This is a genomic window from Shewanella sp. 30m-14, assembly GCF_052977125.1.
The window spans coordinates 1-48,448 of sequence record NZ_JBRILW010000033.1; the positions used below are offsets into that span (position 1 = coordinate 1).

35 protein-coding genes are annotated in these 48,448 nt (G+C 44.1%); 17 read left to right on the forward strand and 18 right to left on the reverse strand.

Going from position 1 to position 48,448, the window contains the following annotated elements; genetic code table 11:
- Positions 1–129 precede the first annotated feature (129 nt).
- Entirely contained in the window at positions 130–1,041 is a 912-nt protein-coding gene (locus tag ACVBIU_RS18485) for a LysR family transcriptional regulator (RefSeq protein WP_447160886.1), read from the reverse strand.
- Between the two features lie 121 nt (positions 1,042–1,162).
- Here ACVBIU_RS18485 and ACVBIU_RS18490 point away from each other — a divergent pair, with 121 nt between their 5' ends.
- On the forward strand, positions 1,163–5,716 hold the full coding sequence (locus tag ACVBIU_RS18490; protein ID WP_447164506.1) for an ATP-binding protein: 4,554 nt from the start codon (positions 1,163–1,165) through the stop codon (positions 5,714–5,716).
- A 203-nt stretch (positions 5,717–5,919) separates the two neighbouring features.
- Here ACVBIU_RS18490 and ACVBIU_RS18495 read toward each other — a convergent pair whose 3' ends face one another.
- The 4 genes from ACVBIU_RS18495 to glf form a co-directional block, all read right to left on the reverse strand.
- Complete coding sequence (locus ACVBIU_RS18495; RefSeq protein WP_447164507.1) at positions 5,920–7,164, reverse strand: cation:proton antiporter; 1,245 nt, start codon at positions 7,162–7,164, stop codon at positions 5,920–5,922.
- A 192-nt stretch (positions 7,165–7,356) separates the two neighbouring features.
- On the reverse strand, positions 7,357–9,987 hold the full coding sequence (locus ACVBIU_RS18500) for a cation-translocating P-type ATPase (protein ID WP_447160889.1): 2,631 nt from the start codon (positions 9,985–9,987) through the stop codon (positions 7,357–7,359).
- Between the two features lie 124 nt (positions 9,988–10,111).
- The gene (locus ACVBIU_RS18505) at positions 10,112–10,927 is read right to left on the reverse strand and encodes a hypothetical protein (RefSeq protein WP_447164508.1); all 816 of its coding nucleotides are present in this window, start codon (positions 10,925–10,927) and stop codon (positions 10,112–10,114) included.
- A 23-nt stretch (positions 10,928–10,950) separates the two neighbouring features.
- Positions 10,951–12,093, reverse strand: a complete 1,143-nt coding sequence (gene glf, locus ACVBIU_RS18510; RefSeq protein ID WP_447164509.1) for a UDP-galactopyranose mutase — start codon at positions 12,091–12,093, stop codon at positions 10,951–10,953.
- Between the two features lie 264 nt (positions 12,094–12,357).
- Here glf and ACVBIU_RS18515 point away from each other — a divergent pair, with 264 nt between their 5' ends.
- Entirely contained in the window at positions 12,358–13,281 is a 924-nt protein-coding gene (locus tag ACVBIU_RS18515; RefSeq protein ID WP_447164523.1) for a diguanylate cyclase domain-containing protein, read from the forward strand.
- A 2-nt stretch (positions 13,282–13,283) separates the two neighbouring features.
- On the opposite strand, the gene ACVBIU_RS18520 is transcribed toward ACVBIU_RS18515, so the two are convergent.
- Entirely contained in the window at positions 13,284–14,195 is a 912-nt protein-coding gene (locus ACVBIU_RS18520; protein ID WP_447160892.1) for a LysR family transcriptional regulator, read from the reverse strand.
- A 116-nt stretch (positions 14,196–14,311) separates the two neighbouring features.
- Here ACVBIU_RS18520 and ACVBIU_RS18525 point away from each other — a divergent pair, with 116 nt between their 5' ends.
- Positions 14,312–14,452: a hypothetical protein gene (locus ACVBIU_RS18525; RefSeq protein ID WP_447160893.1), complete on the forward strand. Its 141-nt coding sequence runs from the start codon at positions 14,312–14,314 to the stop codon at positions 14,450–14,452.
- A 31-nt stretch (positions 14,453–14,483) separates the two neighbouring features.
- Here the strand turns inward: ACVBIU_RS18525 and ACVBIU_RS18530 are convergent, their stop codons facing one another.
- On the reverse strand, positions 14,484–14,699 hold the full coding sequence (locus ACVBIU_RS18530) for a TIGR02450 family Trp-rich protein (RefSeq protein WP_447164524.1): 216 nt from the start codon (positions 14,697–14,699) through the stop codon (positions 14,484–14,486).
- Between the two features lie 610 nt (positions 14,700–15,309).
- Between ACVBIU_RS18530 and ACVBIU_RS18535 the strand changes: the two genes are divergently transcribed.
- From ACVBIU_RS18535 to ACVBIU_RS18560, 6 genes are all read left to right on the forward strand, one after another.
- Complete coding sequence (locus tag ACVBIU_RS18535; protein ID WP_447164510.1) at positions 15,310–15,972, forward strand: SPOR domain-containing protein; 663 nt, start codon at positions 15,310–15,312, stop codon at positions 15,970–15,972.
- 196 nt (positions 15,973–16,168) lie between these two features.
- On the forward strand, positions 16,169–16,807 hold the full coding sequence (locus tag ACVBIU_RS18540; protein ID WP_447164511.1) for a hypothetical protein: 639 nt from the start codon (positions 16,169–16,171) through the stop codon (positions 16,805–16,807).
- A gap of 59 nt (positions 16,808–16,866) precedes the next feature.
- Positions 16,867–17,316: a DUF4402 domain-containing protein gene (locus tag ACVBIU_RS18545; RefSeq protein ID WP_439267859.1), complete on the forward strand. Its 450-nt coding sequence runs from the start codon at positions 16,867–16,869 to the stop codon at positions 17,314–17,316.
- A 96-nt stretch (positions 17,317–17,412) separates the two neighbouring features.
- A complete protein-coding gene (locus ACVBIU_RS18550) occupies positions 17,413–18,252 on the forward strand; it encodes a fimbrial biogenesis chaperone (RefSeq protein ID WP_447164512.1) in 840 nt (279 codons plus the stop codon).
- A 66-nt stretch (positions 18,253–18,318) separates the two neighbouring features.
- Positions 18,319–21,450: an SPOR domain-containing protein gene (locus ACVBIU_RS18555; RefSeq protein WP_447164513.1), complete on the forward strand. Its 3,132-nt coding sequence runs from the start codon at positions 18,319–18,321 to the stop codon at positions 21,448–21,450.
- A 64-nt stretch (positions 21,451–21,514) separates the two neighbouring features.
- Complete coding sequence (locus tag ACVBIU_RS18560) at positions 21,515–22,378, forward strand: SPOR domain-containing protein (RefSeq protein ID WP_447164514.1); 864 nt, start codon at positions 21,515–21,517, stop codon at positions 22,376–22,378.
- A 90-nt stretch (positions 22,379–22,468) separates the two neighbouring features.
- Here the strand turns inward: ACVBIU_RS18560 and ACVBIU_RS18565 are convergent, their stop codons facing one another.
- Entirely contained in the window at positions 22,469–22,729 is a 261-nt protein-coding gene (locus ACVBIU_RS18565) for a DUF5062 family protein (RefSeq protein WP_447164515.1), read from the reverse strand.
- 230 nt (positions 22,730–22,959) lie between these two features.
- Here ACVBIU_RS18565 and ACVBIU_RS18570 point away from each other — a divergent pair, with 230 nt between their 5' ends.
- Positions 22,960–23,838: a universal stress protein gene (locus ACVBIU_RS18570; protein ID WP_447160896.1), complete on the forward strand. Its 879-nt coding sequence runs from the start codon at positions 22,960–22,962 to the stop codon at positions 23,836–23,838.
- Positions 23,839–23,923: 85 nt separating this feature from the next.
- Here ACVBIU_RS18570 and ACVBIU_RS18575 read toward each other — a convergent pair whose 3' ends face one another.
- The 8 genes from ACVBIU_RS18575 to ACVBIU_RS18610 all read right to left on the reverse strand — a co-directional run bounded on the left by ACVBIU_RS18575 (position 23,924) and on the right by ACVBIU_RS18610 (position 33,468).
- Positions 23,924–24,349, reverse strand: a complete 426-nt coding sequence (locus tag ACVBIU_RS18575) for a nitrate reductase cytochrome c-type subunit (RefSeq protein WP_447160897.1) — start codon at positions 24,347–24,349, stop codon at positions 23,924–23,926.
- A complete protein-coding gene (gene napH, locus ACVBIU_RS18580) occupies positions 24,346–25,254 on the reverse strand; it encodes a quinol dehydrogenase ferredoxin subunit NapH (RefSeq protein ID WP_447160898.1) in 909 nt (302 codons plus the stop codon). The genes ACVBIU_RS18575 and napH overlap by 4 nt, the downstream gene beginning before the upstream one ends.
- On the reverse strand, positions 25,251–25,985 hold the full coding sequence (napG, locus tag ACVBIU_RS18585) for a ferredoxin-type protein NapG (protein ID WP_447164516.1): 735 nt from the start codon (positions 25,983–25,985) through the stop codon (positions 25,251–25,253). The genes napH and napG overlap by 4 nt, the downstream gene beginning before the upstream one ends.
- A 57-nt stretch (positions 25,986–26,042) precedes the next feature.
- Positions 26,043–28,526 carry a nitrate reductase catalytic subunit NapA gene (napA, locus tag ACVBIU_RS18590; protein ID WP_447160900.1) on the reverse strand — a complete coding sequence of 828 codons (2,484 nt, stop codon included), beginning with the start codon at positions 28,524–28,526 and terminating at the stop codon, positions 26,043–26,045.
- Positions 28,516–28,791, reverse strand: a complete 276-nt coding sequence (locus tag ACVBIU_RS18595) for a chaperone NapD (protein WP_447160901.1) — start codon at positions 28,789–28,791, stop codon at positions 28,516–28,518. Before ACVBIU_RS18595 ends, napA begins: the two co-directional genes overlap by 11 nt.
- A 351-nt stretch (positions 28,792–29,142) precedes the next feature.
- The gene (locus ACVBIU_RS18600; protein ID WP_447160902.1) at positions 29,143–30,249 is read right to left on the reverse strand and encodes a lipocalin-like domain-containing protein; all 1,107 of its coding nucleotides are present in this window, start codon (positions 30,247–30,249) and stop codon (positions 29,143–29,145) included.
- A complete protein-coding gene (locus tag ACVBIU_RS18605) occupies positions 30,246–32,807 on the reverse strand; it encodes an FtsX-like permease family protein (RefSeq protein WP_447164517.1) in 2,562 nt (853 codons plus the stop codon). The genes ACVBIU_RS18600 and ACVBIU_RS18605 overlap by 4 nt, the downstream gene beginning before the upstream one ends.
- The gene (locus tag ACVBIU_RS18610) at positions 32,800–33,468 is read right to left on the reverse strand and encodes an ABC transporter ATP-binding protein (RefSeq protein ID WP_447164518.1); all 669 of its coding nucleotides are present in this window, start codon (positions 33,466–33,468) and stop codon (positions 32,800–32,802) included. The genes ACVBIU_RS18605 and ACVBIU_RS18610 overlap by 8 nt, the downstream gene beginning before the upstream one ends.
- A gap of 455 nt (positions 33,469–33,923) precedes the next feature.
- Here ACVBIU_RS18610 and ACVBIU_RS18615 point away from each other — a divergent pair, with 455 nt between their 5' ends.
- Both ACVBIU_RS18615 and ACVBIU_RS18620 read left to right on the forward strand, forming a co-directional pair.
- Complete coding sequence (locus ACVBIU_RS18615; RefSeq protein ID WP_447164519.1) at positions 33,924–39,218, forward strand: PAS domain S-box protein; 5,295 nt, start codon at positions 33,924–33,926, stop codon at positions 39,216–39,218.
- A 192-nt stretch (positions 39,219–39,410) separates the two neighbouring features.
- Complete coding sequence (locus tag ACVBIU_RS18620) at positions 39,411–40,430, forward strand: HD domain-containing phosphohydrolase (RefSeq protein WP_447164520.1); 1,020 nt, start codon at positions 39,411–39,413, stop codon at positions 40,428–40,430.
- Positions 40,431–40,554: 124 nt separating this feature from the next.
- On the opposite strand, the gene ygfZ is transcribed toward ACVBIU_RS18620, so the two are convergent.
- Both ygfZ and serA read right to left on the reverse strand, forming a co-directional pair.
- Complete coding sequence (ygfZ, locus tag ACVBIU_RS18625; RefSeq protein ID WP_447164521.1) at positions 40,555–41,526, reverse strand: tRNA-modifying protein YgfZ; 972 nt, start codon at positions 41,524–41,526, stop codon at positions 40,555–40,557.
- A gap of 212 nt (positions 41,527–41,738) precedes the next feature.
- Complete coding sequence (gene serA, locus ACVBIU_RS18630) at positions 41,739–42,968, reverse strand: phosphoglycerate dehydrogenase (protein WP_447160908.1); 1,230 nt, start codon at positions 42,966–42,968, stop codon at positions 41,739–41,741.
- 256 nt (positions 42,969–43,224) lie between these two features.
- Between serA and ACVBIU_RS18635 the strand changes: the two genes are divergently transcribed.
- From ACVBIU_RS18635 to ACVBIU_RS18655, 5 genes are all read left to right on the forward strand, one after another.
- A complete protein-coding gene (locus ACVBIU_RS18635; protein ID WP_447160909.1) occupies positions 43,225–43,830 on the forward strand; it encodes a DUF2238 domain-containing protein in 606 nt (201 codons plus the stop codon).
- A gap of 263 nt (positions 43,831–44,093) precedes the next feature.
- Complete coding sequence (locus ACVBIU_RS18640; RefSeq protein ID WP_447160910.1) at positions 44,094–44,765, forward strand: response regulator transcription factor; 672 nt, start codon at positions 44,094–44,096, stop codon at positions 44,763–44,765.
- 684 nt (positions 44,766–45,449) lie between these two features.
- Positions 45,450–46,676, forward strand: coding sequence for a NupC/NupG family nucleoside CNT transporter (locus ACVBIU_RS18645; protein ID WP_447160911.1), 1,227 nt, complete (start codon positions 45,450–45,452; stop codon positions 46,674–46,676).
- Between the two features lie 94 nt (positions 46,677–46,770).
- Positions 46,771–47,484, forward strand: a complete 714-nt coding sequence (gene deoD / locus ACVBIU_RS18650) for a purine-nucleoside phosphorylase (RefSeq protein WP_447164525.1) — start codon at positions 46,771–46,773, stop codon at positions 47,482–47,484.
- Between the two features lie 371 nt (positions 47,485–47,855).
- On the forward strand, positions 47,856–48,293 hold the full coding sequence (locus ACVBIU_RS18655; RefSeq protein WP_447164522.1) for a PaaI family thioesterase: 438 nt from the start codon (positions 47,856–47,858) through the stop codon (positions 48,291–48,293).
- The last annotated feature ends 155 nt before the right edge of the window (positions 48,294–48,448 follow it).

A 48,448-nucleotide genomic window follows, 5' to 3' on the forward strand; every position in this document is an offset into this window, starting at 1 on the left:
AGTGGCCCATTGTCGCTAGCTCAATTACATCATCATAGATTGTAGTGATTCTTGGCTAGTAAAGCGCTTATGTTATATAAAGAGGTCTAAAAATACACTGATGTTAGTGGCCCATTGTCGCTAGCTCAATTACATCATCATAGATTGTAGTGACTCTTGGCTAGTAAAGCGCTTATGGAAGAAGTCTAAAAACACACTGATGTTAGTGGCCAGCTGACGCCTGCTCGAATACACACCGTATACTTTAAAGGCCTCCATTGGCCATTCTTGTAATAAGGGGACTAAAGAGCCACTTGCGAGTTCGTTCTTACACACTGAGTTTGACAGCATGGCAATGCCAAAGTCGTCCATAGCGAGTTGCTTGACCATCACCGCGCTGTTAACGCGCACTTTTCGCTGAAAGTTAACCATGGTTTTTCTGGTGCCTTTACCCAGCGGCCAGATAGGGGCAGAGCGTGAGGTCCCTAATAAAATACCACTATGTTCAGCCAAATCTTGTGGTGTTGCTGGCGTGCCATGAATTTTTAAGTAACTAGGGCTTGCGACCAAGATAGGTTGGCGCTCAAATAACAGTCTTGCGACTAAATCAGATGACTGTAATGGGCCATATTTGATGGCGATATCGTAACCTTCTCCTACGAGTCCAATATCACTATCGGTAAATTGCACGTCGAGCTCAACATTGGGGTATAGACGTAGAAAGCCACTGCATAATGTGGCAATTAACTCTTGGCTAAAAGAGACGGGAATAGCAATACGCAATAAGCCAGAAACGTCGTTATGGGTATTTTCTACTGTGGCTTTGGCAGCCTCTATTTCATCGCTTATACTGGAGCAATGCTGAAAAAACAGCGCACCGACCTGAGTCAGGCTTAAATTACGGGTATCTCGTTGTAAAAGTCGCACGCCAAGCTGCTCTTCTAGTTGAGCAACTTTACGACTAATGGTTGATTTTGGCATGCCTATTTCACGGGCAGCTTGAGAGAAACCTTTGGCTCTAACTACCGCTGCAAAGAGCATCATACCGTTTAAATCAGGCATGTTATCTCCACTGTCTCAAATATGGAACAAAGCGTCTAGTGCAGTTTAATAGCAATTGACGGGATAACAAAGTTATATTTACGGGCTAAAAATTTCAGAGGCTAAAGCAGAGGATCTTTCGATGACCAGCAAAAATCAGCCCGCTAACATGACTCAAGTGCAAACTGCCGACCCGCTTTTTCTAAAAGCAGAGCAGTTAGCAAAAGACTTTTCACTGTTTCCTGAGCACAGTAAGCAAACGCTTTCAGAGGAGATTAAAGGTCTTTTAGACGATGACGCGATTCAAGCTAATCTTAAAGACTTGGCTCAGTTAGACGTTGATGGTTATGTCACTAAGGTGATTCAACCAACTCAAGATAAAAATCGCCCGGGTGCTAAACGCATCATTGCGGATCTTAAAGGTAAGCTCATTACCGAAACCCATATCGGCCCTTTTTATAGTGCAGAGATTGAACTGAATTTTGGATCTCGTACTCGCCGTATCGGTTTTGTCGCGCAAGAACGCACAACCGCAAACGGAGCATGGATGCCTGAGCATCATATTGCTTGCTGTAAAGCGATTCGCCACTTTGCTGAGCTGTCTATGCCGATTGTTTACCTTATCGACACGCCTGGTGCCGATGCAGGTGAAATAGCTAACAGCCAGAACCAAGCACACTCTATTTCTAAAGCGATTGCCGAGAGCGCGAACGTTGACGTACCTACTGTGGGTATAGTTATCGGTGCGGGTTACTCTGGTGGCGCGATTCCACTTGCCGCTGCAAACATCTTGTTATCGCTACGTGATGGTATTTTTAACACCATCCAGCCACAAGGTTTGCAAAGCATTGCCCGTAAATACAACTTGTCTTGGCAGGAATGTGCTAAGTCAGTTGGTGTATCGCCTGAAGAGCTTTATACCTCTGGTTGTATCGATGGCATTATCGATTTCTCGCCATCAGACCGAGATGAGCGTCAGCACAATTTACGCCGTGCAATTATTAGCAGTATCGAAGCGGTAGAAAAAGCAGCGGTTAACTTTGTGCGTGAGTCAGAAGATCTGCGTGAGCATTATGACCGCAGTTTAGCGCGTTTCCTAAGCCCGTCTAAGAATCTTGAAGCGTTAGAGCTCAATGCTGAGCTTGCGGTAGCTAACAACCCAACAATGCACTTGAACCTGTTTGGTAGTACATACCGTTACTTGCGTTATCTAACGCTGCGTAGCCGTATCCATTCTATCTCGCAAGAGCAGTACGGTCGGCTATCTAAGGTCAGCGTGCCTGAAGGTGATTTGTTAGCGCGTATTCAGCAAGAGCAAGACCGTGTATTCCAGTCTTGGTTATCAAGCCCTGATAAACTGGTTTATGACGAAGAGCTGAACAAGCTATGGGGTAACTTCATCGCTAAGCGTGATGATGTGTCTACCGAGCGTAATATGCTAACGCGTTTGATTTTGGGTGAGCCAAAAGAGAACTATAAGAAAGCCCGTAAGGCGCTTATCTTTAACATCAGCTGGTCGCTATACCACCGCTGGAAAGGCAACGCAGAGAACAACTTCAAAGGGCTGATTAATTATCTTGAGACGCTTCCATCTGAAGTGACGCAAGCCGATTGGCCTGAACTGAACAAGCTAACCGTGTTAGATGTGATTGTTCATGATGAGCTGCGTGAAGACTTTATTTGGCAATGTCATAACATTTTAGTGTTTGATGCGCTTTACGACAACGTTGTGGGTAATCTTGCGTCTATCGCAAAAGAAGCCATGATGTCTAAGAGTTTGTCACGTAACTCGGTTGATAACTTGCTGCATGACTCTATTGACCGTGCACTATCGACGCAAAACGTTGCTAACGATAAGAACAAGTTCTACAAGTGGCTGAAGTACTTTATGTCACAGTCAAACCGCGCAGAACTACTGACTCGTACTGAGCAGTGGAAGAGTGTTGGTTTCCCACAACTGAACGACAGTCTATTTGTTATTCTGACTTACTTTTTCGAGCGTTTACTGCCTGAGTATTTTGACAGCGAAGAAGAAAGCGGTGAATACACTGGCGCAATTAACCCTGTTCGTATCGGTCGTCGTAAAGACTTCTGGAACCGTTTGACTATGGGTTATCAAGATTTGTTAATCCAGAAAGTACTTCGCGACGAAAAACGCGCAGGAAAAATGGGTTGGGAATCAATTGTCGCTAAGTTTTTCTCTGAGTTTGAAGAGATTAACGGCGATAAGATTTCAGCTAACTTGCTTAACTTCCCCGGTTTCCGTCTTTCAATCGAAGATGCATTAGACAAGGGCATTCGCCCATGTGGTTTAATCACAGGTCTTGCTGATTTTGATCATAACGGTCAGCCAATGCGCGTGGGTGTTGCAGTATCAAATACGGCGTTCCAGGCGGGTGCATTCGATATGGCGGCAGCTGAGAAGTTCAGCGCGTTATTGATTGAGTGTGCTAAGCGCAGACTACCGGTTATCTGTTTCATCAGCTCAGGTGGTATGCAGACTAAAGAAGGTGCAGCCGCGCTTTTCTCTATGGCAGTGGTGAACGATCGTATTACTCGCTTTATTCGTGATAACGAATTGCCAGTATTGATGTTTGGTTATGGTGATTGTACCGGTGGTGCACAGGCAAGTTTTGTGACACATCCACTGGTACAAACTTATTACCTGTCTGGCACTAACATGCCGTTTGCGGGCCAAATGGTTGTTCCAGCTTACTTACCGTCTACGTCCACGCTGTCTAACTACTTGTCTAAAGTACCTGGCGCGATGGATGCATTGGTGACGAACCCATTTAGTGACACGATTGACGAACAATTACAAAGCATCGATCCGTTAATGCCTAAGCCGACGGCTAAGATTATTGATGTGATTGGTAGTGCAGTATCGACGTTGGTTCCTGAAAGACTGATTGCTGAAGAAGTGATTGTTCAGGATGATCCGCGTCAACTAATGAAGCCGATTGACAAGGTATTGGTTCATGCTCGTGGTTGTACTGCGGTTAAGCTTATCCGCAAGGCTCATGACAATAATATCAATGTGGTATTGGTCGCATCAGATCCTGATATGACGTCAGTTCCAGCTGATATGCTAAAAGGCAACGACAAGTTAGTTTGTATTGGTGGTAACACTTCTGATGAGAGTTACCTAAACGCGTATTCTGTACTTAAAGTGGCTGAATACGAAAATGTGGATGCATTGCACCCAGGTATTGGTTTCTTGTCTGAAAGCCCGCAATTTGCTGCACTTTGTGTCAACAACGGTATTAATTTCGTTGGTCCAAGCGTGCATAGCATGACGACTATGGGTAACAAGTCGAACGCGATTAAGACATCACAAGCGCAAAACGTGCCTGTTGTACCGGGTAGTCACGGTATTTTGACTAACGCAGAGCAAGCGGTAAACGTTGCTAGCGAAATCGGTTACCCAGTACTGCTTAAGGCGGTACAAGGTGGTGGCGGTAAAGGTATTCAGGTTGTTGAACGTCCAGGTGACATGATCTCCTTGTTCCAAAAGACCTCTACTGAAGCAGCTGCCGCATTTGGTAACGGTGACTTGTACCTAGAGAAGTATGTAACCTCGCTACGTCACATTGAAGTCCAGTTACTACGTGATCAGTTTGGTAATACTAAAGTACTCGGCCTACGTGACTGTTCTGTACAGCGTAATAACCAGAAAGTGGTTGAAGAGTCTGGTTCAACTATGTTGCCAGATGAGCTTAAGCAAAAGGTGATGGAATACACCCGTCTACTTGGTGACGCAACCGATTACATGGGTGCTGGTACGGTTGAATTTATCTATAACTTAGACGCGAACGAAGTCTACTTTATGGAAATGAACACTCGTTTACAGGTTGAGCATCCAGTTACTGAAGCAACATCAGGCATTGATATCGTTAGCGCTGGTTTTGATATCGCAGCAGGTCGCTCGATTGCCGAGCTTGAGCCACAAGATATTGGCTATGCGATGGAAGTGCGTGTAACGGCTGAAAAAGCGGCTCTTGATAGTAATGGCGTATTACAGTTATTACCGTACCCAGGTCTAATCACTGAGTACCAGATGCCAGAGCGTGATGACATCGAAATCATCTCAATTGCAGGCGAAGGTAAAGAGGTTTCTCCTTATTACGATAGCTTGATTGCGCAGATTATCTGTCGTGGTGAGAGCCGTGAAGATGTGATTGTTAAGCTACACGACTACCTAGCAAACCAAGTGGTGATAAAAGGTATCGCAACTAACATTCCGTTGCTCACGCGCATCCTTAAAGATGGCACCTTCAACGAAGGCGTATACGATACTAATTATCTACCACGCTTTATGGCAGAGCTAGACGTGCCAGAGATGATTGCTGAAATGGAAGCGGCGGCAGAAACGGTAGGTGTTGATACTGCATCACTTCGCGTTGGTGAAAGTAATGAGCTTAAAGTGATGGCTCAAGGCGCAGGTATCTTCTATACCTCTCCAGCACCGGGTGAAGCTGACTTTGTTAAAGAAGGCGACATAGTTACTGTCGATCAGACTTTAGCGCTTACAGAAGCAATGAAGATGTTCTCGCAGGTAACCTTAGCAGGCTTTAACCGTAAGAACGCGATACTTTACCCTGAAGATCAACAGTATCGTATTGAGCGTATTCTTAACAGTAACGGTCAGCAAGTCTCTCAAGGTGAGTTACTGTTTGTTGTGTCTCCGGTAGCCTAGCAACTTGGTGTACTTCTTCGCAGCCTAACTTAAGGTCAGTTAAGATGAGTGAAAGCGTAGCGAATTAGACCTAAAAAATACCCACATAATGTGGGTATTTTTTTGTCTAAAATTCGCTAGGCATTCATATCTTGATACTGATTTGGCTTGATACTGACTAGCGCTATACCGATTAACTTTATACAGATCGGATATAGTTGCTTTCAGGACTTATCGACCCCCTGATAGCGAATTAAAAACGCTAACAACAATGGGGTGATAATGCTGGTTGCTATCGCCATGATGACTATGGCGGAAAATAGCCCAGATATGATGGGCGGTGTAGGGTCTGGATGATTAAATAGCCCGGCTTGTAACGCGACTCCCGCTAAAACGATTTCAACTGCTCCGCGGCCACTCATTGCAACGCCTATTCGCAGTGACTCTTGGCTACTATGACCCGTAGCCCGTGCACATAGCCCAGCGCCAATGAGCTTACTGAGCAAGGCTACAGTAATCAGTAGAGCGACAAACCCAGGGATTGATGCCAGTGACGTCAAGTCTAAATGAAACCCTATCGACACGAAAAAAATTGGCGCGAGAAAACCTGAGGTGATACCCGACGTTTGTCTCTCAACGCGGTCATATACTTTTTGCTCCACAACCGCAGGATGGAAAAACATACCTGCGACAAAGGCACCGATAATAAAATGTAAACCCAGTATTTCGGCGAGTACAGCGTATCCCAGAGAGGCGATTAATAGCATACTAAAATCAATATCAGGGATATTGGTGTACTTGAGATAGCTACCAACAAAAGGAAATAAATAGTAGCCGACAGGTATTGTGATAACGAAAAAGAGCAGTACTTTAGCTAAAAGTGGGCCCCATAAATCTAGAGTAAAAGATAGGGTGCCCCCATTACTAATAGTGGCTAACAATAAGGAGAGAATAAATAAGCTGAGTAGATCGTCCCACAGCGCGGCGGCGACAATGGTTTTACCCTCTTCGGTATCTAAGCGGTTAAACTCCATCAGCATGCGAATGGTGACAGGCACCGCCGTAACGGCAAGAGCCGTTCCCAAGAACCAACTTTGAACTGTTTTAAAGGGGGATTCTGGAAACAGCATAAGCCCTATTAAGGTACCAGAGATAATAGGCACTAACATGCCGCCGATCGCTACAGCAGGGGCTGAGCTTGAGGTCTTCTTAAAGTCGAGTGGGCTCATGCGTACGCCAGCCAATAGCATCAGGAAAAACATCCCTAGATCGGCCAGCGCTTCAAACGCTTCCCCTTGAGTCACTTCCCACAGCAATGGAAATGTGTCTTGAAAACGATACAGGAATAACCCCAGTGCGATCCCAGACACTAACTCGCCTACAATCGGCGGTAAATTTAAGCGTTTGGCTATAACCGCAAAAATCCGGGTAACAGCCAGCAATACAAGAACTAAATAGAGAAAACGCATCTGTATTTTACCCCCAGCTCGACTAGTATGAGAATAGTTGTCTGGCTGTATAAAGTCTAATATCTAATCGAGCCTTGGTGATGCCCAAGGCCTGTATTTTGTACTTACCGTGAGTCCGATTTAGCTAAAGTGCTAGTTCTAAAGCTAAGCTGCAAAATGAGTTAAGAGCTAATGATGACTGCTGCTAGCTGACTACTCTTGTCGTTGACTCGCTATGGCCGCAGCGACCTTCGGATGATGCTTGGTACGCCAATACCTTTTATGTAGTTCATCTACAACAAAGAGTACTGAGGCGGTAGCGAGCAAAATCAACCAGTGACCGAGGCTAATTGGACTGATTTGCAGCGCATCACTGAGTCCTGGTGTATACATGGCACCAATATGGATCCCCTGTGCAACGACAATACCGATAAGTAATATTGGGTTACTAAACCAAGGGATCTGTAATATCGACCTGTGTTCTGAGCGGCTATTGAGGGCATGTACATTTTCAAACAGCACCATCAACATTAACGTGAGGTTACGGGCTTCTGCTTCACTGGAGCCTGTTTGCAGTAATATGGTAAATAAACCAAATGCGATCAGCCCCATGGTGAGTGCGCTCGAACAGACCCTTTCGAGCATCAATCGATCGAAAATAGGCTCCTTAGGCGACCGCGGTGCTTGAAGTAGTTCTTTGCCTTCGGCAGGTTCGAAGGCGAGTGCAACATCCTGTACCCCATTGGTGACAATATTTAGCCAGAGGATCTGCAGCGGGAAAAGTGGGATAGGTAGCGCGAACAGCACGCTGAGTATAAACAGCAAGATCTCTGCAGCACCTGTGCTGATCAGTAAGTAGATCACCTTGCGAATATTGTTATATACGACGCGACCTTCAACAATCCCCTTTACAATGGAGCTAAATTTATCATCGGTTAGCACCAATGAGGCGCTCTCTCTGGCGACATCAGTACCTCTAAGTCCCATAGCTATTCCCACATGGGCGTGTTTTAAGGCGGGGGCATCATTAACGCCATCGCCTGTCATGGCGACAAACTCTCCCTGCCTGATAAGCGACTGAGTGATCTCCATCTTCTGTTGCGGTTTGACCCTAGCAAACACTCTATGATTGGCGACAAGCCGGTCAAATGTATTGATATCCTGCAATCTTGCTTGTTCAAGTGCAGGCCCCGTAATCGCACTATCAGTTTCATCTGCAATCTTAAGTTGTTTGGATAAGGTGAGGGCGGTGGCAGGGTGATCGCCAGTTATCATCGCGACTTTAATGTGCGCTTTTCGGCATGCTGCAACGGCCTCGATAGCGTCGGGTCTAAGGGGATCGCTCATGGCGACTAAACCGAGAAGTTTCAGCCCACTAAAATGATCATCTATAGGAGTACCTAAGCCGTGAGCGACAGCTAGTACACGATATCCTTGCTGCGCCATTATGTGGGCTTGATTAAGTACCTTTTGTCGTAACGTTTTGTTAATCGAGCACATGGGGATAAGTTTCTCTACCGCTCCTTTTACTGAGATCATAGGGCCTAACGAGCTATTATCTATGCTGGCACTAAAGCCTTTTTCTGACTCATAGGGGAATAAGTTCAGCCGTTGCTGTACTGGATCGAAAGGGAGTTTGAACTTGTGGCCTAAGACAAGAAACGCAAGATCGACGCCATCACCATCGGCGTGCACGTGATGCTCCTCAAAAACTAAGTGCGCTTCATTAGCGAGTGTCCCCGCCGTGACTAACTGCTTAAGTGTGGATTCACTTGTTAAGCTGCCTGCCACTAAGTGATTGCTCTCTGAATTAGGTTGAATTAAGTCAACCTGAGTCTGTTCTCCAGAGGGATACACACCACCTATGGGGCTGAGTCCTTCGCCGGAGACAAGGTAAACCTGCTCATTAGTAAGCCAAATTTGACCAATGGTCATCTCGTTGACCGTTAATGTGCCAGTTTTATCGGAGGCGATAAACGTACAAGAGCCGAGTGCTTCCACTGCAACGAGTTTGCGCACAATCACGTTAGCTTTAGCCATTCGTTTCATACCGATAGCAAGAGCCACGGTAATGGCAGCCGGAAGCCCCTCAGGGATCGCAGATACAGCTAATGCAACGCCGAGTAAGAACACGTCAGAGAGCGGCGCGCCTCGAAGTAGAGTCAGGCCAAATATGAGCGCGATGATGATGATTATGGCTATCGCGATACGTAGAGTGAATAGATCGATTCTTTGCATCAGCGGTGGCTTGGTGCTACCGCCCTGGTGGACTAAATGGGCTATCTGCCCTATTTGAGTATTGGCTCCGGTCGCAATGACCTCGCCTTCGGCTCGTCCATGGGTGACTAAGGTTCCAGCAAAAGCCTGTTTTTTATTGCTAACAGAGGCGGACTCTCCTGTGAGAGCTGACTCATCAACTTGAAATAAATTTGCTTGTTTTAAGCTGATATCTGCACCGATACGATCGCCGCTGTTGAGTATGACCCAGTCACCTGCCACTAGATCTTTGCTATCAACAAGCATTGGGTGGCCATCACGGATAACGCGGCTCTGCTGCGGCACCATATGCGCTAATGAGTCGGCGGCTTTTTGAGCTGAAAATTCTTGAATCGTGCCAATAAGCGCGTTAATAAGTAAAACAATGGAGATAAAAAAAGCATTGATAAGTTGCCCGAGGAGTAAGCAAACAATCACTGCAACCAATAGCACATAGATAAATGCGCTACGAAATTGGATAAGAAACAGTTTAAAAAAACTATTCCTAAGCGGCTTAGGCAAGCAGTTTGCCCCATTTTGCTTTAACCGCTCCCGTGCCTGCTCGGTTGTCAGCCCCTGAATTGCCACATAGCCTCCAGCAGTACAGCTTTGCTTCGTCCCTTTATCTATAGTCAATAATTATAGGGCAAGATATGTTTTCAGGCGTTTAATTGACCAGTATCAAAGGTACACGGTTGTCGGGGCTTCCACTTTAACTATGGTTAAATTTGGCGTGCTTTTTAGCTCTGTGTTTGGCAATGACTCTTTGATATTTTCCTCTTATGCTCGCCAAGATTGAGGAACACTGGCTGGATTGCGAGATCTGACTATAAACTTTAAATTTATTTGGCCCATGACGACGACAGATATTGAACTGCGGGTATAAGCTTTGTAGCTGCAGCGCGTCTTTCTCTGGTGATAACTCAGGGTTAAGTTTATACAGCTCACCACCGACTGGACGAGTGTGAATAACGGGCGTTGCATCAATAACGGCGATACGTTTGAAGTCAGTATTAGCAATAAGGTGAGGCCACAGGGCATCGAGTCCCCACCCAGATGGACTTTGGCCCAAACTCTCTTTTAGGGTGATCAACGCACTGGCCGAAAAAACGGGCACCATCACCTCTACAAAATTACTGTAGCGCAAAACTGAGTGTGGTTGACGCAATAAGCTTGAGTGCGAGAAGTAAGAATCCATGGTCAGTGCCGGTTGTGCCAGCGCTAAGCCAAAACCATCAAAAAGACTGAACATCTTATTGATAGTATTAGCGTCAGTCATGATGTCATCATCGGGTAACCAGACTGCATCATATTGCGATATGATCGCCCAGTTGGCTTCAACGAGCTTATGGATTATTGGCCACTTGCCACCTTTTACTTGCTCATAATAAGTCGCTTCAGCTTGGTAATGATTAGGCTTATCGCCAAAGTAACTTAAGAATAAGTCAAAATTAGGGACTGCATTTTCTAACCAATGCGGATGCAGGGAGTTATCGCCTACACGGGCAATGACTAAGTATTTTTTCATATCAAATGGCTCTATAAATGTCGCTATTGCGCAGTAAAAGCTGGCATGGTTTGTTTGGTTGCGAGTGTATTTAGGAACACTTGGCTGGCCGTCAATGCTTCATCAATTGTCACGTCCATATCTAAGTAGCGATAAGTGCCTAATCGACCGACAAAGGTAATATTTTTTTCTTGTTTAGCCAGTTGGATATAGCGCTCAAGTAAGGTGTTATCTTCACTAAGCCTCACTGGATAATAGGGAGTGTCATCTGCGGTTGCTTCGCGACTGTACTCTTTAAAAATCACTGTGCTTGAGTGTGTCTCCCAAGGGGTAAAGTGCTTATGCTCACTGATCCGCGTATAGGCTTGGCTATTATCGCAATAATTAATGACAGCATTGCCTTGATAGTCACCTTCATGGGTTTCTTTATCAAAGTCTAAGGTTCGATAGGGGAGTCTACCGAGCTTAAAATCAAAATACGCATCTAACGGCCCTGAGAAAAAAACATGATCGTACTCGGATTTCATTGTGGCGCAAAAGGCCGAATCGAGTTGTAGTGTAATGTTAGGGTGATCGAGTAACTTTTCGATTAACGGGGTGTAGCCCTCAATCGGCATTCCCTGAAATGGGTGGTTAAAATAATTATCATCGTAATTAAATCTAACTGGCAGGCGCTTTAAAATACTCGCTGGTAGCGTATCAGGCGAGCGCCCCCACTGCTTAATGGTGTAATGCTTGAAAAAAGCTTGGTACAGCGATTCACCAATCATTTTTTGCGCTTGTTGCTCAAAATTCTGTGGTTCCATAATGCTGCCATCTGCTTGTTTAGCAATAAATTGCTCAGCTTCAGCGGGTGACATCTGTGCATTAAAAAACTGATTGATTGTATGCAGATTAATTGGCAATGAGTAAACCTGACCATTGCTCACCGCCTTCACTCTATTGGTAAATGGCATCATTTGCCCAAGTTGGGTGACATAGTCCCAAATGTGCGCTTTATCTGTGTGGAAAATATGTGGGCCAAAGTGATGTAGCATTACATCGCTCTCGCTATCTCGAGAAGAGTAGCAATTACCTGCAATATGTTTGCGAGGTTCAAATACTGTTATTTGGTGGCCAGCTTTGGCGAGCTCATTGGCAATAACAGCACCTGAAAACCCGGCTCCGGCAATTCCGATTTTAAGCATCATGTATTCAATATTAGCGGTCAATAAAAGCAGGAGTGAAGTTTACAATACTTGCGCCTGATATGAGCGAAATTAATCAGCTTGGATATAAAAAACGACACTGCATGTATCTGTTTATTCGCTGTTGTGGTTTTAATGTTTTATGTTTGTTGCTATTTTGTGTGCTCATTTGTTTTGAAAAATGGCTAAGGTAAGTGAAATCGTGGAACCAAGGAGAGGCTTATTACGACCTCGATTGATAAAGACGAACTGTTGGCAGAGTTAATGCGCGATAAGGCTGAACTAACCAAAGAAAATGCCTCGTTACGCGACCAAAATAAAGCCTTACAGCAAAAGCTCAATGCTGCGTTAGATGGAACTGGCTTGTGTTTGTGGGAGCAGCATATTCCCAGCGGTAATTTAACCATGTTTAATATGGAGTGGGGGTCACTGCTCGGCTACACCATAGATGAACTGGCAGCCCATATCGATAGCTGGAAAGGTAATCTTCATCCAGAAGATCGTGATTGGGTGATCGCTAACTTTGATGATCATATCAAGGGGAGAACTGACTCCTACGATGTGACCCATAGAATGTTGCATAAAGATGGCTCGGTAACTTGGGTATCAGATCGTGGGCGGGTGATTGAATTTGGCTTGAGAGGGGAACCATTACGGATCATGGGGACGCATGTTGATATAACGAAAGAGAAACGCTACGAGCAGGAGTTAGCTAAGCTTGCTCATCGCGATCCTTTAACTGAGCTGTTCAATCGACAAGCTATCATGGAGGTGTTTAATAGCTCGCGTCAATCTTCAATAAAGGGTGCCTTAATGTTTATCGATTTAGATGACTTTAAGGCTAACAACGACCGCTATGGACATAAGTTTGGCGATAGCTTACTAATTAAAATCGCAGAAATGCTGCAGCTGCAGGTGCAAGAGTCCCAAGTAATCGCAAGGCTTGGAGGTGATGAGTTTGTTGTGCTGTTTGAGTTTAGTGATAAAGCATTACTTGCTTGTATAGCAGACAGGATCTTGAGTGCTTTTATGGGGTCTATCAAGGTTGAAAATAGGCATGTGACAATTGGGATGAGTATCGGGATCAGTTTATTTTCAGATCAATCTTTTAGCTTTGCCTATGAACAAGCCGATCGTGCAATGTATGAGGTAAAGCGCCAAGGAAAAAACGGCTACCGTTTTGCTTGACGCTACACAGGCGTTATACCGAGCTGATTATTAGGGCTGAGCTCCCGACTTAAATTGATGAAACTCTCAGCTGCGGGGGTAAGTGGTAAGTTCTTACGCCAAATCAGTGCTAAATCCCATGTTAGCGCTGGTGATAGTGGTCGGTATAACAGTTCTTTTGAGGCGATTTTATCGCAAATTGGCTTAGGTAATATGGCTATGCCCATCTTAGCCTCTACCATCGCGGCGATAAAATCCCATTGGCCACTCTGAGCGGCAATATTAAGCTCTACATTGGCCTTACGGCTTAGCCTATGGATAAGCTTTGACAGAGAAAAATCATCGTTATAGAGAATAAAAGGATGAGGCTCAATAGCTGACCAGGTAATGGCTCTGGACTTTGCCAGCAAATGCTCTTTCGGAATACAAGCAAGTAGGGGATAGCCTTTGAGGTTATGGCTATCAAACTCGTGTGAATGAGTTGTAGGTAATGCGGTAAAGGTTAGATCTAGCGTGTCATTAAGCAGAGCTTGCTCCGCACCATATCCGCCGAGCTCGACAATACTAATCTCTATTTTTGGAAAGCGTTTTCGATATTCTGATAAGAGATTGATGATCATCTCTCCCATCATAGGACATACCCCTAAGCGAAGCTGCCCTGTTTGTAATCCATTTAAGTTGTTTAAATCTTCTTGTAACCTATGCCATTGTCCCACTATCTGCTTCGCGGTACTTTCAAGCATTCTGCCTGCTTCTGTAGCAATGACTTTTTGGTTATTTCGGATAAGTAGAGGTTGTTCTAGGTGTTCCTCCAAACGCTGGATCATCTTGCTCAGTGTCGGCTGAGTGAGGTGTAACTTTTCAGCAGCTCGGGTGTAATTTCCCACCTCAAGTAACGTAATAAAGCAGTGTAAGCTCTTAATTTGTACGTTCATGCTTTTATGGAATCCAGTTGATAGTTATTATTCATTTTACTAATAATAGGATAAGGATTACTTTGACCGCAAGCACACTGTTGTGTCTATTTTTGTTGCAATTAATAGGAAATAAAATGAAGGCATATCAAGGTTTATTCGCTCAAGCACTCTATTTAGCTGCCAAGCCATTAGATAAAGAACAGAAACAAAAACTCAATGCCAACTCTGGTCAGCGTCAATGTTCTGCGCAAAAAACCAAGAGTAAGGTGCGCTAATCCTAGGCAAAGTATCACTGCTAGAACCGTTTTACTTCCAACCAAAGTTCCAATTTCTCTGCTGCATTAGCTCGCGCCAATTAATTTGATATTCGGTGCGAGTCAGCACTGCTTCAATAATGCACAAGCTGACTTCCCCCTCCTCATCAAACTCCACCTTAGTGACCATAAAATGCTTCTGCTTTTCTTTAGGTTTAATGGCTGTCCATTTACTATGAAGCAGCTTTTTTGGGTTAATTTTATTCATCTGCGTCAGTACGACTTCTACAGGGAATAGATCACTTGTTCCATATCGATATTCTCCATCCATAAGCTGCTCGATAAAACATCAAGTTAGCTGAGACCACTTTAATAAATGGTTAGCCTCTTATTAATTGTTACCAAAATCAATTTTGTCATTATTTTGTCATTTTTAGTTTTTCGATGTTTATTAGTCATTGCTGTTTCTTGTTTTTATGTTGTTAGTTCTAAATTCATTTGTTATGCCCGTAAATAATAAATCACTTATTAATGATGTTCGGTCTTATATATTTTAATGGGTTTTTAATTGAGCTGTGGCGCTATAGTTGTCGTGATTTTTACATTTCTGGTTTTTTCATCTTAACTTTGTGGTGTTTACTGGCTTTTAAGACTATCGACTTGCTACTGCTTATTAGTGATTAATGTCACAAATTTTATCTTACTGATTTTTGTTTTAATGTTTATGTTATTTTTGGCTCGTTTTTAGCTAGGGGATAGTATTGATTGGTTTTTTGTTTTGTTAGTTTTATTAATTTAGTGGTATATAGTAAAAGTTGACAAAATATTGTCGGTAACTATTTATTAAGGCTTGTTGAATTAATGCGAGAGTTAAATAAGTGAAGCTTGTAAAGCGTTTCGGTAAAGACAAGATTAGAGCTGTGCGCTTACTTTCTAGTTGGAGGGCTGTATTTGTTCTAGGGAGTTTACTTTGTTTTCTTTCAACAACTAGCTCAGCTAAAGAACAAGAGCAAATTCCGTCATCTGAATTAGCAGCTGAGCTATCTCAAATAAAGCTGCAATTAGCTGACTGGGAGAGGCTTAAGCCTGCGATTGAACGCCTAGTGGATAATGAAGAAGATTTAGGGCTATTGATCTCTGAGCTGAGTAAAATTTCAGAGTTGCAGCATAAGCCTGTAAAAGTGATAACGACGACAGAGTCAGCTTTAAAACCACAACCTATTAATAGCGTAGAAAGTTTAGTCAATAATAATATGGTGACCGAATTTAAAAAAGAAGTGAGAGAGTTTGGTATTCACCTTTCTTCTTATTCTAATGCAAACAACTTAAGTTCTGGTTGGCTTAATTATCAAAAGCGTTTTAAAAAATTGTTAGCAGGTGGTGCACCACTTCAGTTCGATTTTGCCCATAAGGGAAAAGAATTCTCAAGGTTGGTTTATGGACCATACTTGAGTAAGAGTGCGGCATCTAAAGTATGTCGGATATTAAAAAGTGAAGGGCAATATTGTGCCGTAGTTAACTATGAAGGTAAGCGGATTTAAATCATTTCTCGTAACTTTAATCTGTTTTGTTAAAAATAATTAAAGTAAATTTTAATTATGCCGATTAGCTATTTCGATTTGGTTTCGTTCTACTTTTATATTAGCTAGGTATATTTGTCACTTCTGGTTTTTATTTGAACAAAGTGAGCCTTGGCGTCATTTATTAAATACAATAATGTGTAAAATGGAGTTTTAAATGAAAAATGTTTCTTTGGTGGCAAAAGCTGTTGGCTTAGCATTAGTTATGGTTGCATCTGCGCCAGTTATGGCTGCTGAAACAGAGAATGCTACAGCTTCTGTTACTGTTAAGAATGCTTTTGAAATGGTTGTGGCTAAGCCATTGAACTTTGGTGAGATCACTGCAGTAGTCGATCTAGCTGTAGCTGATGGCGTTAGTGCCAGCATTACAATGTCGCCAAACCCAACTGAGCAGGCAACAGTGGTTAATGGTGCTGCAAATGCGGCAACCATTAGATCACTAGTACCGGGTGAACCTGGTGAAGTAACAGTTGCAGGTGTTGCACCTTACTCTGAACTGAGTGTGACCTTGCCGGAAGCGGCTGATAAGACTAACGTTGTTGCGGCTTCTGCACCTCCAGGATCACCTAAGTTTGTGTTAAGCGCTATTACGGCATTTATTACTTCAGGCGATAATGATGGCACGCTTTATGTTCATGATACAAATAAGTTGACTGCAGACGGTCAAGGAAATGCAAGTTTTAACTTTGGTGGCACGTTAACGACAGATGTGAATGTCGCTGGCACCAACGTAGTTGATAGACAGTATCAAGATGGTGAGTTTACCGGCACTTTTCCAATTACTGTTAGCTACTAAGTTAAAATAGACTTAGGTGGCGAAACATATGTTTAGCCACCTTACATAAAAGGCTAACTTTGAAATCTATTTTATTTTTGGTTTTAACAACGGTCATTTTTGACGTAAGTGCAGATGTGTATTTTGAGCAGCCGCTATCGTTTGGCACCATAGTGATACGTGATAACAGCATTCAAAGTAGTGTGGTAGTGCCTACCTATGGCCATAGCACTTCTTCAGGGCAGCTGCTGATCATTAAGCCCGGGCAAGCAGCTGAAATGGTCATTACTGATTACCCACCTTATGTAGAGCTTTCAATTACTCCAATGTTGCCTGTTATAACCACTGTTGCATCAGGAGATACTGAACAATTCACCTTAAGTGAGATCTATATTGAGCCGAATATTCGTACAGATAGTGCTGGTATGGCTATCACTCAAATGGGTGGCAAGTTGATGACCTCAGGTAATGGTAAGCATTATTTGAATACTTCTTACCAAGCCGTTTTTTATTTAGATATTAGTTATTAAATCCATCAGCAAACCAAGAGTTTGTATCGTGGGCTTAACAGGGCTTTGGTATGCCACCAAAGCGAATTTGCGTTTTTACTGGTTTGAGTTTTTTCTATGTTTAAGAGTTTATTTAAGGCTGCTCTTGTTGTGTCAGCGTGTATGTTGTCACTTATCAATTCTGCTCAAGCCAGCTTACTGGTCTCGCCGATCCGCGTGGCTTTTGAGGGGCGAGAACGGGCCCATGAAATTGTGCTAATAAATAGCAGTTCAGAGATCAAAACATATCGTCTGCAATGGCAAGAAAAATTAGCGGTTTCTAATGGTGGTTATAAAGAGCTAACAGCAGAAGAGGCAATTGGCTATCCATCAGCTAGCAAAATGCTGCGCTTTAGTCCGAGGCAGGTGACTTTGAAGCCTAATGAGCGTCAGATTGTTAGGTTGGGTCTAAGGCGCCCTAAAGATCTTGCTGATGGAGAGTATCGTTCGCATTTAAAGCTAGAAGCATTGCCCCCTAAACGAGCTAAAAAGTCAGATGGTGAAATGTCGATTAATTTGGACGTTTTGCTAAGTTACAGCCTGCCAGTAATCGTTAGGCAAGGGAAAGCTAACCCTAAAGTTGAGATTACGGCAAAAGAATTGCGCTTTGATCAACATAGTGGCAAAACCGTATTGAACGTTAATTTAACTCGAACGGGTGAATATTCTACTGCCGGGAATTTAGTTGCGTATTGGCTAGATGAACAAGGGACTGAGCAAGTTGTTGCGCGCTTAAATAACGTCAATATATATCCAGAGGTCAATCAAGCTACTAAGTCTATGGCTTGGATTGCCAAGGATTTCACCCCGTCTAACGGCCAGTTGCGTATTGTTTATGAAGGGCAGCAAGAATTTAATGGCCAGGTTTTTGCGGAGAAAGAGTTTGCTGTAACTGCAGAAGCATTTACTAACAACTAGCTATTTTTGTGGTGGATGTTGACCAGAGTTGGTGAATACTTTGTTGTTCGGATTTAAGGGAAAGTAGTGCGCTATCGTCTAAGTTACGCATTACTTTTATCTCTGCTTTTCAGCTATGCAGGCTCCGCAAGTGCGCAGCCTGCTTTTACTGCTTTTATATCGTCTCAACAGGCCTTACCTGTAGCTATTCAATCAGAGCAAAATTTTCAGCTTGCAAGTTTAAATAATGCCGACGTTGCGCGCACTTTAGCGAGGCTGAAGCAAAGTTACAGCTTGTCACTGCAGGAGCTACAATCCCAAGCTGCAGTTTTAGCATCTACAACTGATGACACTAGTGTAAACGTAGAACTCTCCGGCGAGCAGTTGGGTATTCCCGAAGGGGAGGAGTTACTGCTATCTCTTTATGTCGATAATCATTATTTGTCAGATGTGTTTGCTATCAAAAGTAAGCAGAATGCGCAATTTAGTTTAATGGGGCTATTTGAGTTAATTGATTTTCCAATTGAAGTGGACTTTGACAATCGCATAGTTAAAGGCTGGTATTTAGATGAGACTCGTCAATTTTTAATGCGCCTACCTGAAGCGGGGGAGGAAGTCGTTAATGTCTCGGTTAACCAGCAGGATTTCAAATTAGAACCTAGTCATTACACCCTTATGGCTGATGATATTTATATTGCTGGCGATGAGATTGAACAGTGGTTTGGTATCACTTTTGACTATAGCTTTTCAGATTTAAAGGTAGAAATTAGCAGCTCCTCGCCGTTACCTGTACAACAAAGGTTAGCGCGAAAAAAACGGCAACTAAATCAAGCTGTAAGTCGCAATAGAGAGGCTGTATTGCCTTGGAAAGAATCTAATTATCAAGCGATATCTTCTCCTTTAGTCGATGTGCAGGTTAACGCTGCAGTGACAGAACACAACAATTATCAAAGTTACTCGATAATTGGCGGTCATGATTTCGCATTCTTAAGTAGTGAGTTTTATGCCAGCGGCAATAGTCACGATGCATTGACGGACTTACGTTTAACCTTATCAAAAGAATCGGCTGCGGGGGACTTGCTTGGCCCATTAAAGGCGACAGAATTTAGATTGGGTGATATTACTCCTGTGAGCGTTGGAGTTGATGGCACGCTCGGTCAAAGTCGAGGTGTTTCAATAACTAATGATAAAACTGGTGTATCAGCCAACAATAGAACCATCAATCTAAGTGGTGATATTCAACCTGGCTGGGATATAGAGCTATATCAAAACGGTTTACTGATCAGGCAGGCGCTTAGTTTGCAAAATGGTCGCTATGAGTTTAACGACATCGAATTACTGTATGGTGATAACCAATTTGAGATGATCGCTTATGGCCCGCAAGGACAGGTTAAAACCGAAACTAAACAAGTTTATGTTGATAGTAATAAGCTCAAAGCTAACGAGAGCAGCTATAGTGTTTCGCTTGCTGAAATTGGTAAAGGTTTATCTGGTATCTCTAGTACACCTGACGATAATGAAACGGGTTGGGTGCTAAGCTCGACCTATGAGCGCGGTTTAACTGATTGGGCATCGATTAATTTAGGTGTGCAAGAGCAGTTATCAGAGCAGGGCACTTCTGTCGATACTTATGCCATTGGTGGTAATTTTAATCTGTTTGAACGTTTTCTTATTGATGCTGATTATCAAATTAAAGGCCATCAAGACAGCACATTTGCTGTTTCAGGGCGAACCCAAATCGGTAACCAATCCTTAAGCTTGCGTTATAAGGCATCAGAAAAGACCTTAGAAGATTTAAGTCAGCAACAACACACTGAATATAATTTTGACCACAGTGGTTACATTTTTCAAGGCTCTCCTTATCGTTTAAATTATCGGAATCATTGGCGACAAACTCAAACGAGTAAGGGCGCTAAGTACGACGAGTTCGGTAACCTATTAGCGTTGAATACTCGCTGGGCGAACATTAATAACCAATTAACTTGGTATACAGGGCATTCTTCTAATGACGCATCTTTAGATGACTCGCTTACAGGCCAATTACAGCTACAAAAGAGTTTTGGTTGGGCTTTTAGCAGAGTGAAACTAGATTATTTTATTCAGCCAGAAGCTGAAATTTCTAGATTTTCTACTGAGCTATCTATCCCAATTACTACTCACCTACAGTCTGAACTTGAGCTTGATTACTATCCTATAACGGATCTGTTAAGTAGCAGTGCTAGCTTAAGTTGGCAGCACAATGCTTTCAGTCTTAATTCTACTGTTTCTTATGATAATACTGGCGACTGGTCATTAGGCTTGTATGGCCGTTTTAGCTTTGGCTATGAGCCAGATACTGAACAAGTGTTTATGTCGTCACGTAGCTTATCTGGGGCTGGAGCGCTGATGGTACGAGTATTCGAAGATGACAACCTTAATGGTCGGTTTGACGCGGGTGAAGCGGTTATCGAAGGGGCAAGAGTCAAAGGTGTGCAGCAATACCGTTACGGCACCAGCAATAAAGATGGTGTGGCAATCTTAACCTCTATGTCTAGCCAGAAAAAAACCGATATTGTGCTTGATCAAAAAAGCCTAGGCGATCCTTTCCTAATTCCCTCTATTCCAGGGGTGTCAATCACCCCAAGACGTGGGCATATACAGACCTTAGATTTTCCGGTAGTCAACGCAGCAGAAGTTGAAGGCACAGTTTATGTACGTGAAGCTGATGGTTCTGAATCTATTGCGCCTTATGCCACGGTAAACTTAGTGAATAGTGCTGGTGATATCGTGGCGACCACAGAAACCGAATTTGATGGTTATTACCTGTTTACCGATTTAATTCCTGGTGATTATCAGCTGTCTATTGATGCCAATTACCTTGAACGCAAGAAGTTACGTGGTGAGTCTAAAATGGCGATCACTCTGCAAAATAATGGTGATGTGATGAATGGCGCTGATTTTACTTTTGCAGAGATCATGATGACCAAAGGTTATGTGATGAATCTCGGTAAATTTAATTCCCTTGCTATGCTCAAAACATATTGGCAGTTAGTTAAACATAATTATGATGATGCCATGAGCCAGCAAGTGTTTTATATCGAAGATAAAGTCGCAAAGCGCTACGCGTTAAATGTGGCTTTTTTTGCACATAGGCAACAGGCACAAAATGGCTGTAAACAGATTAGTCAGCAAGGTTTGAAGTGCAATGTCGAGCCTTTTGAATTTGAGTTTGAATCCTAATCAGTCGATAAGAATAGATTAGAACGATATTTTGTCTGCAACAGTTTTTGGAAATGAATCTAAAATGAGAGTGTTAAATCGTCACGTGAGCCAGTTACAAACGGCGTTATTGCTAGCAAGCATGAGCTTATTGGGCTGCGCAGCTCAGCCTGATGCAAACCTTGAGCAGCAGCGTATTGAGGAACAAAAGCAGCTTAAAGATAAAATTGAGCTGTTAGAGGTTGAGCTCGCTGAGTGGCATAAAATGAAGGCTGGCTTGTCGCGACTCATTGTTATCGAAGGCGACTTAAAGTTACTTGTCGAACAGCTCACCATGCTTGCTGGCAGCACGCAGACGCCAGCAACACCAAAGTCAACAGCTTCAGCTAATTCCAAAGCGGCTGCGGATAAACACGTTGCCGCTGCTAATACAAAAGAGAGTCGCCCGCATAGTACTGACATTAGAAGTACTGAAGCGGCTAAGCAATCAGCCGCACCAGTGAGTGAATTGAAAACCGCTGAGTCGATTGAACCCACAGTCAAGGTGCCTAAATCTCTAGCGTTAAGAGGTTACGCATCAGCTTATCTTGGCGCGCCTGAACAACCTATTGAAAATAATGCAAAGGTTCTCCAGTATGAAAAGAAGGCTCAGGTTTCCGCCAAAACCTCAGGGGGAAAAGGTGATTATGCTTTGCAGTTATCATCGGTGGATAAGTTTTCTCGCATAGAGCCAACTTGGTTTGAGTTGCAAAGCCGCTTTAGTGCGCAATTAGGGCATTACGTTCCAAAGTACGAGCGAGTGTTAGTTAAAGGAAAGACATATTACCGTATCAAAGTAGGCCAGTTTACGCAGCACCAACAGGCACTCTCGACTTGCAAAAGAATGCAGAAAAGCGGATTAGAATGCATTGTTGCCACAAGCAAAGGGATTAACCTTTATAGCAGCTAGCTAAATAGCTAAAGGGATAGTGAGTTGCTTTGGCTAATGAATATTATATTTTTATAAGCTCATTAGCCTTCTCTTTTAGCCGTGGTTTATTTAGTTAAGCAGTTCATGATCGGCTGGCAATTGACGACTGATCCATAATACTAATTTGTGCTTCATATTGGGGCCATCTTCTTTATCTTTTGATAATGCTTGGATCAGATTATCTTGCACCAGTAATCGATAGATACATTCAACTTTGTCTTTGGGAGAGATCCCTTGACCAAAATCGGCAAAGCCTCTTTTCTTGGCATAGCCAACACCAATTTCTAACGCGAGTTTGAGTAGCTGTGCATCGTGCTTACCTGACTTCATAGTAATGCTCTTTTTTCAATTGATGTAGCTATAACGTTACCTGAAATAAGGCCGAAGGCAATAGTTATCTTTCAGATTCTTATAGGTAAAACGCGACTAACTTTGATGTTTTATTTTTATTTATCATCGCCTTTTACCATTTGACCTAGGTCATCAATCATTCAGTTTTCACGGCATTAACAATTAAATTTGTCTAAGCTAATACTAGGTTGTTGTAACCGGAGATAGCGATGGACAAAGTATTTATTATTTCCCAAAGAGAAGAGGCCCATGTCAACGCAATATCGGCGGGGATAGAACTTGCTAGAGTGCTAGGAAAGCGTGCTGAGGTATTTGCCTATAGTTTTGAATACTTTGGTAATGCTGAGTATTACAATCCCAAGTTTGTTGCCGTGGCACAAAAACATGTGATGAAGCAGCGCATGGCGAAAGTTGAGCAAGAGTTAGAGTGTATCGATGCCGCAGACACGCCAGCCCATAGTGTGTGGAGTAAAGATCTGTCAGAACATGCATGTCATCACTCTAAGCGACATGGTTTCGATTTAATGGTTAAAGGAGTGCATCACGTTGATCATTATCTTCCATTGGACTGGAGTCTTATTCGTCATACCCGAATACCATTAATGCTGTTAACGGATAATCCGCTACAGAACAATAATACTGTGATGATGGCGTTAGATCTTGGTAGTAGCAAAACGATAAAGAAACAATTAAATCATGCCGTTATTCGCCAGGCTGTTGCTTTGGCTGAGGCCACAAGCTGCGAGCTACATCTTGCATTTGTTATTCGATTGCCGCAGGTGATCCACGATATGGAAATTGTCGACATCCATGGAATGATAAGAAAAGCTCGGGAAACACATCAAGAATTGTTTGATGAGCTCAATATTGACCCTAAATGTATCCATATTACTGTGGGTGAACCGGATCTGTGTATTTATCAATTAGCCTGTAAGCATAAGGTGCGTTATTTAGTGCTTGGCGCGGTTCAGCGTCAGGGCGTTTATGCTTATGTGGTGGGAAATATGGCAGAATCAATACTCAACCGTATTCGCAGTAATGTACTTATCGTGCCTGCGCGTGAAGGTGTTTTGCAACCTCTAACGTAAAGCTCACATAAAAAAACCACCTAGGTTAAGGTGGTTTTTAAATGCGATATACCAATGAGTATTAGCCGTGAAAACAGCTCAGTACTTACTGAGTTGAAAACTCGTTTTCAACTAAGTGCTGCTTGTTTTCTGCTTGTGGCGTATGACACTGAGTACAGTTGTAATATTCGTTGTTTAGTTTGCCATCAGCTAACATATGCGATGGGTCCACTGCAGTCGCTTTCATACGTTTAGCTTTAGCAGGGCTGTGACAACTGATACATCCATTTCTCTTTAGCGTGATTGGATAATCTGCCTTGTGTGGGATCATCGGCGGCTGGTGTACAAAAGTACGCTCGATAGATTTTCCACGCTTTGGATAAAGCGGCGCTGGGTCGGCGGCTCGAATATCTGTGATCTCAGACTTACCAAGTGAGCTGATGTTTACCGGCTCTGCTTGAGTGTTCGCTTGCTGACCAGTGCAAGCACTAAGCGCCATCACTAGCGCAGCTAAGGTGAGTAGTTTTTTCATTGGGTGTTCTCCGCCTTTAGGGCAATTCGATTTTGATATTTTCGATTTTTAAACTGGAAAACGCGTTGAGCACAAACATCGATACATCGGCCACATTGAGTGCAATCACTGCTGATTATCATAGGTTGTTTTCCTTTAAGTGCAGGTTTTAAGACCTGTCTTTCAGGGCATACAACAAAGCAATCCATACAGTTGTCACACGCTTTTGCATTGACGGCAGATACCTTTACCGGACTGACTTTGCCGAGTAGGCCAAAGAGTGCACCTGTTGGGCACAAGTGTCCGCACCATGCTCTTTCACTGATAAATAGATCCAGTAAGAAGATAGCTGCTAAGATCCATAAACCGCTGCCAGCGCTAAACAATGCGGCGCGATACAAAATAGGTACAGGGTTAACCCATTCCCATACTGTAAGGCCTGTAAGGACTGGCAGAACGAGCACAAGTGCTAGCAGATAGTAACGTAAGTTTCTAGGCATCTGCGTTGTACGCGGCAAGTTCAGTTTGCGTCGTAACCAGCTTGCAAGATCTGTCACTATGTTCACGGGACAGACCCAGCTGCAAAATACTCGCCCGCCTAGCACTGCATAAAACAAAGCAATAATGGCGGCACCGAGTATGAGGCTAAGCTCGGGTAGATGCCCTGTCAGCAACACCTGCAAGGTGGTAAGTGGATCAGATAAAGGCACCACACCTAAGGCTTCACTGGTAGAGAGGTTGCCTTTAAGCAACCACAATCCTAATAAAGGTGCTAACAAAGGACTAATGGCAAACAGTGCAAAGACACTGACTTGGCTTAGGCGGCGAAGAAATAGGAATTTGTGGGCACGCCACCATCCTAGCTCTTTAATTGCCGCCTTCGCAAAACCATGTGTTGTCGGTTTTTGCTTTAGTGGTTGGCTCATAATGCAAGCCCCTTGTTTAACATCTCAAGTGTGGTGGATTCGGTATTGATATATGTATCGTGTGCTGCCGTTTTACCTAAAGCAACATGAGTCGGTAACACTTTGATCGCAGCTTGCTCTAGCACGCAAGCATGTTCGCATTTACCGCAGCCTGTACAGCTATCGCTGTTGACTGTAGGTAAAAACATGGCGTGATGACCACTACGGGCATTGTGTTGCATATTAAGGGTGATAGCGTCATCAATTAGCGGGCAAACCCGGTAACAAACATCGCAACGTAGCCCTTTAAAGTTCAGGCAATTTTTCTCATCGATAAGTACCGCAATTCCCATTTTAGCGTCTTCAATATCCGTTAAATTGTGATCAAGCGAACCCGAAGGGCAGGCCTTAACACAGGGGATATCTTCACACATCTCACAGGGTATTTTGCGCGCAGTAAAGTAAGGCGTGCCCGTTGGCGCACCCTCAAACCAGCGAGCGAGTTTGAGGGTGTCGTAAGGGCAAGCTTCTACACATAAACCACAACGCACACAGGCCGAGAGAAAATCATCTTCACTTAATGCTCCTGGCGGTCTAATCGCGAAGGGGTCTAATTGAGTTGATTGTTTTGCAACTGCCGTTAATCCCATTCCTAGTAAGCTCATCGCACAGCCTGCTTTTGCCGATGTGGCTAAAAACTGACGGCGATTAACGCCTTTTGCTTTGAACTTACTTTGATTGACCGTACTCATTTGCTGCCTTTTCTCCGCTTTGCTCAAGCGATTAAGTTAAATTTGTTTGTGAAAGACTTACGCTTTCATCACTTTAACTGGACACTTCTTGAAGTCTGTCTCTTTTGACAGCGGATCCGTCGCATCAAGTATTAACTTGTTGACCAGCTGGCGCGCATCGAAGAATGGCATAAATGCCACGCCTCTTGGTGGTTTGTTGCGGCCTTTAGTTTCAACACGGGTTTTCACTTCACCACGAGGTGAAGCCACAATCACTTCATCACCACGCTTTAGACCACGTGCTTTAGCATCCTCAGGATGCATAAAGATTTGTGCATCTGGGTAGGCGCGATAAAGCTCTGGCACGCGAGCTGTCATCGAACCTGTGTGCCAATGCTCAAGTACACGGCCGGTTGATAACCAGATATCATATTCTTCGTTTGGTTCCTCTGCTGCAGGCTCAAAGGGGAGGGCGAAAATAACCGCTTTACCGTCTGGCTTACCGTAGAAGTTAAAGCCTTCGCCAGCCTTAACATAAGGATCGCTACCTTCAACGAAACGGCGTAGGGTTTCTTTGCCATTCACCACGGGCCAACGTGCACCACGGTTTTCATGATAAGTATCAAAGTCCGCTAAGTCGTGTGCATGGCCGCGACCAAACTGGGCATATTCTTCAAATAGTCCTTTTTGTACGTAGAAACCAAATGCATCAGACTCATCATTTAGCTCAGATTTACATTCAGAAGCAGGGAACTTGTCCACAACGCCGTTAGCATAAAGTACGTCGTAAAGTGTCTTGTCAGCGTACTCAGGCTTCTTAGCAATCAGCTCAGCGGGCCATACTTCAGATACTTTAAAGCGCTTTGAAAACTCCATTAGCTGCCACAAGTCAGATTTTGCGCCTTCAGGTGCTTTAACTTGCTGGTGCCACATGTGAGTACGACGTTCAGCATTACCATAAGCGCCTTCTTTTTCTACCCACATTGCCGTTGGTAGAATCAAGTCCGCCGCCATAGCTGTAACCGTCGGATAGGGGTCAGACACGACAATGAAGTTTTCAGGATTACGGAAACCAGGGTACATTTCATCGTTAATGTTTGGACCGGCTTGCATGTTATTGGTACACATAGTCCAGTAACAGTTCAGCTTGCCATCTTTAAGCATACGGCTTTGCAATACAGCGTGGAAACCAGGCTTTGGCGGAATAGTGCCCTCTGGTAATTGCCACAGTTTTTCAGCTATTTCACGGTGTTTAGGGTTTGCTACCACCATATCGGCAGGTAAACGGTGTGCAAACGTACCCACTTCACGCGCAGTACCACAAGCAGACGGTTGGCCTGTTAGTGAGAACGGACTGTTACCCGGCGTTGAAATTTTTCCGGTTAGCAAGTGAATGTTGTACAGCATATTGTTCGCCCAAACACCACGTGTGTGCTGGTTGATCCCCATGGTCCACAAACTCATCATTTTCACGTTTGGATCGGCGTACGCTTTAGCCATAAGCTCTAGCTTTTCTGGTTCTACACCACTCATTTGGGCTGCGTATTCAAGCGTGTAGGTGCTCACAAACTTGGCGTACTCATCAAAGCTGATTGGCGCAAACTTACCATTACCTGGGTTTTTCGCTTTTTGCTCTAATGGATGCTCTGGACGAAGACCGTAACCGATATCCGTTGTACCTAGAGCAAACTTAGTGTGCTTATTAACGAAGTCTTTGTTTACCGCATCGTTTTGAATGATGTAGTTAGCAATATAGTTAAGAATAACTAGGTCAGACTGTGGACGGAAAACCATGGCGTTATCGGCTAAATCGAAGCTACGATTTTCGTAAGTTGATAATACGTGTACGCGACTTGTTGGGCTGCTCAGACGACGATCTGATAGGCGAGCCCACAAGATTGGGTGCATTTCAGCCATGTTGGCGCCCCAAAGCACAAACTGATCAGCAGCTTCTAAGTCATCATAACAACCCATAGGCTCATCAATACCAAATGTACGCATAAAGCCAACAACCGCAGATGCCATACAGTGACGGGCATTAGGGTCGATGTTGTTAGTTAAGAAACCCGCTTTGTGTAGTTTAGAGGCAGCATAACCTTCCCAAACTGTCCATTGGCCAGAACCAAACATACCAATAGCGGTAGGCCCTTTGGTGTTAAGGGTGTGCTTCCACTTCTCAGCCATGATATCAAACGCGCTATCCCAGCTGATTGGTGTGAATTCGCCTTCTTTATCATATTGACCATCTGTCATGCGCAAAAGCGGTGTAGTAAGGCGATCTTTGCCGTACATGATCTTAGAAAGGAAGTAGCCTTTAATACAGTTAAGGCCTTTGTTCACAGGGCTTTCTGGATCACCTTTAGTGGCAACGACTTTGCCATTATCTGTACCCACGAGAACGCTACAACCCACGCCACAAAAACGGCAAGGTGCTTTGTCCCACTTGATGCTATCTTTTTGCTCTGCAGCTTCAACTATCTTAACTGGCAGAGTCGCACCGACGGCTGTTGCAGCTGCAACGGCGGCGTTGGCTTTTAGAAACTCGCGACGGCTAATGCTCATGGTGTTCCTCACTCTTCTCTTCAACTGGATCGACTTGGTGATAAATCAAACTGCTATTAATAACGCCTTCTAAGGCGTTTATTGCTTCAACGCTATCGAGGATGGCACGCTGGGTCTCACCTTCAACGGTGACCACAAACTTGCCTTCGTCAGTAACGGCATGTATTTCGGTGCCTGTTAGAGCAGATATTTTGCTCTTAATCTCTGTCACAGCATGGGGCGCGGCATGCACCACTAGACTGGTAATATGAAATTCTTGGCTCATCTTGTTACCTTTTATAATGGGGTAAATAACGCTGTTCTTTAAGTAGTGCAGTTGCTATCTACCAAGGTTGATATCGAGTCTAGACCTCATAGATTTTGTGGGTATACCTCACAAGGGGTATTGAGGTTTTTTGTCGACAAAGATCAACTTTTTGATGGTGATCTAGTTCGCAAATTTACCATTAAACACTATAGGCTTGTTTGAATTTCATCCATACGAAATGTTAGCTTGCGCTACATTAAAAACTCAAAATATTCAGAATCTTGGTTAATGATAATCGTTCTTGTTTGGCGGGGCGGGAATGACAGTTTGTAAGCCGTGTACTTGCCCAATAAAGGCAAAGATTAGTGGTTAATATCCAGTGAGTTCCATATAGCCCAAGCCATTGTGGCTACCCGATATTTTGATCGGGCCTTCCCAGTAAGGGATAGACAGTGGCATGCTTGAGTCGCTATTGAGCGCTTGAGTGTTAAGCTTGATGTTTTCCGAGGGGATCGCTATCTGCCAAGTGACAGGGTAGCGCCCTGACGGGGTTTGCTGCCATGCGGTTGCAGTCATTGATATTTGATCTGTGCTGATGTTATGACCCCTGCCGTCAGAGTACATACGTCTGCCACTATAAAAGTGCTGTTTGTCACCACTGTTATCCCTTAGCTGAAATAACATTAATGCAGAGCCATCATCTAGCTTTAAGGCGAACCAATCCCAGCCCTGCTGAGTTTTTGATAAAAACTGCGAACTCCATTCTCTATCAAGCCAGGCATCACCCGAAACATGAGTGGTTTTACCATCTTGCTCGATAGTGCCTGTGACCTTGATAAAAGGTTGACTATAGTAGTAGCTAGCAACAGTGCCGCTGGCATTTTTACGACTATAGCCTCGCTCGCCTTGCAGTTGAAAAGGCGACTGACTATCTAGGGTTAATTGATAATTAAAGTCAGCAGTGACTACCGACAGTATTGCAGGAAACAGTTGCTCGTTGTCGCTGCGCCATTGCCAACCATCTTGTTGAATAATCAAGGGCGAGGTTTGTGTGCCGGCAAAGTATTGATTACCCCTTGACCACTTTTCTTCGGTTAGATGTAGTTGCTTACTGGTGAGTGCAGTGTGCGACATATATAACTGCTGAGTCTGCCAAGCTGATTGAGTGGCTTTGTTATTGCTGGTTTCATTTTCATCAACACTGGGTGGAGCAAGCGCGATACGAAACTGTGTCCATTGCAGGCCAAGTTCTTCACCTGTGTCTGTTTTTAGATTCGCGGTTAAATACCACCATTCCTGGCGAAAATCATCATGTGCTTGATGGTCCGCCGGAAACGTGAGTGCTACGCCGGGCAACACTGGCGCATAACCTTGAGTATTACCATCTAATAGCTGTCCCATACCGGGTGTACTGCCTGGCTCTGAGTCACAACCGCAGAGTGAAAACAGAAGGAGTAAATAACAGAACAGTTTCATAGTGCTTCCTGTTGTAAGCTGCTAATGAGTGGTTTTCTGGTCTGCCAAAATAGCGGCAATATTACTGCAATCGCACTGGCAATCATGGCGATAACAAGCACTCTAAAGTAGGCCTGCCAGTCCCAAACCATGGCAATACTCCAGCCAAAGGCCTGTAAAGTGACTTTGTTAATCAGTAAATAGCCGAGTAATGCGCCAGTTGGCAGAGCAAGTAAGCAGGTAAATAGTACGATAAGCAGCATTTGGCCACAGACTAAAGTACGTAACTGATAGCGGCTCACTCCAAGGGAGTAAAGCCGCGCTAAGGGCGCTTGCCTTGCTTGAGTTAACATTAGGCAAGCGCTGAAAAGGCCAATTGCCGCGACCACTAAGGTCAAGCTATTGAGTACCAAAGTGATAGAAAAAGTGCGTTTAAAGATCTCAAGTGCGCGCTGCTTTATTTTAGTTTGGTTATACATCTGTGCGGGTGACAGTGGCACCTTTGTTTGCAGTATCAATTCAAGTTCAGTGATATTGTTAGCATAGCTAGCTGCAATGCTGGTGGGCTGTGTGGGGAGCTTGAGCTGCTGCCAAGTATGTTGACTTACAATGACCTGACCCAATGGATTACCGTAATCATAGAAGATGGCACCAATGGACAAGGGGGCAAGCGATACCTTGTCAAACTCAGGTAGACTGATTTTATCACCCACATTAAGTTGGTATTTGATTGCCATCGGCTCACTGATCATGAGGTTATTACCACTGAAAAAGTGCTGCCAATGATGATCCGATTGCGCTTTTATCTGGTTGCTGTTTCTGAGTGAATGCGCATCGCGGGTCATTAGGCTGACAGGGGCCTTTTGATAATGGCTATTATGGATCCACTGGCCATATATTGCGGTAACCTTAGGTAGCTCGGCTAATAACGCTTGTGTTTGGGTCACTTTATCGCTGGGTGGGCGGATATACAGGTCGGCATACAGTCTGTCGTCGAGCCAGTGTTTTAAGGTGATTTCAAAACTGCCGACTAAGGTATTCATCGAAATGTTGGCGGTTAACGCCAGTAGCATGGCCATCATCGCCAGCGACAGTGGCGCAATAAGCTCTTTACTTTCAGCCACGGCATACTGCCACAGGCCGTTACGTGTAATACGCTCCACCACCGATAGCCCCATTTGCAGCGCCAGCGGCAATAGCAGTGGTATGGCAATGGTTACTACGCCTAATAATATCAGGCTATGTTGATAATCTTGGGTAAACGGAAACAAAACCGCGCTAATCAAGAGTAGAGAGATCGCGATAAAAAATAGCTTTCTTTGCTGCCTCTTAGCATGACCTTGCTGTTCATAGCGGCTCGCACTACGTGCTAAAGGTTGTTTCGCTAAGGTGGTAAACAGTGGGAAACAAGCAAGCAGGGCGGCAAAGAAAGTCAACCCAACGGCTTGATATAGCCAGCTCCACTGCCAAAGCCCAGGCATCAGCCTTGCGCCATAAAGCTGCTCGAGTGTGAGTGCAATCATAGGTTGTAACCAGTGACTTAACTGCAAGCCAAGAATAAATCCAGCAAGCGAACCGAGCAGCACTAAACTGAACAGCTCGATGAGTAATGCAACCAGTAATGCCCGTTGTGGCACGCCTTGCTGCTGTAATTGCACTAACAGCCTTTGTCGCTTGAGCAGGCTATAGCGCACGCCGTTATAGGCGATAAAGAGTCCGACGACAAATGCCAATAAGCTCATGGCGGTGAGATTTAAGTGAAAACTACGGGTTAAACTGGTGAGGCCTTCACCGTCATCTTGTACGGCAAAATCAAAATGCTCACTCGTCTGCTCATTAAAGGCTTGCTTGACCTGCTCGGTAAGCGTGTCGGCTTGACCAAATAGGGCGATATAGCTTAATTGACCGGGTCGATTGAGTAGCTGCTGTGCAAGAGAGATATCCATTAAAATGGCGTTGCCGAGACCTAGGCTATCATCGAGTGAAATAACATTAAGCGTTTTGCCGTTAAGCTGTATTTCCCCCTTGGGAGCAACGTTGTCGGCAAAGCTTTTACTCATCAAAATATACGGCGCAGCAGATAACAACTTTGCTAAAGGAAGGTTGGCTGATAATAGCGAGCGGTGGCTTTTATCTGGGCTGCTTATCGCCGTGCTTGAGGTGTGATTCTTGTTTTTACTCTGACTCTGAATTGATAAGGCGGCGACTAAATCACTCGCTTGTATATCCCAACGTCTGCCTTGCTCATCGGTGACGGTATCGTTTATTACCGCTAAGGCTTGATTTATACCTGCTTGTTTTAAAGTAAAATAAACTGACTCATCAATTGATTTTTTGCCTGTGATTGGCGTGAGTAATAACTGCGCCCTTTGGCTTAGTAGCTCCGTCGCTTCAGAGTAACTGCGCACTGCGTTTTCATTGGTGGCTCTAACACCAATAAGCAGGGTTACCGCCAGGATAATACCGAGTAAAATAGCCCCCGCTTGCAGAGGCGATTTTAAGTAGTGACGAGCAAACACGCCCAGACTTAAGCGTATCGTTAGGCCAAAACCTGAACCGTTATTTGAGCCGCTACTCATGGATTTGCCCTTGCTCTAGGTGCCAGCGCCTTTTCATAAAAGCGGCGCATTCATTGCTGTGAGTCACCATTAAAATACTGGTTTGTGACTCCTCGGCGAGTTGGGTGAGGAGCGCCATAACTTGCTGACCGGCTTTCTCATCGAGGTTACCTGTCGGTTCGTCGGCCAATAATAGCTGCGGCTTATGAGCGAGTGCGCGCGCAATAGCGACCCGTTGTTGCTGGCCGCCTGAGAGGGTTTCTACATGTCTGTTTTTTACGTCATCAAGCCCAAGCTGGGTAATTAAGTAATCACACCATGGGCTCCATTTCTGTTGGTTCAAGCGCAGTGAAAAAGCGATATTGTCACGAACATTGAGCGGGGTTAGCAGATTAAATTGCTGGAAAACAACACCGAGGTGTTGGCGTCGAAATTGGCTCCACTGTTTATCTTGCCAGAGGGTGGTGTCATTTGAGTTGAGAAACAATTGGCCTTGCTTGATAAATTCAAAACCGCCAATGATGTTGAGTAAGGTACTTTTACCACTTCCGCTAGGACCTGTCAGTGCGACTGTGTCGGCGACATTGAGCGTTAAGTTAATATCGGCTAATACCTGATGATATTTATCACCATCAGTAAAGCCCTTAGATACGTGGTTCAGGCTGACAATTTCTGTACTCATGACTTCCCCTGTTACAAGAACTACTTTCTCTAGCCATAATCAATTTAACATGTTTCATGTGTCATGTTTAATCTTCCCTAGTGATTACGCATTTTGTTATTACGTATTGGTATCTTAATAGGATCGTATCCTTACTGACTTATTTGTTTTTCGGCTCGTAGATAGCAATATTGACTGCAGAATGGACTAAAAACCGACACTGCATTGCTCAATAAATAAACTGGCTTTGTGTTGAATGCTGATGCTTGAGGTGATTTAATGAAGTCGTTATTTCAAGTTCATCATAGAGTTAGTGCCTAATAAGAAGTAAATGGGTCTCTTTTATTCGGTGCAAAGTCACAGCCTTGCCTACACTGTGTTTGAGTGTTTTTGCTAAAGAGCGTGACAGGCCTTTCTAGCAAGATAGTATGGCCGCTCTTTGTTGTAAGCCAATAAAACGTTAACCACTGTGGATTATGGATATGAGCAGACTTCGTTCTTTTCGTAGTAGAATTTTATCGCAAATAGCGCTGCCTCTTATCGCTATTATGACGGTGGTCTTTAGTATTAATGCTTGGCTGAATTATCAAGATGAAGAGCAAGATATCTATGAGCAGCTTGGCCAAAAAGCGCAGAGCGCTGCCCTGCATTTAGAGTATTTCTTAGAAACCGCAGAAACCGATACGCGCTCTATTGCCGATTTTTTGTCTGAAGCGGATGACGATGACTTATACGCTGATGAAATGACGCTTAAACAGCTGCTAACCCGTCGCCTTGATAGGCATGCCGATTTCTACGGCAGTGCCATCGCGTTTAGCAAATTCGCTATTGATAACCGCGAACTGTTTGCACCTTACGCCTATCGAGAAAATGGCAAAGTTTTGACCTTAGACATTGGCGCCGATAGCTACGATTATACCAACGGTGAGTGGGACTGGTGGAGTAAAGCCATCAATGATATCAATGGTTATTGGTCGCAACCTTATGTGGATGAAGGGGCGGGTAATGTGTTGATGGTGAGCTTTTCTCAACCCTTTGGTGAACAGCCCCCTTTCTTGGGCGTCGTGACGGTTGATTTAGCGCTAAATGAAATTCCTAATATGGTTGGGATCTCGCCCAAACGTATCGTTGTTATAGATGAAAAAGGTCAACTTATTTATCATCATAATCAGGGATTGTTGCTGCAAAGAGGTGCAGATAAATGGCTGGCTAAAACAGCTGATAACCAAGGGTTTATCGATTTAGTTAACCGAGGTAGTGCAGGTTATTCCTATATAGAAGACAGCTTAGGAGAACGATATCTAGCCAGCGTTGGGGTGGTACCTACGTTGAATTGGCGGGTGGTGATTATGACCGCTGAAAGTCATCTCCATAACGAGTTTCTTCGTGACTTTACCTCTTTAAGTCTCAACTTATTGTTACTGTCAATTTTGCTGTTATTAACGGGCTATATAACCTCTCGGCGCTTAACTCGGCCTATTGAAGAGTTAGAAGCGGGGATTGTTGCCTTCGGTGCGGGAAAAACCAAACGGATAAAAAAACCCCACGGAGCCGCCAGTGAAATCGCGACCTTAACCAATAAATTTAATGATATGGCTGAGGTGTTAGAAGAGCGTGAAGAAGCGCTGCTTGATTCTCGCGGTAATCGTTTTGCTAAGTTGATTGATGGTATGAGTGATAAGTCATTTTATTGCTCGGTTGACCCAAGTGGTCAGATAGATCAGGTGAGCGAAGGGGTCGAGAAAGTCTTAGGTGTCTCAGCTGAACTACTCAAACGTAAATATCAGCGTATGTTCTCCGACAATCCCATAAACGAAGTTAATTGGCAGTATATGGACCGAGCATTGCTCGGTGAAAATGTACCGCCACACCAGATAGAGATGATTGATGCTTCGGGTAAATTACGTCATTTAGATGTATTTATGCAGCCGTTATTATCTGACCAAAAAGTGCTGCTTTCGATTGAGATATTATTTAACGATGTCACTGAGCAGTTTTCTGCCGCGGCATGGTCGAATGCGGTACTCGAATCTGCACCAGAGGCGATGCTTATTGTGGATGAGTCGGGCAAGCTGGTGTTTACCAATAGCCGCTGCCAATTGCTATTTGGTTACAGTGAGCAGCAGATGCTGGCGATGTCAGTAGATGAATTGGTGCCAGAGGCAATCCGCGCCAATCATGCCGATTTCCGTTCTCAGTTTGTCGCCGAAGGACGCGACCGAAAAATGGGCTTTGACTCATCCTCTATCTTGATGGCAGTGAAAGCAGATGGGAGTGAGTTTCCGGTTGAAATAAGCCTAGGTTTACTCCCCGTAGATGCCGATGGCAAGCGTCAAATCGCGGCGTCAGTGAGAGATATGACGGTCGAACTTGAAGTCGCTCAGCGTATAAAAGACAGCGAAAATCGCTTTAGAGGTTTAGTCACTAATATTCCTGGCGCTGTTTATCGCACGCGTATTGGTGAGTTATGGGTGATGGAGTATGTCAGCGAAAACATCATCGATATTACCGGGTTTCCTGCATCGGATTTTATTGAGAATGCGACTCGTAGCTTTGTCAGCTTGATTGTTGAACAGGATTTGGCATCCACCAGTCAAACGATAGAAGATGCGCTATTAGCGCATAAAAGTTTTGAAGTGCAATATCGCATAAAACATCGCGATGGCAGTATCCATTGGGTGCATGAAAAAGGTAACGCGATATATGGCGATGATGGGCATGTGCTGTGGTTCGATGGCAGCATCAACGACATTACCAGCAGTAAATTAGCCCAAGAAGAAATTGCCCAATCCCAGCAACAACTTGAGACGATTACCGAGTCTATCCCTAGTACGGTTTACCAGTTACATTGGTGTAGCAATACCGAACGTAAATTTACTTTCCTATCTAACGCATGCATAGCCACCTTAGGTCTTCATCGCGATGAAGTGCTCAATAACTTTGATCAAGTTGCAGAGCGCATCATCAGTGAAGATCATTTACGCATTATTGAGGCATTGGCGGGTAAAAGTAGTAAGGGTTTACGCTGGACCGAAGAGTTTAGGTATCGTCATCCCATCGGTGATATTCGCTGGCTACAGGCTGGTGCTCACGGCAGTGTACTCGCCGATGGTTGCATTACCTGGAATGGCTATTTAATGGATATTACCGATCGTAAGAAAATCGATAAAGAGCTCGAGGATCGCGAAGCTCACTTTAGGGCATTATTTGATAATGCTGGGATCGGCATTGTCAATGTTGATGAACGCGGGAGCATACTCGACTGTAACGAGCAATTTAGTCAATACATGCAAGTGGCGACGTCTGAGCTCAAAGGACGTTCTTTCTTTGACTATCAATACAGCGAAGATCGTGATGATGCCAAGGCCTTGTTCCGGGAGCTTACTGAAAATGGTAATGACAGCATTACCACCGAAGTGAGATTACTAAACGATTCTGGCGAGTTAATGTGGATGGATCTCACTTTGACCCGATTACAAGATAAACAGGGCGAGTCAAAGTCAGTCGTGCTATCGATGGCTGATATTACTTCGCTTAAGCAGCTATCGGTTGAGCTGCAGCAGGCTAAGGACAGTGCTGATGCAGCCAGTAAGGCTAAGAGCGACTTTTTGGCGAATATGTCCCATGAAATTCGCACTCCGATGAACGCCATTATCGGCATGTCCCAGCTTTGCTTACAAACCCATCTTGATAAAAAACAGCTGAACTATGTCGAGAAAATAGATCGAGCCTCTCAATCTTTACTTGGCATTATCAATGATATTTTGGATTTCTCTAAAATTGAAGCCGGAAAACTGGATATCGAATCCGTACCCTTTCAGCTCGATACCATGCTCGAAGATCTCAGTGACATGTTCTCAGCGAAAGCGGCAGACAAGCAGCTAGAGTTATTGTTTGCGGTTGCTCCCAACATTCCTAGGCATTTAGAAGGTGATCCGCTGCGTTTAAGCCAGGTGCTGATTAACTTAATGAATAACGCCATTAAGTTCACTGAGCAGGGTGAAATTCTGCTGTCTATTAGCCAGCTCGCACAGGCTGACGACGACATATTACTCAAGTTTAGTGTGCGTGATAGTGGCATCGGGCTGACAGAAGAGCAGCGCAATAAACTGTTTAAATCATTTAGTCAGGCCGACACGTCAACCACACGTAAGTATGGCGGCACAGGGTTAGGCTTGGCCATTAGTAAACAGCTGGTGGAATTGATGGGCGGCGAAATTGGCGTCGATAGCCAGTTTGGAAACGGCAGTACTTTCCACTTTACAGTGCGCTTAAATATTGCGGATAAAAAACTACTCAAAGTCAGTCAAGAAGTCGAAGGCATGCGGATCTTAGTTGCTGATGATAATGCAACTGCGCGAGATATTTTACGCTCAACCTTAGAGAGCATGGGCTTTGAAGTCGACACGGTTAGAAGTGGTTTGGAAGCGGTAGAGCGCTGCAAGAATCAAGACTACCCGGTGGCATTAATCGACTGGTTAATGCCAGAGATGAACGGTGTAGAGGCGGCGACTAAAATCATATCTGAAAACAGTAATCCGCCTAAAGTGTTACTGGTTTCTGCCCACGCTAATGAGGCGTTCATCGAGCAGATAGAGCAAAGTGATATTGCAGGTTATATCACTAAGCCTATCAGTGCTTCGCGTTTGCTCGACGGTATCATGCTATCGCTAGGCAAGAATGGCGCCATGCCAGTTAGGCGCAAGGGCTGTGATGTTAATCAGCAGTTGCTGGCACAATTGCAGGGTAAGCGCATCTTATTGGTTGAAGATAATGAGATGAATCAGGAGGTGGCAACAGAGTTTCTTGAGCAAGTCGGAGTGGTGTTATCGATTGCAGAAAATGGTCAAGTTGCCCTAGACAAACTCGCTCTACATACCTTTGATTTGGTGTTGATGGATTGCCAAATGCCAGTCATGGATGGTTATCAAGCCACTCAAGAACTCAGAAAAATCCCACAACTTGCCAACTTACCTGTGATTGCCATGACCGCAAATGCAATGGCTGGGGATCGTGAGATGTGCCTGCGCGCCGGTATGAATGATCATATTGCCAAACCGATTGAGGTGTCGCTGCTTTACACCACTTTGCTTGAATATTTGGGCGAGGGTAACAGTGAATTTACCCCTGCCGATTTTACAGCAAGAGTTGTAGACGACGCGGTGCTGTTTTGGCCACAGCATCAAGCATTAGATATCGATAAAGGCCTCCAGCTGGTGCAGAATTCGGTGCGCTTATATCGCAGGATTTTTGAGCGCTTTTATCATGGTCAAATCCATACGGCTGAACAAATAGATCTCGCCTTAAGCCAGGGAAAAAGCAATGATGCGATTCGATATGCGCATACGTTAAAAGGGGTTGCTGGTAATTTGTGTTCGCCCCAACTTGTAGAGCTTGCTAAGCAAATAGAATCCAAGTTACTCGACTCAACGACTGCAGATATTAACGCTGAATTAGTAGAACTTGGCGAACTTATCGACTCGATTTGTAACGCCATTGCAAAATGGTTATCACGCCTTGAGCAAGATGATGTAAAGCTGCCAGAAAAGAGTAAGACCTTATTGTCTGAAGCAGAGTTGGCAACTGCAGTGCGTGAGTTATTAACTATGCTAGAAGAGGCGGATTCAGACGCCGTGGATAAAATGACTGATATTCGCGAGCAGGTTTCGGAGCCGGTGTGGCAAAAAATGAGCCCAGCGGTAAACATGGTCAACAGTTACCAATTTGATGAGGCCGCGGAGCTTATTGAAGCACTGTTTAGCACTGAATAATGCTCCTTTGACGGGATAACCGTTTAGCACTGAATAATGCTCCTTTGACGGGATAACCGTTTAGCACTGAATAATGCTTCTTTGACGGGATAACCGTTTAGCACTCAATAATGCCCTTTGACGGGGTAACAGTTTAGCAAATAGATTGATAAATACGCCTCTTCAATGAGCACTAAAAGGAGAACGGGTTTAATGGATAAAGCCACCATTTTAGTAGTGGATGATACCCCTGAGAATATTGATATTTTGGTGGGGATCCTAGGCGGAGATTATAAAGTGAAGGTGGCCATTGATGGCCCTAAAGCGTTGGCTTTAGCGGCTAAAACCACACCGGATCTTATTCTTCTTGATGTGATGATGCCGGGAATGAATGGCTATGAGGTGTGTAAACGGCTTAAGCAAGATCCATTAACCTGCCATATCCCAGTGATATTTGTGACCGCTCTCGCCGATGTTTCCGACGAAACTCAAGGGTTTGAGCTAGGCGCAGTTGATTACATCACTAAACCTGTTAGTGCACCCGTTGTGAAAGCGAGGGTAAAAACTCATTTAACCTTGTATGATCAAAAACGTCTGCTCGAACAAGAAGTGAAAGTGCGTACAAAAGAGTTAGAAGAGACTCGTTTTGAAATCATTCGTCGCCTTGGCCGGGCTGCAGAATATAAAGATAATGAAACTGGCCTGCATGTTATAAGAATGAGTCATTATGCTCGATTGTTGGCGATAGAGTCTGACCTGCCCGATAAGTATTGCGAACTTATTTATAACGCAGCACCTATGCATGATATCGGTAAAATAGGCACGCCTGATTCTATTCTAAAAAAGCCTGGAAAACTGGATGAGGATGAATGGGTTGAGATGCAGCGCCACGCCGAAATTGGAGCTGAAATCATTGGTGATCACAATGACCCCCTGCTAGAAATGGCCCGTCGAATAGCATTAACGCATCACGAAAAGTGGGATGGTAGCGGTTATCCTAATGGATTAGTGGGAGAAGAGATCCCGATAGAAGGTCGCATTGTAGCAATCGCGGATGTGTTTGATGCATTAACTTCTATCCGCCCCTATAAAAAAGCATGGAGTGTGGAAGAAACGGTTGCACTCATTGAGAGCGAGGCGGGTAAACAGTTTGATCCTGAGTTGGTGGAACACTTTAAACAGATAATTGATGAGGCAATTAAGATCCGTGATGCCCACAACGAAAGTGAGTAGCATTGAGCCTATGGTAAAGATTGCTGAGCATTAAATATAAAAGGCGCATAACGCGCCTTTTTTCGGTCTATTTGTTACTGCCTACACTGATAAAAAGCGACTGCAGAACTGATAGTGATTACTATCAGTCTTGCTCTTCTAGCGAGTAAGGCAGTGCAATTAAGCTCAGTTCAGAGCCAGCATCGGCAGCAACTCTTAACTTAGCATCGAGCTGGGTATCGTTGGCTAATACTGCAGTTAACAACACTTGCTCGCCACGCTGTACAGATTCGATGATAGTCCCCGCACGGCGGAAGCCTTCATCATCTTCTAGTGCAATCTCAAGTTGGCTTTCATTGGTTAATGGCGCTGTTACGGTACCGCTAACAATATAAAGTGCGCGTTTGTTACCACCGCGATACTTCATTCGAGCAATGGTTTCTTGGCCCATGTAGCAGCCCTTGTTAAAGCTGATGCCATTGACCGCCTGTAAATTACACATCTGCGGTACAAATTGACCTTGATGATTAGCGCCTAAATTAGGGTATCCTGCAGTGATTTCAAGGGCTTGCCATGCGCTAGCATCGAAAATAACTTGCTCGATATTCGCCACTAGGCTAGCGGCTTGTTCTGCTGCAATCGCGAGGATATAACGACCTGCATCATGAATAATCATGCCGTTATCGATTAAGGTCAGCTCGTTATTTAGTTCACCAAACTGCGCGGTTAACCAAGCCTTTGCCTGTTCACCAGCCACACCTAACAATAACCAAGCATCGCTTGCGTCGCTAAGTTCAGCTTTACTAAATACGGCGTATTTTTGCAGTTGTGGTAGGTCAAGTGCCAAGGTGTCTTTTGGCATCATTAAGAAAAGGGTGTCACCTTTAGCGAAGGTTCTAAAGCTGGCCAGCATCTTACCTTTAGGATCACAATGAGCGCCCCAGCGCCATTGGTCGCTTTCAAGCGAGCTGATATCGGTGGTCACTTGGCCGTGAATGAAGCTGCGGCCTTGCTCTCCAGTGACAGAGATTAAGCCTAAGTGTGTTAATTCAGAAAAAAGCAGTTCAGGCTGTTGTCCATTAAGAGGCCAAGTTGGCTGAGAAGTTGACAGCGTCATAAGAGGATCCAAGAATTAAACCAATAAGGACAATGATTGTACCGCTAAAATCTTACTGCGCAAGCGCAGCAGTTCAAACTCATTGCTATCATCAAGACAAAAAAAAGGCCGTATAATGTGATTATACGGCCTTATTCAGTGCAGTTTGCTAAAGGACTAGACGTTCAACTTCAGTTAGTGAATTAGACGTTGTTGACCTTTAATGAACTTTATTAGTGAAGCAATCGAGTTCTAATCGTGCCTTCAATCGCTTGCATCTCTATTAGCGCTTCGTCAGCCTTATCAGAATCGACTTCCATCACCACGTAACCAATTTCAGCCGTGGTTTGTAGATACTGAGCAGCAATGTTAATGCCTTTTTCTGCAAACGCGGAGTTAATCTGGATCAAAATCCCCGGACGGTTACGGTGAATATGCAGTAAGCGCGAAGTACCAGAGTGTTGAGCCAGTGACACTTCAGGGAAGTTCACCGCTGTCATGGTTGAACCATTATCTGAGTATTTAGCCAGTTTGCCAGCGACTTCGATACCGATGTTTTCTTGAGCCTCTGCCGTACTGCCGCCCACATGTGGAGTGAGTATGACATTGTCTAGGCCGCGTAGTGGGCTGACAAACTCATCGTCATTAGATTTAGGCTCAACAGGAAACACGTCGATGGCGGCACCAGCAAGGTGTTGCTCTTTTAGTGATGCCGCTAACGCATCGATATCAACCACTGTGCCGCGAGAGGCATTAATTAAAATGCTGCCTTTACGCATAGAAGCTAGCTCTTCATAGCTAATCATCTCTTTTGTCTGTGGTGTTTCAGGTACGTGTAGGCTCACCACATCGGCAATCGATAGCAGTTGCTGTAGTGAGTGCACTTGCTGTGCATTACCCAGCGGCAGTTTATCTTCAATATCAAAGAAGACAACGCGCATACCTAAGGTTTCAGCAAGAATACCTAGCTGAGTGCCAATATGGCCGTAACCGATAACCCCTAAGGTTTTACCGCGAGCCTCATAGCTTCCTGAAGCGCTTTTTAGCCAGCCACCACGGTGAGCTAGCGCATTACGCTGTGGGATCCCACGAAATAACATGATGATCTCACCGAGTACGAGTTCAGCTACGCTACGCGTATTTGAGAACGGTGCGTTAAATACAGGGATCCCCAGTTTTTCAGCTGCAGCGAGACTGACTTGGTTAGTACCAATACAGAAACAACCAATGCCAACGAGTTTGTCGGCTTGGGATAATACGTCTTCAGTCAATTGGGTACGGGAGCGGATACCAATAAAGTGGGCATCTTTAGTCGCTGAGGCTAATTCGTCTCCAGCGAGTGATGCTTTGTGATATTCAATGTTGGTGTAACCCGCACGTTCAAATACATCTACCGCAGATTGGTGGACGCCTTCCAACAGCAGGATCTTAATTTTATCCTTGTCCAGCGAATGTTTCGCCATGATTTATGTACCCTTTTAGTTTATATGTATTATGTATACTTAGTGCCACCGCAGAGACGACTAAACTCTACGTTGTAGGAGTGGTTTGGGTATAGACTGTCAATGTACTAAGGACTGCAAAGCCTTCACAACTGATATTTACTTCGAAAGCGTAACAGAGGTAACAAAGTATCACTTTTTTTACTGACTGTGGAGGGCTAGATGGCTAAAGTGTTTATTCTTAATTTAGAACAATATGGTATATGAGGGCGATATTTTGAATAAAAGCGCTGTGTGGCTAGTGATATTCTTCGCAGTATTAATCTGGTCAGGTATTAATCCTAAAGATCAATTTACCTGGTTTTTAGAGGTTGCACCGGCCTTAATTGCATTACCTATTCTGATCTATACCCGCAATAGTTTTGCTTTAACGAGTTTAGCTTATGGCTTGATTTTGATTCACTGCATCATTTTGATGGTGGGTGGACATTATACCTATGCTGAAGTGCCGCTATTTGATTGGATTAGCGACTGGACGGGCGCTCAGCGTAATAACTACGACAAAGTCGGCCATTTTGCTCAAGGTTTTATTCCGACTATTTTGGCCCGCGAGGTATTTATACGTCTCAGTGTTGTTAAGTTAGGAGCTTGGTGTAACTTTCTAGCTATCTGTTTTGCTTTAGCATTCTCTGCTTTCTATGAACTTATAGAGTGGTGGGTTGCGGAGCTGACCGGTGAAGATGCCGAAGCGTTTTTAGGCACCCAAGGGTACGTATGGGACACGCAGTCTGATATGGCAATGGCGCTAGTAGGGGCAATATCAGCCATTCTGTTGCTTAGCCGTTTGCATGATAAGCAGTTGAGCACAAAACTTAGTCAGTAAAAATCATAGTCAGTAAAAATCATAGTCAGTAAAAATCATAGTAGGCTTGCTGGCTATACCAGTTTACCTAGGCATAGACTAGGTAAACTCTGTATACTTCTGCTGCTTATAACGAGTTACATGATGTGGCTCGGGCCAATATTTAAAATCGTGCTTTCGTTCTAAAGCTAACAAGCGTTAATCTGTTCTGGGAATGACTTCAGGATCTAGATTTTAGTTTGTTCTATTTAACGGACAGGCAAAACTTTTCAGGGAGGAAAGTGATGAGAAAAATTGACGAAGTCGTCTTTCTGCATCAAATGGCGTCCCCTTGTCATTTGGCAATACTTGCAGAGTCAATCGGATTAAAAACTCGGGTTATCTCTAATGTAGAACAGCTTGAAGCCAATAGTAGTGATAACTGCTTTTATCTGGTTTCTCAACAAGGTGCAGCGCTCGATATTAATGGGATTCCGTTGGTGGCGACTCAATTGGTCAAGCATGTTCCTGTAGCGCTTTATCATGTCGAACGAGAAGGTATTGCTGCAGAAGCTGCATTGCTGCAAGGGATCCGTGGTCTACTGTTTTTGAATGAACGTATGGACCTGCTGCTAACTGGCTTACGTAAGATGTTAGCCGATGAGTTATGGTTCGATAGGCCGTTGATGAGCAGTGTATTGCGTCAATTAGTCAGCAAAATGGATGTACCTGAAGCCTTGACCAGTGAAGAGTCGGAATCACTTGAGGTGCTAACTAATCGTGAGAAAACCATTATTCAATTGGTATCGAGTGGCGCACGCAATAAAGAGATCGCAGGTAAGCTGAGTATTAGCGAGCATACGGTTAAGGCACATATCTCTTCTATATTTAGAAAAACTCAAGCGAGAAATCGTGTAGAACTGCTGCGCTGGGCACAATCATTCCAGAGCCAACTTAATCTATATGCATTGAACTAATGAATTTATCAGTATTGAGCATAAACTCACACGACTAACGTTACTCTGAACATAGCTTTGAACTGTAGTGGTATAGTTAATTTTAACATAGCTCTGAGCATGGTCAGGCTTAATTTAAGCTCGTTAACACTGTATCGGAAGCGCTAAAGCTCACCTTTTAGGCGTGTTTTGGCGTCCGACTTCTGCACTCAGTGACCTTACAAGCGAACAAGCATTACATCATCCATTCACCTTAAATACGTTTGCTAAAAACACGCTAAGATTTAATCTCCGCTTAATATCTAGCATTTTTAATAGGTGCGTAAGTAAGAGTTTGCGTTAAACACTAAGTTAGCCATCAAATATGATAATTTTTAGTCATTAGTAAAGTTATAAACTTTCAGTTTTGTATTTTTTGGATCTGAAATTAGTCATTTTGTGACTAATTAAGCTTTGTTCTTGCGAGTGAAACCTTTGGCTTTGTTGTTGCTTTAACTGGCCACGTGTGCCATTCCTGTTGGGTTTGCGTATTATTTATGTTTTAAGGTTATTTCTATTTATATGCTTTTCTACCGTTTCGATTCAATTAGCTGCTCTAACCGATAAAAACTCAATTTATCTTCGTCAATCTCAGCCAATTTCCTTGCAGCAAAATACTGCCTGTATACACTGCCGTCATATCAAGATTTAAATGGTAATAAATGTATGGAAGTTTTCATCAGTTTGTTCGGCATGTTCTGTCTTATAGGATTAGCGGTAGCGCTATCTGAAAATAGAAAAGCAATTAATCTTAGAACTGTACTCGGCGCATTGGCGTTTCAAGTCGCCTTTGGTGCATTCGTTATGTATGTTCCTATGGGGCAGGCGGTGCTTGATGGTGCATCAAATGGTGTGATGCACGTTATCGGCTATGCGAATGAAGGCTTAGGGTTTTTATTTGGCGACCTTGCTAAGTTTGGTGTTGGCTTTATCTTCGTGATTAACGTGCTATTTGTGGTGGTATTTATTAGCTCGTTAATTGCCGTACTTTATTACCTCGGCATTATGCAATGGGTTATTGGCCTTATCGGTGGCGGTTTATCTAAGCTACTGGGTTCTAGCCGCGCAGAATCATTGTCAGCAACAGCCAATATATTTGTAGGCCCAATCGAAGCGCCATCTATGGTGCGACCTTTCGTTAAGCATATGACTCGTTCAGAGTTGTTTGCGGTAATGACGGGGGGCTTAGCGTCTGTGGCTGGCGGCACCATGATTGGTTATATCCAGATGGGTGTTGACGTTAAATACGTACTGACTGCCGCGTTTATGACGGCGCCTGCTGGTCTACTGTTTGCCAAATTGATGTGGCCAGAGACGGAAACCCCGCTAAACGACATCAAGAAAGTGATGGACGATATGACTGACAAGCCAGCTAACGTGCTTGATGCCGCAGCTAATGGTGCGGCAATGGGTATGCAGCAAGTACTGTCGGTATCTGCACTGCTATTATCGTTTGTCGCACTTATCGCCATGGTCAATGGCATGCTAGGCGGTATAGGCGGCTGGTTCGGTATCGAAGACCTAACCATGCAAGCTATCTTAGGTTACATACTTGCCCCACTAGCATGGGTGATGGGCGTGCCTTGGAGCGAAGCGACACAAGCGGCATCATTTATCGGCCAAAAGATGGTGATTAACGAGTTCGTCGCTTACATCGATTTCTTAAAAGTGGCTGATCAGCTATCAGAAAAGACGCAAATCATTATCAGTTTCGCATTGTGTGGTTTTGCCAATATAGGCTCTCTAGCCATGGTGATTGGCGGCCTAGCTGCACTTTGCCCTGAACGTCGTCACGACTTAAGTGCATTAGGTATGAAGGCGCTTATTGCGGCGGCTTTAGCTAACCTAATGAGCGGTACAATTGCAGGTTTACTTTATAGTTTAGCGAGTTGATCCGCTGGGTAAACAACCTATTTTTTAGTTAGTTTTTAATGAGAAATGCTTGTTTAATAGCGCAAGCAAGCATTTAATTTTGAGTAAGGAAAGTATCATGACTCCACATATCAATGCCGCTGATGGCGCATTTGCTAAAACCGTATTAATGCCTGGCGACCCACTACGAGCTAAATACATTGCTGACAACTTTTTAGACAATGCAGTGCTCGTGACTGACGTTCGTAATATGTTGGGTTATACCGGTGAATACAAAGGTAAGAAGATCTCTGTAATGGGTTCTGGTATGGGTATTCCATCAATCTCAATCTATGCCAAAGAGTTGATCACCGAATATGGCGTTCAAAACATTATCCGTATCGGTTCATGTGGCGCAGTAAGTAACAAAATCAAGTTGATGGATGTAGTGATGGCGATGGGTGCGAGTACTGACTCTGCGGTTAACAGAACCCGTTTTGCAGACACCGATTTTGCTATGATTGCCGATTTTAACTTGCTAAAGCGTGCTGCTGACTCAGCAGAAAAGTTAGGTGCTAACTATCACGTGGGTAACCTGTACTCTTCTGATCTGTTCTACAGCAGTGATGAGAACCGTTACGACTTGATGGAAAAGTACGGCATTTTAGGTGTCGAAATGGAAGCCGCTGGTCTTTATGGTGTTGCCACTGAATTTGGTGCTAACGCATTGGCTATGATGACGGTAACTGATCACCTGCGCCAAGGCCTGTATTTGACTGCAGAAGAGCGCCAGCAAACACTAAACGATATGATCAAGCTCACGTTAGATGCAGTGGAAGATCTTCTTTAATAAAGAATTAAGTTTAGCAAGATAGGCTGCGCGATCACTAACAAGCAAAGAAACATAGAACAGCTTATCTCTTTACCCTCTGGCCCGCGATTATGCACACTAAGTTGGACGTTTCTAGCGTAATCGACAAAAAATATTAAGTATTCTCGCGGGCCAACTTTAACTCTTCACTCATACTCTGTAAGCCAACATCATATCAACCGAGCGTAAATACACATCCTGCTCGACAATACTTTCTATGCCTGTTTAAACCACTCATCTTACAGGTTTAAAGATCCTGCCTGACAAAGTAGACTGTGCCCAGTAATAAGTATAAACAACAGCTAATAACAACAGCTAATAACAACTAATAACAAGAGTGGAAGCACAATATGTCGATTTGGTTTAAGCCTGTCAGTTTGGAAGTATGCGCGAAAATGGATGCGGGGATGCACGGAAAAGGCACGCTAATGCAAACTATGGGGATCACTATTTCTGAAATCGGTGATGACTATATGAAGGCCACTATGCCGGCAACCCCAGCAGTACATAACCCACTTGGTATAGTTCATGGTGGGGCGAACGTGGCCCTAGCAGAAACCGTAGCCAGTTATGCAGCTAACTTCGCGGTCGACTTTGAAAACTATTATTGCGTTGGCCAAGAGATTAACGCCAATCACTTAAAAGCTTCGCGTAATGGCATTCTTACCGCCACCGCAAAAGCGGTCCACTTAGGCAAACGTAGCTCGGTGTGGGAAGTGCTAATCCATAACAGTGCCGGTGAGCTATGCTGCATCTCTCGCATGACTGCAGCTGTAGTGAAACGCTAAACGCTAAAGGCTAAAGGCTAAAGGCTAAAGGCTAAAGACTAAAGACTAAACGGACAGAGGCTTTAAACTACAGCTTAATCGTCGCTATAAAAGGTGTTGTTTCAACGCCGTGCCAGTGAGTGATGCCTTATTGCAAGATCACTCGCATGACTGCA

Excerpts from the sequence above, each read along its gene's own strand:
- ACVBIU_RS18485 (WP_447160886.1), bottom strand. The coding sequence starts at position 1,041 with ATGCCTGATTTAAACGGTATGATGCTCTTTGCAGCGGTAGTTAGAGCC.
- ACVBIU_RS18490 (WP_447164506.1), top strand. The coding sequence starts at position 1,163 with ATGACCAGCAAAAATCAGCCCGCTAACATGACTCAAGTGCAAACTGCC.
- ACVBIU_RS18495 (WP_447164507.1), bottom strand. The coding sequence starts at position 7,164 with ATGCGTTTTCTCTATTTAGTTCTTGTATTGCTGGCTGTTACCCGGATT.
- ACVBIU_RS18505 (WP_447164508.1), bottom strand. The coding sequence starts at position 10,927 with ATGAAAAAATACTTAGTCATTGCCCGTGTAGGCGATAACTCCCTGCAT.
- glf (WP_447164509.1), bottom strand. The coding sequence starts at position 12,093 with ATGCTTAAAATCGGAATTGCCGGAGCCGGGTTTTCAGGTGCTGTTATT.
- ACVBIU_RS18515 (WP_447164523.1), top strand. The coding sequence starts at position 12,358 with ATGCGCGATAAGGCTGAACTAACCAAAGAAAATGCCTCGTTACGCGAC.
- ACVBIU_RS18520 (WP_447160892.1), bottom strand. The coding sequence starts at position 14,195 with ATGAACGTACAAATTAAGAGCTTACACTGCTTTATTACGTTACTTGAG.
- ACVBIU_RS18525 (WP_447160893.1), top strand. The coding sequence starts at position 14,312 with ATGAAGGCATATCAAGGTTTATTCGCTCAAGCACTCTATTTAGCTGCC.
- ACVBIU_RS18530 (WP_447164524.1), bottom strand. The coding sequence starts at position 14,699 with ATGAATAAAATTAACCCAAAAAAGCTGCTTCATAGTAAATGGACAGCC.
- ACVBIU_RS18540 (WP_447164511.1), top strand. The coding sequence starts at position 16,169 with ATGAAAAATGTTTCTTTGGTGGCAAAAGCTGTTGGCTTAGCATTAGTT.
- ACVBIU_RS18550 (WP_447164512.1), top strand. The coding sequence starts at position 17,413 with ATGTTTAAGAGTTTATTTAAGGCTGCTCTTGTTGTGTCAGCGTGTATG.
- ACVBIU_RS18560 (WP_447164514.1), top strand. The coding sequence starts at position 21,515 with ATGAGAGTGTTAAATCGTCACGTGAGCCAGTTACAAACGGCGTTATTG.
- ACVBIU_RS18565 (WP_447164515.1), bottom strand. The coding sequence starts at position 22,729 with ATGAAGTCAGGTAAGCACGATGCACAGCTACTCAAACTCGCGTTAGAA.
- ACVBIU_RS18570 (WP_447160896.1), top strand. The coding sequence starts at position 22,960 with ATGGACAAAGTATTTATTATTTCCCAAAGAGAAGAGGCCCATGTCAAC.
- ACVBIU_RS18575 (WP_447160897.1), bottom strand. The coding sequence starts at position 24,349 with ATGAAAAAACTACTCACCTTAGCTGCGCTAGTGATGGCGCTTAGTGCT.
- napH (WP_447160898.1), bottom strand. The coding sequence starts at position 25,254 with ATGAGCCAACCACTAAAGCAAAAACCGACAACACATGGTTTTGCGAAG.
- napG (WP_447164516.1), bottom strand. The coding sequence starts at position 25,985 with ATGAGTACGGTCAATCAAAGTAAGTTCAAAGCAAAAGGCGTTAATCGC.
- napA (WP_447160900.1), bottom strand. The coding sequence starts at position 28,526 with ATGAGCATTAGCCGTCGCGAGTTTCTAAAAGCCAACGCCGCCGTTGCA.
- ACVBIU_RS18595 (WP_447160901.1), bottom strand. The coding sequence starts at position 28,791 with ATGAGCCAAGAATTTCATATTACCAGTCTAGTGGTGCATGCCGCGCCC.
- ACVBIU_RS18600 (WP_447160902.1), bottom strand. The coding sequence starts at position 30,249 with ATGAAACTGTTCTGTTATTTACTCCTTCTGTTTTCACTCTGCGGTTGT.
- ACVBIU_RS18605 (WP_447164517.1), bottom strand. The coding sequence starts at position 32,807 with ATGAGTAGCGGCTCAAATAACGGTTCAGGTTTTGGCCTAACGATACGC.
- ACVBIU_RS18610 (WP_447164518.1), bottom strand. The coding sequence starts at position 33,468 with ATGAGTACAGAAATTGTCAGCCTGAACCACGTATCTAAGGGCTTTACT.
- ACVBIU_RS18615 (WP_447164519.1), top strand. The coding sequence starts at position 33,924 with ATGGATATGAGCAGACTTCGTTCTTTTCGTAGTAGAATTTTATCGCAA.
- ACVBIU_RS18620 (WP_447164520.1), top strand. The coding sequence starts at position 39,411 with ATGGATAAAGCCACCATTTTAGTAGTGGATGATACCCCTGAGAATATT.
- ygfZ (WP_447164521.1), bottom strand. The coding sequence starts at position 41,526 with ATGACGCTGTCAACTTCTCAGCCAACTTGGCCTCTTAATGGACAACAG.
- serA (WP_447160908.1), bottom strand. The coding sequence starts at position 42,968 with ATGGCGAAACATTCGCTGGACAAGGATAAAATTAAGATCCTGCTGTTG.
- ACVBIU_RS18640 (WP_447160910.1), top strand. The coding sequence starts at position 44,094 with ATGAGAAAAATTGACGAAGTCGTCTTTCTGCATCAAATGGCGTCCCCT.
- ACVBIU_RS18645 (WP_447160911.1), top strand. The coding sequence starts at position 45,450 with ATGGAAGTTTTCATCAGTTTGTTCGGCATGTTCTGTCTTATAGGATTA.
- ACVBIU_RS18655 (WP_447164522.1), top strand. The coding sequence starts at position 47,856 with ATGTCGATTTGGTTTAAGCCTGTCAGTTTGGAAGTATGCGCGAAAATG.